Annotated in this window: 48 protein-coding genes, 1 other RNA gene and 6 pseudogenes (1 of these 55 cut by a window edge); 24 read left to right on the forward strand and 31 right to left on the reverse strand. The window is 73.7% G+C overall.

The genetic code is table 11. The annotated features are described in order from the left end of the window. Positions 1-68: 68 nt before the first annotated feature. The 6 genes from ABZV94_RS10055 to ABZV94_RS10080 all read right to left on the reverse strand — a co-directional run bounded on the left by ABZV94_RS10055 (position 69) and on the right by ABZV94_RS10080 (position 5,503). A complete protein-coding gene (locus tag ABZV94_RS10055; protein WP_356339188.1) occupies positions 69-677 on the reverse strand; it encodes a hypothetical protein in 609 nt (202 codons plus the stop codon). Between the two features lie 92 nt (positions 678-769). Beyond that, complete coding sequence (locus ABZV94_RS10060) at positions 770-1,084, reverse strand: chorismate mutase (protein WP_356339190.1); 315 nt, start codon at positions 1,082-1,084, stop codon at positions 770-772. Position 1,085: 1 nt separating this feature from the next. Next, on the reverse strand, positions 1,086-2,402 hold the full coding sequence (locus ABZV94_RS10065) for a cation:proton antiporter (protein WP_356339193.1): 1,317 nt from the start codon (positions 2,400-2,402) through the stop codon (positions 1,086-1,088). Beyond that, positions 2,399-2,974, reverse strand: coding sequence for a flavin reductase family protein (locus ABZV94_RS10070; protein ID WP_356339195.1), 576 nt, complete (start codon positions 2,972-2,974; stop codon positions 2,399-2,401). Before ABZV94_RS10070 ends, ABZV94_RS10065 begins: the two co-directional genes overlap by 4 nt. Positions 2,975-3,109: 135 nt before the next feature. Further along, positions 3,110-4,651, reverse strand: coding sequence for a tryptophan halogenase family protein (locus tag ABZV94_RS10075; protein ID WP_356339197.1), 1,542 nt, complete (start codon positions 4,649-4,651; stop codon positions 3,110-3,112). Between the two features lie 72 nt (positions 4,652-4,723). Continuing rightward, positions 4,724-5,503: a 4'-phosphopantetheinyl transferase superfamily protein gene (locus ABZV94_RS10080; protein WP_356339200.1), complete on the reverse strand. Its 780-nt coding sequence runs from the start codon at positions 5,501-5,503 to the stop codon at positions 4,724-4,726. 316 nt (positions 5,504-5,819) lie between these two features. Between ABZV94_RS10080 and ABZV94_RS10085 the strand changes: the two genes are divergently transcribed. Together ABZV94_RS10085 and trpD are read left to right on the forward strand one after the other, a co-directional pair. Then, the gene (locus tag ABZV94_RS10085; protein ID WP_356339201.1) at positions 5,820-6,122 is read left to right on the forward strand and encodes a hypothetical protein; all 303 of its coding nucleotides are present in this window, start codon (positions 5,820-5,822) and stop codon (positions 6,120-6,122) included. 2 nt (positions 6,123-6,124) lie between these two features. Beyond that, positions 6,125-7,240, forward strand: a complete 1,116-nt coding sequence (gene trpD / locus ABZV94_RS10090) for an anthranilate phosphoribosyltransferase (protein WP_356339203.1) — start codon at positions 6,125-6,127, stop codon at positions 7,238-7,240. Positions 7,241-7,345: 105 nt separating this feature from the next. On the opposite strand, the gene ABZV94_RS10095 is transcribed toward trpD, so the two are convergent. The 5 genes and pseudogenes from ABZV94_RS10095 to ABZV94_RS10115 all read right to left on the reverse strand — a co-directional run bounded on the left by ABZV94_RS10095 (position 7,346) and on the right by ABZV94_RS10115 (position 11,833). Further along, the gene (locus ABZV94_RS10095; protein ID WP_356339205.1) at positions 7,346-7,975 is read right to left on the reverse strand and encodes a DUF6875 domain-containing protein; all 630 of its coding nucleotides are present in this window, start codon (positions 7,973-7,975) and stop codon (positions 7,346-7,348) included. Between the two features lie 163 nt (positions 7,976-8,138). Beyond that, an RNA gene (gene rnpB / locus ABZV94_RS10100) (RNase P RNA component class A) lies at positions 8,139-8,551 on the reverse strand. Between the two features lie 115 nt (positions 8,552-8,666). After that, positions 8,667-9,446 (reverse strand): annotated as a pseudogene (locus tag ABZV94_RS10105) (EamA family transporter); the annotation flags it as partial. Next, entirely contained in the window at positions 9,443-10,291 is an 849-nt protein-coding gene (locus ABZV94_RS10110) for an AraC family transcriptional regulator (RefSeq protein ID WP_356339207.1), read from the reverse strand. The pseudogene ABZV94_RS10105 and the gene ABZV94_RS10110, both read right to left, overlap by 4 nt. A gap of 108 nt (positions 10,292-10,399) precedes the next feature. Further along, on the reverse strand, positions 10,400-11,833 hold the full coding sequence (locus tag ABZV94_RS10115) for an RNB domain-containing ribonuclease (RefSeq protein ID WP_356339209.1): 1,434 nt from the start codon (positions 11,831-11,833) through the stop codon (positions 10,400-10,402). A gap of 74 nt (positions 11,834-11,907) precedes the next feature. On the opposite strand from ABZV94_RS10115, the gene yaaA reads away from it, so the two are divergent. Together yaaA and eda are read left to right on the forward strand one after the other, a co-directional pair. Then, positions 11,908-12,690, forward strand: coding sequence for a peroxide stress protein YaaA (yaaA, locus tag ABZV94_RS10120; protein ID WP_356339323.1), 783 nt, complete (start codon positions 11,908-11,910; stop codon positions 12,688-12,690). A gap of 69 nt (positions 12,691-12,759) precedes the next feature. Beyond that, positions 12,760-13,422 (forward strand): bifunctional 4-hydroxy-2-oxoglutarate aldolase/2-dehydro-3-deoxy-phosphogluconate aldolase, encoded by a 663-nt coding sequence (gene eda / locus ABZV94_RS10125; RefSeq protein WP_356339212.1) that lies wholly within the window; start codon positions 12,760-12,762, stop codon positions 13,420-13,422. 13 nt (positions 13,423-13,435) lie between these two features. On the opposite strand, the gene ABZV94_RS10130 is transcribed toward eda, so the two are convergent. From ABZV94_RS10130 to ABZV94_RS10140, 3 genes are read right to left on the reverse strand one after another with little or no spacing between them, the layout of a single operon-like run. Then, on the reverse strand, positions 13,436-14,824 hold the full coding sequence (locus tag ABZV94_RS10130; RefSeq protein ID WP_356339214.1) for a bifunctional RNase H/acid phosphatase: 1,389 nt from the start codon (positions 14,822-14,824) through the stop codon (positions 13,436-13,438). A gap of 12 nt (positions 14,825-14,836) precedes the next feature. After that, positions 14,837-15,580, reverse strand: a complete 744-nt coding sequence (locus ABZV94_RS10135; protein WP_189813676.1) for a C4-type zinc ribbon domain-containing protein — start codon at positions 15,578-15,580, stop codon at positions 14,837-14,839. 16 nt (positions 15,581-15,596) lie between these two features. Next, entirely contained in the window at positions 15,597-16,442 is an 846-nt protein-coding gene (locus tag ABZV94_RS10140; protein ID WP_356339216.1) for a Nif3-like dinuclear metal center hexameric protein, read from the reverse strand. 187 nt (positions 16,443-16,629) lie between these two features. Between ABZV94_RS10140 and ABZV94_RS10145 the strand changes: the two genes are divergently transcribed. After that, positions 16,630-17,859 (forward strand): hypothetical protein, encoded by a 1,230-nt coding sequence (locus ABZV94_RS10145; RefSeq protein ID WP_356339221.1) that lies wholly within the window; start codon positions 16,630-16,632, stop codon positions 17,857-17,859. Between the two features lie 360 nt (positions 17,860-18,219). On the opposite strand, the pseudogene ABZV94_RS10150 reads toward ABZV94_RS10145, so the two are convergent. Both ABZV94_RS10150 and ABZV94_RS10155 read right to left on the reverse strand, forming a co-directional pair. Next, a pseudogene (locus ABZV94_RS10150) lies at positions 18,220-18,531 on the reverse strand (alcohol dehydrogenase catalytic domain-containing protein); the annotation flags it as partial. A gap of 49 nt (positions 18,532-18,580) precedes the next feature. Beyond that, positions 18,581-19,438: a MaoC/PaaZ C-terminal domain-containing protein gene (locus ABZV94_RS10155; RefSeq protein WP_356339223.1), complete on the reverse strand. Its 858-nt coding sequence runs from the start codon at positions 19,436-19,438 to the stop codon at positions 18,581-18,583. A gap of 310 nt (positions 19,439-19,748) precedes the next feature. Between ABZV94_RS10155 and ABZV94_RS10160 the strand changes: the two genes are divergently transcribed. Then, on the forward strand, positions 19,749-21,101 hold the full coding sequence (locus ABZV94_RS10160; RefSeq protein WP_356339225.1) for a sensor histidine kinase: 1,353 nt from the start codon (positions 19,749-19,751) through the stop codon (positions 21,099-21,101). Here ABZV94_RS10160 and ABZV94_RS10165 read toward each other — a convergent pair. Beyond that, complete coding sequence (locus ABZV94_RS10165) at positions 21,067-22,611, reverse strand: alpha-L-arabinofuranosidase B (protein WP_356339227.1); 1,545 nt, start codon at positions 22,609-22,611, stop codon at positions 21,067-21,069. The two genes, ABZV94_RS10160 and ABZV94_RS10165, sit on opposite strands and share 35 nt — an antisense overlap. A gap of 248 nt (positions 22,612-22,859) precedes the next feature. Then, positions 22,860-23,477, reverse strand: coding sequence for a TOPRIM nucleotidyl transferase/hydrolase domain-containing protein (locus tag ABZV94_RS10170; RefSeq protein ID WP_356339229.1), 618 nt, complete (start codon positions 23,475-23,477; stop codon positions 22,860-22,862). A 362-nt stretch (positions 23,478-23,839) separates the two neighbouring features. Here ABZV94_RS10170 and ABZV94_RS10175 point away from each other — a divergent pair, with 362 nt between their 5' ends. Continuing rightward, positions 23,840-24,472 (forward strand): response regulator transcription factor, encoded by a 633-nt coding sequence (locus tag ABZV94_RS10175; protein ID WP_356339325.1) that lies wholly within the window; start codon positions 23,840-23,842, stop codon positions 24,470-24,472. Between the two features lie 20 nt (positions 24,473-24,492). Here the strand turns inward: ABZV94_RS10175 and ABZV94_RS10180 are convergent, their stop codons facing one another. Together ABZV94_RS10180 and ABZV94_RS10185 are read right to left on the reverse strand one after the other, a co-directional pair. Continuing rightward, entirely contained in the window at positions 24,493-25,317 is an 825-nt protein-coding gene (locus ABZV94_RS10180; RefSeq protein WP_356339230.1) for a hypothetical protein, read from the reverse strand. After that, complete coding sequence (locus tag ABZV94_RS10185; RefSeq protein WP_356339232.1) at positions 25,314-25,853, reverse strand: SigE family RNA polymerase sigma factor; 540 nt, start codon at positions 25,851-25,853, stop codon at positions 25,314-25,316. Before ABZV94_RS10185 ends, ABZV94_RS10180 begins: the two co-directional genes overlap by 4 nt. Before the next feature lie 193 nt (positions 25,854-26,046). On the opposite strand from ABZV94_RS10185, the gene ABZV94_RS10190 reads away from it, so the two are divergent. The 5 genes and pseudogenes from ABZV94_RS10190 (at position 26,047) to ABZV94_RS10210 (ending at position 31,576) form a co-directional block, all read left to right on the forward strand. Then, complete coding sequence (locus ABZV94_RS10190) at positions 26,047-27,789, forward strand: MFS transporter (RefSeq protein WP_356339234.1); 1,743 nt, start codon at positions 26,047-26,049, stop codon at positions 27,787-27,789. 156 nt (positions 27,790-27,945) lie between these two features. Beyond that, on the forward strand, positions 27,946-28,596 hold the full coding sequence (locus ABZV94_RS10195; RefSeq protein WP_356339236.1) for a class I SAM-dependent methyltransferase: 651 nt from the start codon (positions 27,946-27,948) through the stop codon (positions 28,594-28,596). Positions 28,597-28,618: 22 nt separating this feature from the next. Further along, entirely contained in the window at positions 28,619-29,599 is a 981-nt protein-coding gene (locus ABZV94_RS10200) for an N-acetylmuramoyl-L-alanine amidase (protein WP_356339239.1), read from the forward strand. An 83-nt stretch (positions 29,600-29,682) separates the two neighbouring features. Next, complete coding sequence (locus ABZV94_RS10205; protein WP_356339241.1) at positions 29,683-30,474, forward strand: DUF5336 domain-containing protein; 792 nt, start codon at positions 29,683-29,685, stop codon at positions 30,472-30,474. A 105-nt stretch (positions 30,475-30,579) separates the two neighbouring features. Further along, positions 30,580-31,576, forward strand: a pseudogene (locus tag ABZV94_RS10210) (LLM class F420-dependent oxidoreductase). A 22-nt stretch (positions 31,577-31,598) separates the two neighbouring features. Here the strand turns inward: ABZV94_RS10210 and ABZV94_RS10215 are convergent. After that, a complete protein-coding gene (locus tag ABZV94_RS10215; protein ID WP_356339243.1) occupies positions 31,599-32,168 on the reverse strand; it encodes a hypothetical protein in 570 nt (189 codons plus the stop codon). A gap of 173 nt (positions 32,169-32,341) precedes the next feature. Here ABZV94_RS10215 and ABZV94_RS10220 point away from each other — a divergent pair, with 173 nt between their 5' ends. Beyond that, on the forward strand, positions 32,342-32,635 hold the full coding sequence (locus tag ABZV94_RS10220) for a hypothetical protein (RefSeq protein ID WP_356339245.1): 294 nt from the start codon (positions 32,342-32,344) through the stop codon (positions 32,633-32,635). Between the two features lie 36 nt (positions 32,636-32,671). On the opposite strand, the gene ABZV94_RS10225 is transcribed toward ABZV94_RS10220, so the two are convergent. From ABZV94_RS10225 to ABZV94_RS10235, 3 genes are read right to left on the reverse strand one after another with little or no spacing between them, the layout of a single operon-like run. Continuing rightward, a complete protein-coding gene (locus ABZV94_RS10225; protein WP_356339247.1) occupies positions 32,672-33,742 on the reverse strand; it encodes a prenyltransferase/squalene oxidase repeat-containing protein in 1,071 nt (356 codons plus the stop codon). Then, a complete protein-coding gene (locus ABZV94_RS10230; protein ID WP_356339249.1) occupies positions 33,739-34,485 on the reverse strand; it encodes a class I SAM-dependent methyltransferase in 747 nt (248 codons plus the stop codon). Before ABZV94_RS10230 ends, ABZV94_RS10225 begins: the two co-directional genes overlap by 4 nt. Continuing rightward, positions 34,479-35,879, reverse strand: coding sequence for a glycosyltransferase family 4 protein (locus ABZV94_RS10235; protein WP_356339251.1), 1,401 nt, complete (start codon positions 35,877-35,879; stop codon positions 34,479-34,481). The genes ABZV94_RS10230 and ABZV94_RS10235 overlap by 7 nt, the downstream gene beginning before the upstream one ends. 221 nt (positions 35,880-36,100) lie before the next feature. Here ABZV94_RS10235 and ABZV94_RS10240 point away from each other — a divergent pair, with 221 nt between their 5' ends. Beyond that, positions 36,101-36,730: a TetR family transcriptional regulator gene (locus ABZV94_RS10240; RefSeq protein WP_356339253.1), complete on the forward strand. Its 630-nt coding sequence runs from the start codon at positions 36,101-36,103 to the stop codon at positions 36,728-36,730. A gap of 256 nt (positions 36,731-36,986) precedes the next feature. Here ABZV94_RS10240 and ABZV94_RS10245 read toward each other — a convergent pair whose 3' ends face one another. Then, positions 36,987-37,850 (reverse strand): tetratricopeptide repeat protein, encoded by an 864-nt coding sequence (locus tag ABZV94_RS10245; protein ID WP_356339255.1) that lies wholly within the window; start codon positions 37,848-37,850, stop codon positions 36,987-36,989. 166 nt (positions 37,851-38,016) lie between these two features. On the opposite strand from ABZV94_RS10245, the pseudogene ABZV94_RS10250 reads away from it, so the two are divergent. Further along, positions 38,017-39,040 (forward strand): annotated as a pseudogene (locus ABZV94_RS10250) (MBL fold metallo-hydrolase). A gap of 66 nt (positions 39,041-39,106) precedes the next feature. Here the strand turns inward: ABZV94_RS10250 and ABZV94_RS10255 are convergent. From ABZV94_RS10255 to ABZV94_RS10270, 4 genes are read right to left on the reverse strand one after another with little or no spacing between them, the layout of a single operon-like run. Then, positions 39,107-40,504, reverse strand: coding sequence for an FAD-dependent monooxygenase (locus ABZV94_RS10255; protein ID WP_356339258.1), 1,398 nt, complete (start codon positions 40,502-40,504; stop codon positions 39,107-39,109). After that, positions 40,497-41,705, reverse strand: coding sequence for an MAB_1171c family putative transporter (locus ABZV94_RS10260; protein WP_356339260.1), 1,209 nt, complete (start codon positions 41,703-41,705; stop codon positions 40,497-40,499). The genes ABZV94_RS10255 and ABZV94_RS10260 overlap by 8 nt, the downstream gene beginning before the upstream one ends. Next, on the reverse strand, positions 41,705-42,334 hold the full coding sequence (locus ABZV94_RS10265; protein WP_356339261.1) for a hypothetical protein: 630 nt from the start codon (positions 42,332-42,334) through the stop codon (positions 41,705-41,707). The genes ABZV94_RS10260 and ABZV94_RS10265 overlap by 1 nt, the downstream gene beginning before the upstream one ends. Next, positions 42,327-42,920 carry a helix-turn-helix transcriptional regulator gene (locus ABZV94_RS10270; protein WP_356339263.1) on the reverse strand — a complete coding sequence of 198 codons (594 nt, stop codon included), beginning with the start codon at positions 42,918-42,920 and terminating at the stop codon, positions 42,327-42,329. Before ABZV94_RS10270 ends, ABZV94_RS10265 begins: the two co-directional genes overlap by 8 nt. Before the next feature lie 641 nt (positions 42,921-43,561). On the opposite strand from ABZV94_RS10270, the gene ABZV94_RS10275 reads away from it, so the two are divergent. The 7 genes from ABZV94_RS10275 to ABZV94_RS10305 all read left to right on the forward strand — a co-directional run bounded on the left by ABZV94_RS10275 (position 43,562) and on the right by ABZV94_RS10305 (position 51,047). Continuing rightward, positions 43,562-44,761 carry a prenyltransferase/squalene oxidase repeat-containing protein gene (locus ABZV94_RS10275; RefSeq protein ID WP_356339265.1) on the forward strand — a complete coding sequence of 400 codons (1,200 nt, stop codon included), beginning with the start codon at positions 43,562-43,564 and terminating at the stop codon, positions 44,759-44,761. Next, positions 44,758-45,393: an SCO2322 family protein gene (locus tag ABZV94_RS10280; protein ID WP_356339267.1), complete on the forward strand. Its 636-nt coding sequence runs from the start codon at positions 44,758-44,760 to the stop codon at positions 45,391-45,393. Before ABZV94_RS10275 ends, ABZV94_RS10280 begins: the two co-directional genes overlap by 4 nt. A 55-nt stretch (positions 45,394-45,448) precedes the next feature. Then, a complete protein-coding gene (locus ABZV94_RS10285; RefSeq protein WP_356339327.1) occupies positions 45,449-46,555 on the forward strand; it encodes a CbiQ family ECF transporter T component in 1,107 nt (368 codons plus the stop codon). Continuing rightward, entirely contained in the window at positions 46,552-48,372 is a 1,821-nt protein-coding gene (locus ABZV94_RS10290) for an ATP-binding cassette domain-containing protein (RefSeq protein ID WP_356339270.1), read from the forward strand. The genes ABZV94_RS10285 and ABZV94_RS10290 overlap by 4 nt, the downstream gene beginning before the upstream one ends. Next, positions 48,369-49,205, forward strand: a complete 837-nt coding sequence (locus ABZV94_RS10295; RefSeq protein ID WP_356339272.1) for an ECF transporter S component — start codon at positions 48,369-48,371, stop codon at positions 49,203-49,205. Before ABZV94_RS10290 ends, ABZV94_RS10295 begins: the two co-directional genes overlap by 4 nt. 333 nt (positions 49,206-49,538) lie before the next feature. Continuing rightward, a complete protein-coding gene (locus ABZV94_RS10300) occupies positions 49,539-49,952 on the forward strand; it encodes a transglycosylase SLT domain-containing protein (protein WP_356339274.1) in 414 nt (137 codons plus the stop codon). Between the two features lie 402 nt (positions 49,953-50,354). Next, on the forward strand, positions 50,355-51,047 hold the full coding sequence (locus ABZV94_RS10305; protein WP_356339275.1) for a YoaK family protein: 693 nt from the start codon (positions 50,355-50,357) through the stop codon (positions 51,045-51,047). A 14-nt stretch (positions 51,048-51,061) separates the two neighbouring features. Here the strand turns inward: ABZV94_RS10305 and ABZV94_RS10310 are convergent. Beyond that, a pseudogene (locus tag ABZV94_RS10310) lies at positions 51,062-51,317 on the reverse strand (cytochrome P450); the annotation flags it as partial. Here ABZV94_RS10310 and ABZV94_RS10315 point away from each other — a divergent pair. Further along, positions 51,318-51,758, forward strand: a pseudogene (locus ABZV94_RS10315) (steroid 3-ketoacyl-CoA thiolase); the annotation flags it as partial. Positions 51,759-52,515: 757 nt separating this feature from the next. Here the strand turns inward: ABZV94_RS10315 and ABZV94_RS10320 are convergent. Continuing rightward, positions 52,516-54,567: a bifunctional glycosyltransferase 87/phosphatase PAP2 family protein gene (locus ABZV94_RS10320; protein WP_356339278.1), complete on the reverse strand. Its 2,052-nt coding sequence runs from the start codon at positions 54,565-54,567 to the stop codon at positions 52,516-52,518. Positions 54,568-55,000: 433 nt separating this feature from the next. Here ABZV94_RS10320 and proP point away from each other — a divergent pair, with 433 nt between their 5' ends. Further along, positions 55,001-56,200, forward strand: the 5' portion of a protein-coding gene (gene proP, locus ABZV94_RS10325; protein WP_356339280.1) for a glycine betaine/L-proline transporter ProP. The gene runs 192 nt beyond the window's last position; 1,200 of the gene's 1,392 nt are visible here — the first part of the coding sequence; the start codon lies at positions 55,001-55,003; its stop codon lies off the right edge, out of view.

Raw genomic sequence — 56,200 nt, forward strand, 5'->3', positions numbered from 1 at the left:
CCGTGCCCCCGACGGAATTCCTCCGTCGGGGGCACGGTCGTACCCGGCGTGCCGGGGCAGGGCCGCCGTCAGCGCTCGCCGGCCGCGAACCGGCGTACGGCTGCGCGCTGCCACTCGGTGACCCGGACGACCACCCACGGCAGCGCGAAGAAGGCCACCACGCCGGCCGCGAAGTGCAGCGCGACCGCGCCGACCGGGCTCGGCCCGCCCCACGCGGGGTCGGGATAGGGCGCCCAGCCCCAGATCGGGTAGGTCAGATTGCGCGCGGAGACGATGATCCAGCCGACGGTGGCCGCGAACGACAGCGTGGTCAGCAGCGTGTTGACGAAGAAGAAGGCGACGGCGCCCGCGACACGGCCGCCGTCACGCGGCCCGAGGTGCTCGCCGAAGAAGTACCGCAGGCGCATGCGCTCGAAGGCGGGGCCCACCACGGCCGCGACCAGCAGCGCCAGGAACAGCACCAGTGGCCCCACGCCCGGGTGTCCGCTGTCCCGGGCGGCCTTCATGACGAACTGCAGCACGAGGACGAGCCCGGCGACGAGCGGCACCAGCAGGGCGTACAGCAGGCGCCGCCAGGTGTCACCGCGGAACGGAAGGGTGAACAGGCCCCACGGGGCGGAACGGGACGCGGTGCGGGGCGGCCGGTTGCGCGGACCGGATCGGGTGGCGTTGGACACGATGGGTTCTTTCCTCTCTGGGACGGTCCTGAAGCCTGGGACGAACGCCGCCCCGGGGGGCCGGCCCGATGGCCGGCCCCCCGGGGCGTGGATCAGGCCGCGTCGGCCGCCGTGGCGGCTCCGGTGGTCCGTGCGGCGCCGGGCGCGGGGCCGACGGACTCGGAGCGCGCCAGCGACAGCAGCTGGAGCGCGATCGCGGAGCCCGTGCGGCCCAGTGCGTCGTGGTACTGGCTGAGCACCTCGTTCTCCAGGGACAGCTGGTACTCGCGCAGGCCCGCGAGACGGCGCAGCGTCCGCAACTGCCACACGGTCTCCTGGCGTCGCCGGACCAGCTCGATGATGTCCTGGTCGATGGCGCGCAGTTGCTGTCTCTGCTCGCTGATCCGTGCGGAGTCGATCGGGGACATGTCACACCTCCACGGGGCTGCCCTGAGTGGCACGGGCGGAAACGGGTTCGTGGTGCCTGGGGACCGCGGCCGGTGGCCCGGCCTGCGGGGTGGTACCGAGAAGCCTGAGCAGGGGGCCGGTCATCGCGGTCGTCGCCAGGGCCATCACCACCAGGACGGTGAGACCGGCCGAGCTGATCAGTCCGGACTGCCAGCCGATGCCGGCGACCACCAGCTCGGTGACGCCCCGGCAGTTCATCAGCGCGCCGAACCGCAGCGCCTCGGTGCGCTCCAGGCCGATCAGACGGACCGCGCCGCCCGCCCCGGCCAGCTTGCCCACCGCCGCGGCCAGGACGACGCCGGCCAGCAGCAGCCAGTGCCGGACATCGGTGCCCAGCTCGCCCACCGAGACGGTCAGTCCGACACCGGCGAAGAACAGCGGCAGCAGCACCGCCTGGGTGAAGCCCTGGAGCTGCTGGTGCAGACGGGTCACCAGAACGGAGCCGCGCGGCACGGACATGCCGAACAGGAAGGCGCCGATCACCGGGTGCAGCCCCATGGCCTGGGTGAGCCCGCCGTAGCCGAACGCTCCGGCGAGCAGCAGCGGCAGCACCAGCCGCTCACCGCGCCCACCGGCTTCCACGCGCCGCAGGAACGCGGCCAGCGCGGGGCGGACCAGCAGCCAGGTGGCCGCGACGAGCGCCGTCACGAGCAGCACCGTGACCACGACGGGCCCGGTGCCGCCGGAGCGGCTGACGGCGAGCACGGCGGTGAGCACCAGCCAGGCGATGCCATCTCCCACCGCGGCGGTGAGCAGGGCGAACACCCCGGTACGGGTGGTGTCGAGCCCCAGGTCGACAAGGATCCGGGCGAGTACGGGCAGCGCGGTGACCGACAGCGACAGGCCGAAGAACAGCAGGTAGGCCGTCTGGTGGGCGTGCTCGCCGCGCAGCACGCCGGGGGCGGCCGCGGCGAGGGCCGTGCCCAGCAGGAACGGCAGGCCCATGCCGCCGACGACGACCGCACCGACCGCCGCACCGCCCGACCGCGCCCCGTCCAGCCGCAGCTCGCAGCCGAGCAGGAACATGAAGGTGACCAGGCCCAGTTGGGCGGTGGTGGTCAGCGCGGAGGTCACGCCCGGGGGCAGCAGCCAGTGCCCGGCGGCGGGCCACAGCCAGCCGAGGGCGGACGGTCCGAGCAGCAGTCCGCCGAGGATCTCCCCGATCACCGGCGCCTGGCCCAGCCGGCCCACCAGCAGGCCGCACAGGTGGCTGAGCAGCACCACCAGGGCGACGGCGAGCAGGAAGCGGGCCAGCGGGTCCGCGTGCAGGCCTGTCACGACGCCACCCCCTCGGGCGCCGCGAGCGGCCCCGGAACCGTGCCGCCCGGCCAGGCGGCGAACCCCCGCGCCCCGTAGAGCAGGGGGACACCCGGCTCCTGGACGACTCCGGTCACCTCACCGATGACGACAGTATGATCAGACACTTCGTAAAGATGCGAAACCCGGCATTCGGCCACGGCGAAGGCGTCCTCGGCCAGCCAGGGCAGCCCGGCGCCGGGCGAGGGCCGCCAGCCGACCTGTCCGAACCGGTCCTGTCCGGGCCGGGCGAACACCTGCGCCGCCCGCCGGCCGCCCTCGTGCAGCAGGTTCACCGCGAAGACGCCGGACGCGCGCAGGGCGCGCAGGGTCTCGCCACGGGTGGTGAGGCAGACCGACAGGGTGGGCGGCTCGGCGGCGACGCTCGACAGCGAGGAGCAGGTCAGCCCGCGCGGCAGTCCGTCGGCGCCATAGGCCGTCACCACGGCGACCCCGGTCGGGAACGCGCCCATGAGGGCACGGAAGGCCTCCGGCCGGGCGGGGCCGGCGGTGGGGGGCGGGGAGTGGCGGGGCACTGCGTGAACAGGGGTCATGGGTGCGTCCTTCAAAGGTCGGGGCCGGGGCACGTCCGGTGGTGTGCCGGGTGCGGCTGCGGGGGTGCTCGCGCAGTTCCCCGCGCCCCTTGAGGGAACTGCGCCCGGCCTCGGCCGGCCCGCACCCGTGGCAGCTCAGTGGATCGACGTCAGGTACTCGTGGCAGCTGGGCAGCGTCCGCACCAGGCGGTCCGCGTCGGCACGAAGCCGGGCCAGTTCGGCACGGGCGGCCGTCGGGTCGATATGCGCGAGCGCCGGACGGGCCGCACGCGGTTCGTGTCCGAGGCCGAGCAGCATCGTGATCCAGGAGTACTGCTCGAAGCCGTGGTAGTACGGGTAGATCGCGCGCTCGTCCAGCAGGTGCGAGCGGGCCATGTCCAGCTTCTCGGCGAGGCCGTCGGGCAGCGCGCGGACCTTCGCCTCCTTCCAGTACGGCGTGTCGTCGCGTCCGGCCGCCGCGTAATGCAGCACCAGGAACTCCTTGACGCCGTCCAGGACCCGGGCGACCCGGCGGTTGTAGTCGTCGGCCAGGCTGGGGTCCCAGCGCTCGTCCGGGAAGTGCTTCACCAGCTGTTCGATGCCGTGCTGGATGAAGAAGATGCCGGTGGACTCCAGCGGCTCGACGAACGCGCTGGACAGGCCGATCGCCACGCAGTTCTTCACCCAGGAGCGCTCGTTGCGGCCGATGCGCATCCGGATGTGGTTGGCCTCCAGGTCGTCCTGCCCGGGCGCGGCGAACGCGCGCAGCGTGCGCTCGGCCTCCTCCGGGGTGCAGAACTCGTCGGAGTAGACGTACCCGTTGCCGTTGCGGCCGTAGAGCGGGATGCTCCAGATCCACCCGGCCTCCATGGCGGTGGCCGTGGTGTACGGCCGCATGCCGCGCTCGGCCTGGTCCGGCTGCGGGACGCGCAGCGCGACCGCGCGATTGTTGGGGAGCACGTCCTGGAAGGAGATGAACTTCTCCTCCAGGGTCTGGTTGATGAGCAGTCCGCGGAAGCCGGTGCAGTCGATGAACAGGTCGCCGGCGAGGGCGCCGTTCTGCTTGGTCATCACCTCGGTGAGCCAGCCGCGCTCGTCCGTGCGCACCTCGACGACGTCGTCCACGACGTGGCGGACGCCCCGGTCGGTGCCGTACTTGGTGAGGAACCGGGCGAGCAGGCCCGCGTCGAAGTGGTACGCGTACGGGAACTGCGCGCGCTGCTCGTCCAGGGTGGAGCGGCCGAGCGACTCGTCCAGGCCCTGGGCGAACAGCGAGCCGTCGAGCATGCGCGGGGAGCGCTGGGCCTCGCACAGCGCCGGGGTGACGAAGCAGGCCTCGTCGACGCGGAGGCTGCGGTCGCCCTCGTGGAGCCACCAGTCGGCCAGCGTGAACCCGTCGGACATGCGCAGCCGCTCGAAGGGGTGGTAGAAGTGGTCGCCCACTTCACGCCAGTTCTCGAACCGGATGGCCAGCTTGTAGGAACCGGCGCAGTGCGGCATCCACTCGCGCTCGTCGAGGCCGAGGTAGTCGAAGAAATGCCGGACGGTGCTGAAGGTGGCCTCGCCGACGCCTATGCTCGACACCCGGTCGGATTCGACCAGGGTGACATCGATCCGGTCACCGAACGCCGCCTTGAGATACGTGGCGCTCATCCAACCAGCGGTTCCGCCGCCGACAATGACAACTGACTTGATCACGCTGCATCTCCTGTTCGGGGTGTTCGAGCCCGTAACCGTGCAGCGAAGCTATCGAGGAGCGCTTTTCTTTCGTTATCGCATTCTTTCGGCCAGTACCTCGGCCCCGGAACGGATGCGGACGACGACGTCCTCCGCGTCCAGGACGGCCAGGGCGCCCACGCAGCCGTCCACCCGGGGCAGGTCGGCCATCGCGATGCGGGGGCGCGGCCCGGGCCGGTCGTCGTGCCAGACGGTCACGGCCGGGGGCCGGTGTGCGGGACTGACCGTGAAGGAGTCCATGGGGGTGTTCAGCCCCTCCCCCGTCGCCTTGAGCACCGCTTCCTTGCGGGTCCACAGGGTCAGGCAGGCGGCGGCCCGCCGCTCGGCGGGCAACGCCTGCACGGCGGCCCGTTCGGCGGGGGTGAGGACCAGGTCGTACTCCACGGGGATGCCCGGTTCGGCGGGCGGTACGGAGCGCTCCACGTCCACCCCGAGCGGGTGCCCGTGCGTCACGGCCACGGCCACCAGGTCTCCGGAGTGCGATATCGACAGCTCCCACTCCGCCACGGCGCCCACCGGTCGCGGTTTGCCGTGCGGGCCGCCACAGCCCGGGCAGCGGGTACGCAGCGCGACCTCCCCGGCGGGGATCCCGGCGAGCGAGCCGAGCGCGGCCCGGGCCAGCACCCGGCCGGTGACGAACAGGGCGAGGTCCTGTTCCACCAGGAACTCCGCGCTGCGCGCCCGCTCCGCCTCGTCGAGCAGCCCGAAGTGCTGCTCGGGGCCGGTCAGCCGGCTCGACAGCCACACGTCGCAGGTGACCGTGCGCGCACGGGATGCGGGCGGCACGGTCGGGTTCAGGGTGAAGGAAGTCATCGGCGTCCCGTCTGCGCGCTCCCGTTCTCGGTGCGTGGCCGAGGGCCAGTGCCTGGCCGGGGTCCCGTGCGTGCACGGGGCCGCCACGGTGGCGATCCTTTCATTCCGCCGACACCGCCGACAGTCGGAGAAACCTCCGAACACGCGGAGGAAAACCCCCTGGACAGCGCTTTATCAACCGTGCTCGGAGCGTGAAGCGCGGACGATAACGAGGCGAAGTCCGCCCTTCCTACTGTCCTTTCCGCAGCGGGCGCCACGGCCCTGAAACCGACGGCGGCCCGGGACAAGGGAATGGACCACAAGGGGGATACACGCGATGAAGCGCACGTGGAACAAGAACGTCCATACGGCCGGTCTTCTGCTCGCCGGCGGTGCCGCCGTCCTCGCCGTCGTGCAGGGCGGTGCGGGCCTCGGCCACCAGCACCGGGGAATCGTCCCGGCACCCGCCGCGGTCCTCGCCGGCAACCAGGACTGGGGCGTCGTGGTCGGCGGCACCGGCCGCACCGTCGTCGCGGCCGACCCGGCCGGTACCTCGGTCACACCCGCCAACCAGGACTGGGGCATCACACCCGCCGACACCGGCCTGGCGGTCCCCGCCGGCAACCAGGACTGGGGCTGAGGATGACGGCACGACCGGGCACGCTCCCGGCGGGCCCACCCGCCCCCGAAGCGGACCGCCGCTGGCCCCGCCTCCTCGACACCGTGCTGCGCGGGCGGGATCTGACCCCCGCCGACACCGCCTGGCTGATGGACTCCCTGCTGCGCGGCGAGGCCACACCGGCACAGATCGCGGGGCTGCTGGTGGCCCTGCGCGCCAAGGGGGAGACGGTCGGTGAGCTCCAGGGCCTGGCCGACGCCATGCTCGCGCACGCCGTGCCGCTGCGGGCGCCGGACGACTGCGTCGACGTCGTCGGCACGGGCGGCGACGGCGCCTGCACCGTCAACATCTCCACGATGTCCGCGATCGTCGCGGCCGGTGCCGGCGCCCGGGTGGTCAAGCACGGCGCCCGGGCCGCCAGTTCCCGCTCGGGCTCGGCCGACGTGCTGGAGGAGCTGGGTGTGACGCTGCGGCTGCCGCCGGAGCGGCTCGCGCGGCTCGCGGAGACCGTGGGCATCGCCTTCTGCTTCGCACCGGACTTCCACCCGGCGATGCGGCGAGCGGCCCTGCCCCGTCGCGAGCTGGGCATCCCGACCGTCTTCAACGCCCTGGGCCCACTCACCAACCCGGCCCGCCCCCGCGCACTGGCCGTCGGCGTGGCCGACGCCCGGCTGGCCCCGCTGATCGCGGGTGTGCTGGCCCGGCGCGGCACCGAGGCGCTGGTCTTCCGGGGCGACGACGGGCTGGACGAACTCACCGTGACGACCACCTCGCACGTCTGGTGCGTCAGCGGCGGCCGGATCCGCGAGGAGCGCTTCGACCCCCGGGAGACGGGCATCCCGTTCGCCCCGGCCGAGGCCCTCCGCGGGGGCGACGCGGCTCACAACGCCGAGGTCGCCCGCCGGCTGCTCGCGGGCCGGCGGGGCCCGGTCCGCGACGCGGTCCTGCTGTCGGCGGCCGCGACACTGGCAGCCGCCGCCCCGTCCACCGCCCCCCTCGCCGAACGCCTGCGCCCGGCCCTCGCGGCCGCCGCGGAGTCCATCGACTCCGGTGCGGCGGAGGCGGTACTGCGGGAGTGGGTCCGCGCGAGCGGCACGCCCGCGCCGGAGGACATCCTCGCGTCCGCGCGAGCGGCGTGAGGGACGTATCAGTGGGGTGAGAGCCGTACGGGCGGCGCGAAGGGGGGCGCGGGACAGACAGTCCCGCGCCCCCCTCCTTCCTCCGGGCCTCTTCCCTTCAGGGCCTCACGCCGCCGCGCTCAGCTCCGCCAGCTCTCTGTCCACATCCGCCTCGGCCTGCTCCAGCTCTCGCGTCCAGTGCTCGTTGAGCTGGGCCGCGAAGTTCTTCCGGAACATGTCGAGGCACCACTTCCGCCGTGCCGGCTCGCGCTCGTGCTTGACGAAGAAGACCAGGTCGGCGGGGACGATGTGGCGCATCCCCAGCAGCGGAAGCGGGCTGGTGAAGGGCCGGAAGTCGTCGTTGTGCAGGCCTATGGTCTCGTGGTCGGGCCAGAAGTCGCCCACCATGAACCCGGCCTCGACCCACTCCGGTTTCAGCGCGGTGTGCACGCGCTCCACCATCGCCTTCAGCTCGTCGTCAGGCAGCCCGTACGGTACGACCATGTTCACCAGGTAGATCCGGTCGCTGCCCAGTTCGTCGGCCCGTCGGCGCATGTCCGCGAGCAGCTCCCGCGCGAGCGCCATGAGCGCCTCGTCACCACGGGTGGCGTCGAACTCGACCATGTGCACATAGTCCCGGCGCAGTGCCTTCACCATGTACGGGCACACCACCCCGCTGCGGCCGAGGTCCGGGTGGGGGCGAGGGGTGTATCCCGAGACCCAGTCCCGCGCCTTGGCCGTCAGTTCGCCTGACATATACCCTCTTTTCGCGTATCGGCCTGATCATCCTGGCCGTCACGCTAGAGGCACCCGCTATCCGGCGGACATCGTCTGGCTTTCCCCGGGGCACACCGGCAAAGGAGGGTCAGGAGATCGCCGCACGCGGGCAGGACCCTGCCTTCTCTTCGTGGCGGGAAGGCAGACGAGTCGGGCTGTACGCCGGGTTCTGTTCCCCGGTGTCCTCGCGGACGCCGGGGCGACGGCCATCCATCTAGGGCCGGCGTTGCCGCCGGCCTCGTGCGGTCTACCCGCGGACTCGGGCGGGCCGCCCTCGATCGTCCGCGCAGGGACGCCCCTCTCGCGAGAGGCGGCCCCTCTTGACCTTGCTCCGGGTGGGGTTTACCTAGCTGCCCAGGTCACCCTGGGCACTGGTGGTCTCTTACACCACCGTTTCACCCTTACCAGGGGCCGAAGCCCCGGGCGGTTTGCTTTCTGTGGCACTGTCCCGCGGGTCACCCCGGGTGGCCGTTAGCCACCACCCTGCCCTGTGGAGCCCGGACGTTCCTCGGGAAGCCCCCTAAGGGGACTCCACGCGGCCGTCCGCCCGGCTCGTCTGCCGTGTGGACCATGGTACCGGGCGCGTGCTCCGTCGCGGACCCGCGGCCGTCGCGAGGACCGAACCGGCCAGGATGAGGGCGAACGCGGCCAGCACCGGCAGGGTCAGCGGCTCGTCCAGGAACAGGGCGCCCGCGGCCACCGCCACCGCCGGGTTGACGTAGGTGATCACCGTGGCCCGGGTGGGGCCGGCCTCCTTGATCAGCTCCAGGAACGCCACGAAGGCCACCGCGGTGCAGATGACGCCCAGTCCGGCCAGCGCGGCCAGGACGGTGGGAGAGGGCAGGGCGGCCGGGCGGGTGAGGGCCGCCGCGGGGGCGTAGACGAGGGCGGCCAGGGTGAGGCAGGCGGCCGTCAGATGGAGCGACGGGACCTCCTTGAGGCGGCGGGCGGCGATCAGGGGTGCCGTGGCGTAGCCGAGGACCGTCACCAGGACCTCCGCCAGGGAGCGGGCGTCGCCGCCGGTGAGGTGCGGCAGGGTGAGGACCGCGACCCCGGCCAGGCCCAGGGCCAGGCCCGTGATCCGGCGGACGCCCAGGTGTTCGGTGTCGCCCAGGAGCCGGGCCAGGACCACGCCGACGATCGGTACGCCCGCGATCAGCAGGCCCGCCGTCGAGCTGGACAGGTGCCGTTCGGCGTCGGTCAGGGTGAACCAGGGCACCATGATCTCCAGGACCGCGAAGGCCAGCATGGGGCGCCAGTGCTGTCGTATCGCGCCTGCGAAGCCGCCCTGGCGGAGGGCGAACGGGAGCAGCAGGGCCGCGCCGAGCGCACAGCGCGTGAACACCACCACCGGCGGGGACACGGTGTCCACCGCCACCTTGATCATCAGGTAGGGGATGCCCCAGACGACTCCCATCAGGGAGAACAGGAACCAGCCGCGTGCAGTCATACGGCCGAGTGTCGGCCTGCCGGCCCGGGGCTGTCTTGAACGCTGTTGCGGTAGGCCGCCGGGGTCACCCCGAGGACCCGGCGGAACCAGCGGGTCAGGTGGGCCTGGTCGGCGAAGCCGACGAGGGTGGCGACTTCGGCGGGGCGCAGGCCGGTCTCCAGCAGGACCCGCGCCTTGGTGACCCGGTGCTGGGCGAGCCAGGCGTAGGGGGGTATGCCCATCGTCGTGCGGAAGGCGCGCAGGAGCTGGTAGCGGGACAGGCCGAGGTCGGTGGCGAGCAGGGTCAGGGAGGGCGGGTCGGTGAGTTCGTCGGCGAGGCGGTCGCGGACCGTGCGGGCTATGGCGTCGGCGCCGGGGATGCGGTCGGGGAGCGGGCGGGCCGTGGAGTGCCGGCGGGCGAGGGCCGTGAGCACCCAGGGCAGGACGGACTCGGCCTCCAGCGGGTCGGGGCAGGCGCTGAGCCGCGTGTGGGCGGTGCGCAGGGCGCGGGCCAGCGCGGGGTCGTCGATGAGGGGTTCGCGGAAGTGCGGCAGGCCGCCGAGGGTGCCGTCGGCCAGCAGGGCCGGCTCGGCGTACAGGGCGCGGTAGGCGTAGCCGTCGGTGGGGTTGCCGGGGCCGCCGGTGTGCATCTCGCCGGGTTCGAGGACGACGATCGTGCCGGGGCCGGTGCGGATGTGGCCGCCCCGGTAGTCGATGATCTCGGAGCCGCCGACGCAGACGCCGATCGTGTACTCGTCGTGGGCGTGCGGGGCGTAGACGTGCCGGCGGAAGCTTGCCGTCAGCAGGTCGAGCGCGGGTCCGCAGCGGCCCAGCCGGGCCCGTGTCCACCGTGCCTGTTCCCCCATCGGACCGCTCCCTCACGACTCCCGCGGCCGACGCCCGTCACGCGCCGTGCCCCCGCTACCGGGTACAGCGCCGGAAGCCCGCATTCCATGCCGTCCTCGGCCACGTGCTCACGCCACGGTGAACACGATCCTCGCCGTGCCCGGGTCGGCGTGGGTGAGCCGGACGCGCAGGCGTTCGCCGAGCGGCAGGTCCGGGCCCTCGATCCGCCCGATGACCGCCGGGGACAGCACCTGCACGGTGCCCACGGTCGGCCGGTGCTCGTCCACGTCCACGACACAGCCGTCGAAGACGTCCCCGACCCGGTCCTTGAGCAGGGCCGCCTCCACGATGTCGACGCACCCTCGTTCGACCGTGCCCGCGCGCCGGGAGCCGTCGGCCATCCGCCGGGGCAGCGCGTCCAGCACGGCGAGCACCCAGTCGGGCGGGTCCTGGCCGGCGACGGCGGCGAGGCAGATCTCGGCGGCGTACCGGTCGGTGAGGCGGCGCAGCGGGGCGGTGCAGTGCGTGTAGGCGGCGGCGACGGCCGCGTGCGTGGTGAGCGCGGGCAGCTCGCCGTCCCGGAAGACGGTGTAGCCGGCGCCGCGCAGCAGCGTGGTGCACTCCTGGAGGAAGGCCGCGTGGTGCGGGTCGTGCGGGTCCAGGGTGCGCAGCAGGGCGGCGTACGACACGTGGTGCGGCCAGTCGATGTGCAGAGCCTCGGCGGTGCGGCGCAGCCGTGCGACGGCGCCGTCGGGGGCGGCGGGGAGGGTGCGCAGGATGCCGGTGCCGTGGGCGAGCATCAGATCGGCGGCGGCCATGCCGGTGAGCAGGGAGAGCTGGGCGTTCCAGCGGTCGGCGGGCAGGGGGGCGCGATAGCGCAGCGCGTAGGTGTGGTCCTGCTCGACGATCTCCTGCTCGGGTACGTGCAGGGAGATCCCGCCGCGCTCGGCCTCCAGCCGCTCCCGTGCCTCGCCGATCTCCTGGAGCAGCGCGACGGGTTCCTCGGCCGTCCCCGCGTCGATGTCCCGCTGCACGCCGGCGTAGTCGAGCTTGGCCCGGCTGCGGACCAGGGCCCGGCGCACGTCGGCGGAGAGGGTGCGGCCCTCGGCGTCCAGGTCGATCGTCCACAGCGCGGCCGGCCGGGTCTGGCCGGGCAGCAGGCTGGCCGCGCCCTCGCTGAGCACGGTCGGGTGCAGCGGGACCCGCTCGTCGGGGAAGTACAGGGTGGTGACCCGCCGGTGCGCCTCCGCGTCCAGGGCTCCGCCGGGTGCGACGAAGGCGGCGACGTCGGCGATGGCGTACCGGACGCGGTAGCCGGTGCCCCGGCGGGACAGGTGGGTGGCCTGGTCGAGGTCCGTGGAGGTGGGCGGGTCCAGGGTGAAGAAGGGGATGTCGGTGGCGTCGTGCACCGGCAGGGCGGGGTCCTTGGCCGCCTGCTCGGCCGCCGCCTCGACCTCCGGCGCGAAGGCCTCCGGGATGCCGAGTTCGCGGCGGAGCGCGGTGAGCGCGGCCCGGAGGGGGGCTTCGGGGGCGCCGGTGACGTGGATCTTGCGGCGGGGCATGGAGCGAGCGTAGGCCGAGGTGGCACCGGAGTCACGCCGTACCCTGGCGCGGAGGTCTACGTGAGGAGTACGTGTTGCTGGTCCTGCTGCCGCCATCGGAAGGCAAGGCGAACGCGGGCGGGGGCGCCCCGCTTCGGCTGGAGTCGCTGTCCCTGCCGGGGCTGACCGCCGCGCGGGAGGCCGTGCTCGGGGAGCTGGTCGAGCTGTGCTCCGGTGACGAGGAGAAGGCGCGCGAGGTGCTGGGGCTGAGCGAGGGGCTGCGCGGCGAGGTCGCGAAGAACGCCGGGCTGCGCTCGGCCGGCGCCCGCCCGGCCGGGGAGATCTACACCGGTGTGCTGTACGACGCCCTCGGCCTGGCCACGCTGGACACGGCGGCGCGGCGCCGCGCGGCGGACTCGCTGCTGGTCTTCTCCGGACTGTGGGGTGCCGTGCGGGTGACGGACCGGATCCCCTCCTACCGCTGCTCGATGGGCGTGAGGCTGCCGGGGCTGGGCGCGCTGGCCGGGCACTGGCGGACGCCGATGGCCGAGGTGCTGCCGGAGGTGGCGGCGGACGGGCTGGTGCTCGACCTGCGGTCCTCGGCGTACGCGGGAGCCTGGAGGCCGAAGGGTGAGGTGGCCGGGCGCACGGCGACGGTACGGGTGCTGCACGCGCCGACCCGGAAGGTCGTCAGTCACTTCAACAAGGCGACGAAGGGCCGGATCGTCCGCAGCCTGCTGACCGCCGGGGCCGCGCCGGGGGATCCCGCGGAGCTGGTGGGGGCGCTGCGTGACCTGGGGTACGTCGTGGAGGCGGAGGCGCCCGGGAAGGCGGGCAAGGCGTGGGCGCTGGATGTGCTGGTGGACGAGATCCACTGACATCCGAGTCGCATTGCAGCATACGCAACGCTCATTGCGCAGCATGCAGTGTCTGGGCACGATGAGGGCATGACCTCGCCGCTGCCCTCCTTTCCGGCTGCCTCCGTGCTGGACCTCGCCCCTGTCGTGCCCGTCGTCGTGCTCACCGACGCCGCCGACGCCGTGCCGCTGGCGCGGGCGCTGGTGGCGGGCGGGCTGCCCGCGATCGAGGTGACCCTGCGGACCCCGGCCGCGCCGGCCGCGATCCGGGCCATCGCCGCCGAGGTACCGGAGGCCGTGGTCGGCGCGGGCACGGTGCTCACGCCGGAACAGGTGGACGCGTGTACGGCGGCCGGGGCGCGGTTCCTGGTCAGTCCCGGGTGGACGGACGCGCTGCTGGACGCGATGCGCGGGTCCGGGGTGCCGTTCCTGCCCGGGGTGTCGACCACCTCGGAGGTGGTCGCGCTGCTGGAGCGCGGGGTGCGGGAGATGAAGTTCTTCCCGGCGCAGGCGGCGGGCGGTACGGCGTACCTGCGGTCGCTGGCCGGACCGTTGCCGCAGGCCCGGTTCTGCCCCACGGGCGGGATCGGGCCGGAGACCGCGCCGGAGTACCTGGCGTTGCCCAACGTGGGGTGCGTGGGCGGCAGTTGGATGGTCCCGGCGGAGGCGGTGGCCGCCGGGGACTGGGGGCGGATCGAGGAACTGGCGCGTACGGCGGCCGGGTTGAGGGGCTCGGGCGGCTCCGGGGCGTAGCCCGCCGGGTGGCTCAGGGGCGCAGGTGAGAGGTGTCGTTGAACAGCCGTACGCTCGCGTTGCCGTCCGCGTAGTACGCCACCGCCGACAGGGAGGCCGCCGAAAGCTCCATCCGGAACAACGACTTGGGCGGGGCGCCGAGCGCGAGGCGGATGAGGGTCTTGATCGGGGTGACGTGCGTGACCAGCAGGACCGTGCGGCCCGCGTAGGCCGCGGTCAGCTTGTCGCGGGTCGCAGCGATCCGGGTGGCCGTCTCGGCGAAGCTCTCGCCGCCGCCGGTGGGGCGGGCCTCCGGGTCGGCGAGCCAGGCGTCGAGATCCTGCGGGTGGCGCTCGCGGACCTCGCCGAAGGTCAGGCCCTCCCAGGCGCCGAAGTCCGTCTCGCGCAGGCCGTCCTCGAACGAGACCTCCAGGTTCAGGCGGGCGGCGACGATCTCGGCGGTCTCACGGGTGCGGGCGAGGGGGGAGGCGACGATGGCCTGGATCGTGCCACGCCGCGCCAGGGCCTCGGCGACGCGGTGCGCCTGCTCCCGGCCCGCGGCGGAGAGGGAGGGGTCGGTGCCGCCGCTGCCGGAGAAGCGCTTCTGGGGGGTCAGGGGGGTCTCGCCGTGCCGGAGGAGGACGAGGGTGGCGGGGGCGCCCAGGTCGGGGGCGGCGCTCCAGCCGGGGGTGGACGGCTGCCCCTCGCCAACAGGGCTCCCGGTGCCGGGGGCCGTGGGGCGCCGCCCGCCGGGAACTGCCGCTTCTTCCGGGACGGGTGCCGCCCCGGCGGCGCGACCGCCCGCATCCGCGGCAGATTCCGAGGCCATCCCGGCGGCACGACCGCCCACAGCCGCAGCCGACTCCGCAGCCGCCCCGGCGGCACGGCCCTCCGCCAGGGCCGCGCGGGCCTTCGCCGCACCCGCCGCCACGTCCCCGGGCGGACCCGACGGTTCAGGGGTGGGCGGTGGTGTGTCGAGGGCCGCGCGGGACTGGGACGGGGACCACTGCCGGCCCTTCGCCCCCGCGTCCATCGCCTCGTTCGCCAGGCGGTCCGCGTGCTTGTTCCGCTCGCGGGGGATCCACTCGTAGGTGACCTGGTCCGGCGGGTAGACGGACCGCGCCTCCGCCGCCAGTGGCTTCATGTCGGGGTGTTTGATCTTCCAGCGGCCCGACATCTGCTCGATGACGAGCTTGGAGTCCATGCGCACGTGGACCCGGGCCGACGGGTCCAGGGCGCGGGCGGCGCGGAGGCCGGCCAGCAGGCCGCGGTACTCGGCGACGTTGTTCGTGGCGACGCCGATGTACTCGGCGGCCTCCGTCAGGGCCTCACCCGTGGCCCCGTCGAGCACGACCGCCCCGTAGCCCGCGGGCCCGGGGTTGCCCCGCGACCCGCCGTCGGCCTCGACGATGAACTCCCGCACCCCTGAAGCCCCTTACAGACCCGACTCGGCGGTGCGCACCAGGATGCGGCGGCAGTTCTCGCAGCGGACCACGGTGTCCGGCGCCGCCGCGCGGATCTCGTTCAGCTCGGTGATGGCCAGCTCCTGCCGGCACCCCTGGCAGGTGCGGGCGTACAGCTTCGCCGCGCCGATGCCGCCCTGCTGCTCGCGCAGCTTGTCGTAGAGCTTGAGCAGGTCCGCGGGGACCGAGGCCGCCACGACCTCGCGCTCCTTGGTCACCGAGGCGGCCTCGCCGTCGATCTCCTCGAACGCCGCGTCCCGGCGGCCGGTCGCGTCGTCGATCTTCGACTGCACGGAGGCGACCCGCTCGGTCAGCTCGTTCACCCGCTCCTGCGCGGCCTCGCGGCGCTCCATGACCTCCAGGACCACGTCCTCCAGGTCGCCCTGCCGCTTGGCGAGGGAGGCGATCTCGTGCTGGAGGTTGGACAGGTCCTTCGGCGAGGTGACCGCGCCGGAGTCCAGGCGCTGCTGGTCGCGGGCGGCGCGCTGGCGCACCTGGTCGACGTCCTGCTCGGCCTTGGTCTGCTCGCGGGCGCAGTCGCTCTCCTCGGTCTGCGCGGCCACGAGCAGGTCGCGCAGCTGCGTCAGGTCCTTCGTCAGCGACTCGATCTCGGCGTGCTCGGGCAGGGACCTCCGCTTGTGCGCGAGCTGCTGGAGGCGGACGTCGAGGGCCTGGACGTCGAGGAGTCGGATCTGGTCGGCGGGCGCGGCGTTCAGTTGGGGGCTCCCGTTGCTAGATGGTGGCGGTGGACGCCGCGTGGGCGGTCCAGGGGTCGGTGACCGTCTTGGAGACGTGGACGCGCAGGTCCCAGCCGTGACGGTCGGAGATCTCGTCGAGCTGGCTCGCGGCCAGCTCGCACCAGGGCCACTCGGTGGCCCAGTGCGCCGCGTCGAGCAGCGCGAGGGGGTCGGTGGCGACAGCCGCCGTGAACTCCGCGGCCGGGTGGTGGCGCAGGTCCGCGGTGAGGAAGGCGTCGACGCCGGCCGCGCGGACCTGGTCGAAGAGGCTGTCGCCGGAGCCGCCGCTGACGGCGACGGTGCGGACGACGGCATCCGGGTCGCCGGCCACCCGGATGCCCTGCGCGGTGGCGGGCAGCCGCTCGGCGGCGCGGGCGGCCAGTTCGCGGACGGTGAGGGGGTGGTCGAGTTCGCAGACACGGCCCAGGCCCCGGCGGCCCTCCGGGTCGCTGGGGTCCGGCACGAGGGGGCGTACGACCCGCAGGTCGAGGGCCCCGGCGAGGGCGTCGGAGACACCCGGGTCGGCGGTGTCGGCGTTGGTGTGGGCGACGTGCAGCGCGATGTCGTTCTTGATCAGCGTGTGCACGACCCGGCCCTTGAAGTGCGTGGCCGCGACCGTGGTCGTGCCGCGCAGGTACAGCGGGTGGTGGGTGACCAGCAGGTCCGCGCCGAGCGTGACGGCCTCGTCCACGATCTCCTGGACGGGGTCAACGGCGAACAGGACCCGGGTGACCTCCTGGGCGGGGTCGCCCACGACCGTGCCGACCGCGTCCCAGGACTCGGCCCGCTCGGCGGGCCACAGGTTCTCCAGCGCGGCGATGACTTCAGACAGACGGGGCACGGCCCAAGGCTACCTGGCCGTTCGGCGGGGCTGTACCGCATGCGTCCGGTCCGGCCCCGCTCAGCACAGATGCCCCGGTTTCCTCAGCTGAATCGCTTCTGCGCCACCCGTACGTGTGAAGCCGGAGAGGGCCGCTCCCCCGCCTGCGCGTGCGAAAACTAGCTTCGTCGCCGGAGGTGACCGAACGATGACGGCCTGTGCGATCGAACCCCCCTCCACGGACGGGACCGACGGCGTGCCGGGCACGGGATGCGCGATCACGGCGGACGGCGCGTACGCCGCCCGGCTCGCCCGGGACGGTGACTCCTGGTTCCCGGAGCGCTGGACCCTGGACGGCCCGGAGCCGTACGCGGTGCCCCTGCCCGGCAACCAGCCGGAGGAGCCCGGGACCGAGGTGCAGCCGATGAGTGACGGGCGGGTGCTGATCCACCGCCCGGTGGCCGGGCGGCACGCCTTCTCGCTGCTGTACCCGACCGGGCCCGGCACCGGTGAGCTGCCGCTGGGCGCGGTGGAGTGCGCCGAGCCCGGCACCCGGCTCACCCTGCTGCCGCCGGCGCCGGGGGGTGTGCGGGCGTACGCCCTCGCGGTCGGGCCGCGCTCCAGCGCGGTGTGGCTGGTGGCGGGCGGGGGGTTCGGCCCGGAGCGGTGCGCCGAGGTGCCGGGGCGCTGCTCGGGCGGGGTCTGGCTGGACGAGGCGGGGCGGATGCTGGCGCTGGACCGGGAACTGGACGGACGCACCAAGACGGTCGTGGTGGACCTGGAGCGCGCCGGCGAGGTCTCGCCGCTGCTCCAGATCGCGGACGGCAGCGACGACCGGCTGCTGCTCGCCGATCCCGACAGCGGCCTGCTGCTGATCTCCTCCGACGCGCCCTCCCCGGGACGGCCTCGGCTCGGCTGGGGCGTGCTCGGCAGCACCCTGCCGGTGCGGTTCCCGGAGTGCCTGCGGGTGCCAGAGTGCGTGGTGACGCCGTTCGCGATCCAGCCCGGGCAGGTGCTGACGCCGGAGAGCTGCGCGGTGGGCCTGCGGCTCGACGGGGCCTTCGGCACCTGGGTGGGCGTGTGGCGCCCGGCCGACCGCGAGGTGCGGCACCTCCCGGCGCCCGAGGGCTGGCTGGCCGGCGCCGGGCTGTTCACGCGCGACGGGGTGCTGCGCCTGCCGTACACCACGGAGGCGACTCCGTGCGGCGTGTCGGACGTGACGGCACCGGTCGGGCACGCGACCGCGGCCACGGCGGGAGCGGGGAGCCCGCCCCCGGCAGGGGCGCAGGACGCCCAGGGCCCGGACCGGGACGGCGGCGCCGCCGAGACCCCCGAGCGGGTGGTTCCGACGGGGGCGGAACCGGGTCCTCCGGTACCGCCGGTGACCCGGCCCGTGCCGTTGCAACAGGCCCCCTTGGGACGTCTTGTAACGAACTAGTGCCGGTTGGCGTGTGCGCCTGGATTCGGCCCGTGCTGCGCCGGTTAAACTCGCCCGGCTGTACGAAAGATCAGGTTGACGGGGTGAATACGTCCGATGAGCGACACCAGCACCACTGAGCAGCTGTCTGCCGGCTCTTCCGAGACCGCCGGCCACGGTCGGCACCGGGGCCCGGTCGCGGCCCAGGAGAGCGAGTCGGCTCCGCACGGCCGGCATCGCAAGCCGGTCCAGGAGACGGCGGAGGCAGCTGCCTGAGGGCAGTGAAGAAGAGGGGGCGCTCGCTCGGCGGGCGCCCCCTTCGTCTTGTCCCCGCCCCGCCTCATCCCCGCGTCTCACCCCCGCCTGAGCCCCAGGACCTCACAGCTGGGTCTGCCCGCGCCGGCAGGCCGGGCAGGCGCCGCAGGCCGGCAGCCGGCACAGGACGACCCGGTCACCGGGCCTCAGGTGCCGTACGCCGTCGCCGGCTTCGAGGATCTCGCCGGCGCCCTCGTGACCGGGTACGAAGGGGGCCGGCTGGGGCAGCACCCCGCTCATCGCGGACAGGTCCGAGTGGCACAGCCCGGTGGCGCGCACCCGGACCCGGACCTTGCCGGGGCCGAAGCCCACCGCCGCGACGTCGTCGAGGACCTCCAGCTTTTCCTGGCCGATCTCGTGCAGTACGGCTGCGCGCATGGTGCGGCTCCCCTCGGTCTGTCACTCGCGGTCTCTCACGCGCGGTCTCTCAGGAGTGCTGGACGACGGTGTCGGCGAGGACCGGCGCGTCGCCCCGTTCGACGGCGCTCACGGCGGCCCGCACGGAGGCTTGCGAGGCCCACATCCGGATCCGCAGGGTCTCCCCCGGGTACACGACCCCGGCGAACCGCGTCGCGTACGACCGCACCCGGCTCACGTCGCCGCCGAGCAGGGTGTCGACGACCGCCTTGAGCGTCACGCCGTAGGTGCACAGGCCGTGCAGGATGGGCCGTTCGAAGCCGGCGAGCTTGGCGAACTCGGGGTCGGCGTGCAGGGGGTTCCAGTCGCCGGACAGGCGGTAGAGCAGCGCCTGGTCCTCGCGCAGGCGCCGCTCGACGATCCGGTCCGGCTCCCCGGTGGGCGGCTCGGACCGGGCGGACGGTCCCCGGTCGCCACCCCAGCCGCCCTCTCCCCGTACGAAGATCTGCGCGTCGTTGGTCCACAACGGGCCCTCGGCGTCGGTGACCTCGGTGCGCATGACGAGGACGGCCGCCGTGCCCTTGTCGTACACGGCGGCGATGCGGCCGGTGGCGGTGGCCGTGCCCTCGACGGGGAGGGGGCGGTGCAGGGTGAGCGCCTGGCCGCCGTGCAGCACGCGGGCCAGGTCGACGTCGACGCCGGGCATGGACAGCCCGCTGATCACGCCCGGTGACCCGGCGCCCGCGACGGTGGCGAAGCTGGGCAGGACGTGCAGCCGGGACTCCAGGGTGTAGCGCAGCTCGTCGGGGTCGGTGGCGGGGACGCCCGCGCCGATGCCGAGGTGGTAGAGCAGGACGTCCTTGCGCGTCCAGGAGATCTCTCCCGACCGGGGCTCGGCGGCGAGTGCCTTGGCGGCGTCGATGGGCATGGGGCTCCTGACGGGTCTCGATACCTCGGTGCGGACGTCCGCACCGTCGGCCGCACCGAGGTCGTCCACGTGCGGACCTAGAACGCGTTCCAGCCCGGCGCCCCCTGTATAGCCGAGCCCTCCGCAGTTGTGAAGGCTCCTGACAGCGTGTCAGCCGCGGCGGACCTGCTGTGACATTTGTCCTGCCCGATTCGGTACATGCGTGTCTGCCGGGGCCGCGCCCGGTTCCGTACCGTTCGATCCGTACGCTGTGCTGCCCTGCCGCCCTGGAGCGGGGGGCGTTCGAACGACTGAACCGGGGGACTCGGGAATGAAGCGGTGGCGGAGACTGCGCTGCCAGGTGGCGGCCTGGCAGCGGGAACGGCTGGTGTGGCGGGCGGACATGCGGCGCTTCCGGGCCGCGCGGCGGGCCGCCCGGTATCACGGCACGGACCGCCCGGCCGTCGAGCACCCGGGCCCACCGCCCACCGGCTTCGCCCTCCTGCCCTGGCTGCTGCTCGGCATGGGCTCCCTCTCCAACGTGCTCCAGGGCGAGACCCCGAACCCGTGGATCGGCGGCCTGGGCCTGCTCGCCTTCAACTCCCTGTACGTCTACGTCACCTTCCGCGCCTTCGACCGGGCCAAGCGGGAGTCGGCGTCCACCCGGGTGGCGCTGGGCCTGCTCGGCCTGGTCACCACGGGCCTCGCCCTCGGGTACGGCGGCAACTGGCTGATGTTCTTCCCGCTGCTGGGCCTCGCCACGGGCGCCACCCTGCGCGGACCGTGGCTCGGCCGCGCCGGCCTGCTGCTCACGCTCTACGCGGGAGCCGCCACCTGGCTGCGGGACGGCTGGGACGACGCGTCGGGCATCGCCTACGCCACCTTCCTGTCCAGCATGGTCACCGCCGCCATCCTCGGCCTGTCCGAGGCCGTGCGGGAGCTGCGGGCCGCCCGGGAGGAACTGGCCCGGCGCGCGGTGGCGGAGGAGCGGCTGCGCTTCTCCCGCGATCTGCACGACCTGCTCGGGCACACGCTGTCGGTGGTCGTGGTGAAGTCGGAGGCGGCCCGCCGGCTCGCACCCCGCGACATGGACGCGGCACTGGCACAGATCTCGGACATCGAGTCGGTGGGCCGGCAGGCGCTCACCGAGATCCGGGAGGCGGTGACCGGCTACCGCGAGGGCAGCCTGGCCACCGAGCTGGCCCGGGCCCGGTCGGCGCTGTCCGCGGCGAGCGTGGAGCCGGTGGTCCGCCAGTCCGGGCCGCCGCTGGCCCCGCAGACCGAGGCGCTGCTCGGCTGGGTGGTGCGCGAGGCGGTCACCAACGTCGTCCGGCACAGCCGTGCCGGCCGCTGCGAGATCACCGTGGAGGGAACCGCCGAGCGGGTCCGGCTGACGGTCACGGACAACGGCGCGGGCGCCGCAGCCGTCACCGCCGGTGGGGCCGGGGGCGGGACCGGGAGCACCGGCGGCACGGGGCTGAAGGGACTGACCGAGCGCCTCGCGGCGGCGGGCGGCTCCCTCACGGCCGGACCGGCGCCACGCGGCGGCTTCACGGTCACCGCCGACCTTCCGGTGAGCGGTGACGAGGCGCCCACACCGGTGGGTACCGGTACCGGGTCCGCCGCGGCCACCGCGGCTCCGGCTGCGGCTACGGTGCCCAGGGTGCGGCGACCGCCCAGCTGACGTCGGCCGTCCAGGACGCGCTGCTGTCGAAGGCGTTGGCTCCGCCGTTGCTCGCTATGTAGAGGGAGTGGTCGTAGTGGCGCAGGTAGCGCGTCGGGTAGTTGTACGAGGCGAACGAGGTGCCGGTGCCGCTCTTGCCGGTCTGCGGGCAGAAGGTGGCGTCGGCCCGGAACTGGGCGGTGCCGTCCATGGGCTGCCGGTGGACCCGGTAGTCGAAGTGGCGCAGGAAGTCACCGGGATAGTTCCGTGACTCGAAGGAGACGCAGGAGCTGTCGGCCAGTCCGCGGCGGACGATCCAGGTGGCGTCGTTCTTGTCGAGGGACGAACTGCCCGACGTCACCGGCGAGATGACGGCCGCGTCGTTCTGGTGACGGACGTAGTCGCTGGTGCAGCAGGAGGTCGTGGCGCGCAGGGAGATCTCCGAGCCGGGGCTCAGTGTGCCGGTGCTGCCGGTCGGGCCGCCGTAGCCGACGGAGACGATGTCGGCCTGGACGGCGTTGTCGGCGGCGTCGGTCGGGATGCCGGCGGTCATCACGCCCTCGAAGAAGGAGCCGATCGAGCCGTTGCTGTTGTCGCCGCCGGTGCCGAGCACGATCGCGCCCTCCTGGTGCATCGGCGCGTATCCGCCCGCGGTCGGCTCACCCCCGGAATAGGTGGTCGTCAGTCCGCCCGATCGGGCGTTTCCGTATTTCAGCGCGAAATGGTTCTGGCCGTTGTTCTTCAGCAGCGCGGTCACGAACGGCAGCGGCCCGGTCCCGGTGTTGGAGGTGTTCCTGCTGTAGCCGGCGTCGGACTGGAACAGCCCGTTCTCCAGGTCGGCCTGCACCCACGGGCCCTGCCCGTAGCAGGGCGAGAACCAGCACTCGGTGCCGAAGTTGATGGCGTCCATGTGGCCGTTGCCGGTGTCCATGTTGTTGGTCTCGGCGTTGCCGTAGTCGAAGCAGCAGCGGTTGTTGACGTGCGTGCCCGAGGTCACCATGTACATCCCCTCGGCCTGCCCGTTCACGGCCACGCCCGAGGTGGAGTTGTCCCGGTACCCCATGCCCGCGGAGATCTCCAGGCCGTAGACCTGGTGGCCGCCGGCGGTCACCGGCAGGGCGTCCGCCGGCGCCCCCACGTCGGCGGCCCCGGCCCCGCCCGCACCCTCGACCGTGAGGTCGTTGTGGCGCGGAGACTGGTCGTAGATCTCGGTGATGACGCAGGTCGTGCCGGCGCAGAAGGAGTCCTGGGCGGCGGCGTCGGCATACCCGCCCGCGGACAGCAGACCGATGCCCGTCTTCGCCCCGTCTTTGGCGCGCTGCACCTGGTACAGCGGCCCGTTGTACGACGCGTACAGCGCCCGGACCAGGCTGTGCGCGGCCACGCAGGGGGTACCGGCGGCCGCGTAGACATCACAGGGCAGCGAACTCGCGGCGGCGGCCGGGGGCGCCCCGACACCGAGGAACAGCGCGGCGAGGGTGGCGCAGAGGGCGAGGAGGGACAGCAGGGCGCGGGGGGTTCTCGACTGCACGGTGCACCTCGGGTTCGTCGTAGGGCCCGGCTCGTCCGAAATCCCGAACAACGTTCGATCGAAATGCCGAACCGCACTTATCCGCCTGCGGAATTACTGCGGATGCCGGGAAATGCGCGAGCGCGGAAAAGGGGGGCGATCGCAGGGGCGATTGTTTGTGTACCGTCAAGACCCGTCAACCCCCGCCGCACCGGACCATGCCGAGTCTTTACGGGCCCTCCGTCCGGTCCACGGGCCCCTCGGTCCGGTCAGAGACTGGCGAGCAGACCGTCGAGCGGGGCGGGCGCGCGGTCGGGACCGAGAGCCTCGACCAGGACACGGCCGTAGTGGATCTTCCGCCCCTTCTTCGTGCCGAGGAAGCGCCGCAGTTGCTGTTGTGCGGTGCGGCCCCGCTGCGCGGGCTGGCGCAGGAAGGTCTGCAACGCGCGCAGGTCGCCCTCCGCCCGGACCAGTTCCGCCACCCTGGTCACGCCCAGCGCGCGGATCAGCTCGTCCTCCAGATCCGCCGCGCAGACGAAGAACCCGTGCTGTGCCGCACCGGCCCGCTCCCAGCCACGGGCGTAGTACGGGCGCTCCCGCTCGTCGCACAGCCCCGTGAGGCGCAGGCCCAGTCCGGCCGGCCCGAGGAGACCGGCGAACCGCCCGACGTTCATCGCCCCGCCCATCGGCAGCACGCACACCCCTTCGGCCGCCAGGTCCCGGCCGCGACCCCCGGCCAGCGCGCCGACCGCGGCGGCATCGCTCGGCCCTTCGAGCAGGACGACCACGCGGACGGACAGCCGCGCTGCCAGCTCGTGCGCGGGGCCCCCGGGCCCGCCGGCCGCCCACGCGGTGACCGCTTCCCGGAACGCCCCCATGTCCGCCATGAGCCGAGTCTCCGCTCTTTCCGGCGGCCACGGTAGGGAATTTCGGCGAGCCTTCGAGCGGCCACGGGAGGGAGTCTCCGCGAGCGCGCACCGATGACACAGGCCGGCGGCCGGCCGGCACACCTCTCACCGTGGTACCGCCCCGACCCCAGCCGCCGTACCGCCGTTCCCCCGCCGCCGCCCCGACCGTCGTTCCGCTTCCGACCTCCGTACGGCTGCCGGCCGCCCGCCCTCCCCCGTTTCCCACGTGCACCGCCCTCCCCCGCCGGGGAACGACGAGGTCGCTCGCGGACGCGGTACGGCACGACAGGACGCACTGCCGCCCAGCCCGCGCGGCGTAACCTGTGGCGATGGACGAGGAGATGCCCCGGGACCACCGGCCCGGCACACGCATCCGGGTGCTGCTCGCCGAGGACCAGGGCATGATGCGTGGCGCTCTCGCCCTGCTGCTCGGCATGGAGGAGGACATCGAGGTCGTGGCCCAGCTGGGCGCGGGTGACGGCGTCGTGGACGCCGTGCTCACGCACCGGCCGGACGTGGCCCTGCTGGACATCGAGCTGCCGGGCATGAGCGGGCTGGACGCGGCGGCCGAGCTGCGGACCCAGGCTCCGGACTGCCGGGTGCTGATCCTCACCACGTTCGGCCGGCCGGGCTATCTGCGCCGGGCCATGGAGGCGGGAGCGGCCGGCTTCCTCGTCAAGGACGGACCCGTGGAGGAGCTGGCCACGGCGATCCGGCGCGTGCTCACCGGGGAGACCGTGGTCGACCCGGCGCTGGCCGCCGCCGCGCTCAGCGCCGGGCCGAATCCGCTGACGCCCCGTGAGCGGGAGGTGCTGTCGGCGTCGGTGGACGGGGCGACCGTCGCCGACATCGCCGGCAGGCTGCGCCTGTCCGAGTCGACCGTCCGCAACTACCTCTCCTCCGCGATCGGCAAGACGGGCACCCGCAACCGCACCGAGGCGGTACGGGAGGCCCGGCAGCAGGGCTGGCTCTGAGGGGGCTGCCGCCCGGCGGGTCACTTCGTCACGTCGGCCCCCTCGTAGGCCGTGCCCTCCGGGGCGACGCACACGAACCAGTTCCCTCCCGGGTAGCCGGCCACCGGTCGGATCAGCGAGGTGGTGTCATGGGCGGCGGGCGCGGATCCCGCCGGCCGGGCCACGGTGGCGGTGCCGTCCTTCCAGCGGCAGGTGACCTCCCGGGCGGACTTCGCCACATGGCCGACCACCAGCCGTTCGGGGGCCGTGGGGCTGACCTCCTCCAGGCTGACCGCGGCGGCCTGGAGGTCGGTGCCCGAGAGGTGGTCGATCCTCTGGTGCGTGTCGAACATGACCACCAGGGAAAGGCCGTCGCCGTAGGACCGCATCGAGAAGTACGACGTCTTCCCGACCAGGTCGGCGGCCTTGTCCACCGCCGGGCGCACGCCCATCCGCCGCATGGCGTCGAACTGCCGGCCCGCTTCCCGCCCGTCACGCGGCGCGCCCCACACCTCGACCCAGACCCGCCACGGCTTGCCGTGCTCGGTTCCGCGCGCCAGCTCCGTCCGCTGCGGGTCGTACACGTGTCTCTCCTCGGCGGACGCGGGCCCGGACGCCGTCGGTGCCCCCCGGCCGGCGCGGTCCCCGGGCAGCCCGGCGAAGGCCAGCGTGGCCCCGGTCGAGCCCGCCAGCACCAGGGCCGTGGCCGCCGCCACGGCCCAGCGCCGCGCTCTGCGGCGCCGCCCGCCGCGGATGACGGCCTGGACCGGGGCTATGCCGATCTCGACCCCGTCCGCCGCGTCCGCGAGCAGGAGGGCGATGTCCGTCTGTGTCATGTCGTGGTTGTCCCGGTCCGCGCTCATCACTTCCGCCCTCCGTGCGTCACCATGTCGGCCAGTCCCGGTATGGCGCGGAGTTTCGCGATCCCTTTGGCCGCGTTGCTCTTCACCGTGCCGACCGAGCAGCCCATCGCCTCCGCCGTCTGCGTCTCCGTCAGGTCCTCCCAGTAGCGCAGCACCACCGCCTCCCGCTGCCGGGCGGGCAGTTGCGCGAGCGCCTTGAGCAGGGCGCTGCGGTCGTCGGCCTGGGCGATCCGGTCGCCGGTGTCGGCCACCTCGCGCATCAGGCCGGAGTCGTCCCTCGGCGCGAGGAACTCCCTGAGCCTTCGGCGGTGTCTGCGCGCGTGCGCGTTGATCATCACGCGGCGTACGTAGGCCTCCGGGTCGTCCGCGCCGCCGACCCGGCGCCAGGCCACGAAGACCTGTTCCAGCGTCGACTGGACCAGGTCCTCGGCGGCGTGCTGCTCCCCCGTGAGGAGAAATGCCGTACGCATCAGCCGCGGCCAGCGGCCGACCACGAAGCTCTGGAACTCCTCGTTCCGAGTCTGCTTCCCGTCCCCCATGGGCACCTCCTAGATGTCTGAAGGAGTCCATGAGCCGCCCGGACCGTTGCCCCGGCCGGCGGGGAGATTCCATGACACCGCGTCAGTAACCCATGGAACGGTCAAGATTTCGTTAGAGGCCCGAAGCAACGGAATAGTTGCCTGTGCATACGAGGTTTACCCAGCACTTATGACACGCGGAAGGCCTCACCCCATGCCAGAGACGACGACCGACCAGCCCACCCGGAAAGCGGGCGGCGCCGTGGTCCCCGTGCTCGCCTTCGCGGGCATCGTGGTCGCGGTGATGCAGACGCTGCTCGTGCCGGTCATCAAGGACCTGCCGCAGCTGCTGGACACCGCCCCCAGCAACGCCACCTGGGTCCTCACCTCGACCCTGCTGTCGGGCGCCGTCGCCACGCCGATCATGGGCCGGCTCGGCGACCTCTACGGCAAGCGCCGCATGCTGATCCTCAGCCTCGCCGTGATGGTGGTCGGCGCCCTGGTCAGCGCCCTCACCGACCAGCTGCTCACCATGATCGTCGGCCGTACCCTCCAGGGCTTCGCCATGGGCGCGATCCCGCTCGGCATCGGCCTGATGCGCGACATGCTGCCGCGCGAGAAGCTCGGCTCGGCCATGGCGCTGATGAGCTCCTCGATCGGCGTCGGCGGCGGCCTCGCACTGCCCGCCGCGGCCCTGGTCGCGCAGCACACCGACTGGCACGCCCTGTTCTACGGCGCCGCCGGCCTCGGCGTGCTCGCCATCCTCCTCACCCTCCTCACCGTCCCCGAGTCCCCGATGCGCGCGGAGGGCTCCTTCGACCTGTTCGGCGCGCTCGGCCTGTCCACCGGTCTGGTGCTCCTCCTGCTGCCCGTCACCAAGGGCAGCGACTGGGGCTGGTCCTCGGGCACCACGCTCGGTCTGTTCGCCGCGGCCGTCGTCGTCCTGCTGCTGTGGGGCCTGTTCGAGCTGCGCGTGCAGGCGCCCCTGGTCGACCTGCGCACCACCGCCCGCCGCGAGGTGCTGCTCACCAACCTGGCCTCGATCATGGTCGGCGTCAGCTTCTACGTCGTCTCGCTCGTCCTGCCCCAGCTGCTCCAGCTGCCCACCGCGACCGGTTACGGCCTCGGCCAGTCCATGGTCGTCGCGGGCCTGTGCGTGGCCCCGCTGGGCCTGACGATGATGTTCACCGCGCCGGTGTACGCCCGTCTGTCCGCCCGCTACGGCCCCAAGGTCACCCTGATCACCGGCCTGCTCGTCATCGCGATCGGCTACGGCGGCGGCCTCGGCCTGATGGACGCGGCCTGGCAGACGATCATCACGTCCGTCGTCCTCGGCGCGGGCATCGGCCTCGCCTACTCCTCGCTCCCCGCGCTCATCGTCGGCGCGGTCCCGGCCTCGGAGACCGGCGCGGCCAACGGCCTGAACACCCTGATGCGGTCCATCGGCACGTCGGTGTCGAGCGCCGTCATCGGCATGGTGCTGGCCAACACGGCGAACAACGTGAACGGCGTCGCGATCCCGACCATGCACGGGTTCCGGGTGTCCTTCCTGATCGCCACCGCCGCCGTCGCGGTGGGCCTGGTCCTGGCGGTCTTCCTGCCGAAGGCGGCCCGCCCGGCGCAGCACACGCAGCTGCGGGCGAGCAGCGAGGAGGACGCCGGCCTGGCGCGTGCCGAGGAGGTGCTGCGCGGGTTCCGCGGACGGGTCCTGGACGCCGGCGGCGCGCCCGTCGCCCGGGCCAAGGTCACCCTGATCGACCGCCGGGGGCGGCAGGCCGGCGCGACCGTCTCCGCGGAGGACGGCAGCTACGCGCTCGCCGTGCCGGAGCAGGGGGCGTACGTGGTGGCGGCGCGCGCCTTGGGCCACGGGCCGCTGGCCTCCTCGGCGACGCATCCCGGCGAGGAGCGGGCCGTCGACCTGGATCTCTCGCTGCCCGGGGAGACCGTGCGCGCCTGACCGGACGCCTCGCTGCCGGCCGCCCGGCGTCCGGCAGCGCCGTCGTGGCTGGTCGCACAGGTCCCCGCGCCCCCTTGCACCGCACCCCCTGTCCACGTGGGACGGGGGGTGCGGCAGCATGGGCGCTCGGACCGACGTACGACCGAAAGGCGACCCATGCCCGCCGCTCCCCAGCCCGAGATCCTGGCCGCGTTCGAGGCGGCGAAGGGGTTCATGCCCCTCGACGAGGGGCTCGCCCTCCACGACGCCGCCGTCACCGCCGGCCGGCTCGGGCTGCCGCTGCTGGAGGTCGGCACGTACTGCGGGCGCTCCACCGTCCTGCTGGCCGACGCCGCGCGCGCGGCCGGGGTCACGGCGCTCACCGTCGATCACCACCGGGGCAGCGAGGAGCAGCAGCCCGGCTGGGACTACCACGACCCGGAGACGGTCGATCCCGAGGTCGGCCTGATGGACACGCTGCCCACCTTCCGGCGCACGCTGTTCCGGGCGGGGCTGGAGGAGCACGTGGTCGCCCTCGTCGGCCGCTCCCCGCAGATCGCGGCGATCTGGAACTCCCCGCTCGGGTTCGTGTTCGTCGACGGCGGCCATACGGACGAACACGCCACCGCCGACTACGACGGCTGGGCGCCGCACGTCGCCGAGGGCGGTCTGCTGGTCATCCACGACGTCTTCCCGCACCCGGAGGACGAGTTCACCGGCCAGGCGCCGTACCGGGTGTACCTGCGGGCGCTCGCGTCCGGGGCGTTCACGGAGGTCTCGGCGACCGGCTCGCTGCGTGTCCTGCGGCGAACGGGAGCGGGGATCTGAGGCCCCGGTTAGAGTCGCAGACGTGTCGTACGTTGGCCCCGACTTCGATCCCCCGCAGCCCCGCAGGCCCCGCAGGCGCCCCCTGACCGTGGCGCTCGCCGCGCTGGTGCCCGGAGCGCTGCTCGGCTGGGTGGTGTACGAGGCGGTGGGCGGCGGTCCGGGAGGTGCGGACCGTACCGCCTCCCCCGCGCCGGCCCCGCGCACCTCCGCGGTGTCCTCCGCCCCGGCCCCTTCCCCGAGCGGCAGGAGCGGCACCGGCCCCGACGGCGGCGCCGACGACGGCAAGGCGTCCGCCTCGCCCACCGCCCGGCCGGGCGGTTCCGGCCCGCTCCAGGGGAAGGTCGTCGTCATCGACCCGGGACACAACCCGGGCAACTTCCGGCACACCGCCGAGATCAACCGCCAGGTGGACATCGGAACCAACCGCAAGGAGTGCGACACCACCGGGACGTCCACCAACGACGGTTACACCGAGGCGCGGTTCACGTTCGACGTGGCGCACCGGCTGCGGGACCTGCTGGAGCGGCAGGGCGCCACGGTGAGGCTCACGCGCGACGGCGACCGTCCGGCGTGGGGTCCGTGCGTGGACGAGCGGGCCCGGATCGGCAACACCGCGCGCGCGGACGCGGCGATCTCCATCCACGCCGACGGTTCCGCCCCCGGCAACCGCGGTTTCCACGTGATCCTGCCGGGCTCCGTGCACGCGGGTGCCGCCGACACCCGCGCGATCGTCGGTCCGTCCCACGATCTCGGGGTGCGTATCGCGGGCAACTTCCTCCGCGAGACGGGGGAGCCGCCCTCCAACTACCTCGGCGGCGGTACCGGTCTCGTCACGCGGACGGACCTGGGTGGTCTCAATCTGTCAACGGTTCCCAAGGTGTTCATCGAGTGCGGCAACATGCGCGATAGCAAGGACGCGGCACTGCTGACCAGCGGCGCCTGGCGCCAGCGGGCCGCGCAGGGGATCTCTGAGGGAATCGTGAGTTTCCTGCGCGGTTCGTGAGCGGCGGGCGGAACCGGCCGGACAGCCGGATCTTGCGGACGATAGTGTCTACCGACGACGAGACGACCTACGAAGGACCTGAAGTGAATATCCGCTCCCTCACTAGAGGCGACGGCGTGGTGATCGGAGCAGCGGTGGTGCTGTTCATCGCGTCGTTCCTCGACTTCTACAGCATCTCCGGCTTCGGCGACACGTACAGCCGGAGCGCGTGGGACAACCTGGGCATGGGCCTGGGCATCTACATGGGCGCGGTGATCGGTGCCGTTCTCATCGTCGTCAACCGCTGCCTGCCGCAGCCGCGCAAGGTGGCCGGGCTCGACCTCACCGCGGTCGGCACCGCCTTCGCGATCCTGGCGGCCTGGACGCTGCTGTGGACGCTGATCGACCTCGACAACGTGGACGCCGGCGCCGGTCTCGTCCTCGGGTTCATCGCCGCGCTCGTCCTGGCCGCCGCCGCCGTCGCCACCCCGCTGGTGCCCGCTCTCCAGGCCGCCCTGATCCCGGCGCCCAAGCCGGTCGCCCCGCAGCCCTACGGCGCCCAGCCGCCCGGTGGTTACGGCTACCCGGGCGCCCAGCCGCAGCAGCCCTACGGTGCGCAGCCGCAGCCGGGCCAGCCGTTCGGGCAGCAGCCGCCGGCCGCGCAGGCCGCCGCCCCGGCGCCGCAGCCGGCCGCTGCGGACTTCTCGCCGTTCTGGTTCGCCGTGCCGGTGCCCCGGCCACTGTTCTCGGAGGACGGTTCGCCGAACCAGATCGCCGAACTGGCCCCCGGTACGTGGTACTTGGCCGTCGAGCAGCGCGGTGCCGCGCTGGTCGCGCAGACCCAGGACGGCCGCCGAGGCCTGCTCCAGGACACCTCGGGCATCCAGCGCGGCTGACCCGTCCCGTCGCGTCGCAACGGCCCCTCGCCCTTCCGGGTGGGGGGCCGTTGCCGTACAGTCGCCCCCCGGCCGGTGTCTGACGATCCGTCAGGAGGTGGGCGCATGCGGCTCGGTCTCGCGCTCGGCTAGTGGGGACGCGGCCGGACACCGGTCATGTGCCGCTCGCCCGGGAGGTGGAGCGGCTCGGCTACGACTCGGTGTGGACGGCGGAGTCCTGGGGCTCGGACGCCTTCACCCCGCTGACCTGGATCGCCGCCCACACCTCACGGACCAGGCCGGGTACGGCGGTTGCCCAGACGGCCGCCCGCTCGCCGGCCGCGACGGCGATGCACGCGCTCACCCTGGACCACCTCTGCGGCGGACGCGTCCTGCTCGGGCTCGGCTGTCCGGGCCGCAGGTGGTGGAGGGCTGGTACGGCCGCCCGTTCCCGAAGTCGCCGCTGACCGCGACCCGGGAGTACGTGGACGTCGTACGACAGGTGCTGCGCCGGGAGGCGCCGGTGGCGGTGGACGGGCGCTTCCACCCGCTGCCCTACCGGGGCCCGGACGGCACCGGCCTCGGCAAGCCGCTCAAGCCGATCACCCATCCCCTGCGCCGCGACCTCCCCGTCCTCCTCGGCGCCGAGGGCCCCCGCGACGTCGCCCGGACGGTCCGGATCGCCGACGGCCGGCTGCCGCTGTACCGGGCGCCGAGCCGGCCCGAGGTGTACGGCGACGTGGTGCCAGAGGTGCCGAAGGGGTTCATGGTGGCACCGCTGGCCAGGGTGAAGGTCTGCGACGACGTGGCCGAGGGCCTCCTGCCCGTCAAGGCCATGCTCGGCTTCCACATCGGCGGGATGGGGCACGCGGCCCGCAACTTCCACGCCGATCTCATGGCCCGCACGGGGTACGAGGCCGAGGCCCGGCGGATCCTCGCCGGGCGCCGGAGGGAGGCCGTGCTGGCCGTGCCGGACGCCTTCGCCGACGAGATCTCCCTGGTCGGTCCGCGCGAACGCGTCGCCGAGCGGCTGGAGTTGTGGCGCCGGGGCCCGGTGACGGACCTGCCGGCCCTGTCCCCGGACCCGCACACGCTGCGCGTGCCGGCGGAGCTGAACTCCTAGGTGCGCCGTGCGGACGGCACCCCTAGCCCTTGGAGAGCTGGGAGGCCGAGGGCACCTGGTCCTTGACCGGGGCACCGGCGCTCTTGCCCGCGTCCTTGACGTCGCCGATGACGTCGTTGAACGAGTTCACCGCGTTCTCGTCGCCCTTGCGGAGCTTGGACGGCAGGTTCTTCAGGGCCTCGATGCCGTTGCTCAGGGGCGCGAGCGCCTTGGAGAGGGTCGGGTCGGCCTGGGCGTTCTTCTGGGCCGCCTTGAGCCGGTTGTAGGCGAAGGCACCGGCGAGACCGGCCTTGATCAGGGCCGTCCTGCGGCCCTTGGCGCCCTTCTTGAACTTGCCTTCCTTCCAGGGCTTGACGATCCACTGGTAGGTCGCGCCGGCGGCGAGGCCCGCGTCCACCACGAAGCGTGTCTTGGCGAACTTGCGCTTCTCCGCGGACGTGGTCGGGCTGGGGGTGTCGGCGGCGGGCACGACCTGTGCCGCCGCGGTGTCCTTCGTACTGCTCTTCTCGCTGCCCCCACAGGCGGTGGCACCCGCCACCAGGGCGCAGCACAAGGTGAGCGCCACCACGAGGCGCCGTATCGGTACGGGCACGGAGTCCTCCGGACGTGTCCTCCCCGAGCGGTCTGCTTCCTCCGGCAGCCTCGCCCGGGGCCGCGGGGTGCGCCACCCGGGCGACGCCGTCCGGGTGGAGTCCGGGCCGGGTCCGGGTTCCCTCCGGGCTGTGTGGGGGGTTTCACGGCACACCGCCCGGCAATCCGGAAAGTATGTCCCCTCGATATCGCAACGGCGCGAACCAGGCCGGGACGGTCATCGCGATCGTCGCCGACATCATGGCGTTGATCCTCGGTCTGTGGATCCTGATGTACCTGCTGGACGCGAACCGGGCGAACAGCCTGGTCCAGTTCGTCCATGACGCGGCCGCCTGGCTGGCCGGCTGGTCCCACGACCTCTTCACCTTCGACGAGGCCTGGGCCCGGGTGGTCGCCGGATACGGGCTCGCCGCGGTGGTCTACCTGTTCGTGGGCCATGCCATAGCCAACCGGATGCACCGGCACTGACCCCGGCGCGGCCGGCCGGGCCGGCCCCTGGCGGGGTCAGCCGCAGCAGTCCGGGTCGAGGCCGGCCGGCAGGTGCTGGCCGCCGAACACCGCGCACGTGGCGTCGTGGCCGCCCAGCGCGGCCACGGCCAGCAGCAGGGAGCCGGCCGTCCAGGTGGTCAGCTCGCGGGGCCAGACGGCGTCGTCGTCGAAGACGTAGCCCGTCCAGTACAGGCCGCTGTCCGGGTCCCGCAGGTGCTGGATGGACTGGAGGATCTCCAGGGCCCGGTCGGACTCGCCCATCGCCCACAGGGCCAGGGCGAGTTCGCTGGACTCGCCGCCGGTCACCCAGGGGTTCGGGACCACGCAGCGCACACCGAGGCCGGGGACGACGAACCGGTCCCAGCCGGCCTCGATGCGGGCCTTGGCCTCCGCTCCGGTGAGCGCGCCACCGAGGACCGGGTAGTACCAGTCCATCGAGTAGCGGTCCTTGTCCAGGAAGCGCTCCGGGTGGCGGCGGATCGCGTGGCGGAGGGAGCCGGCGGCCAACTCCCAGTCCGGCTGCGGCTCTTCCCGTTCCTCGGCGATGGCGAGCGCGCACCGCAGGGCGTGGTGGATGGAGGAGCTGCCCGTCAGCAGCGCGTCCGTCGCCGGCGTGCCGTCGTCCTCGCGGCGCCAGCCGATCTGCCCCCCGGGCTGCTGGAGGCGCAGCACCCACTCGACGGCCGCGTACACGGTCGGCCACATGCGGTCCAGGAACGTGTCGTCGCCGGTGGACAGGTAATGGTGCCAGACGCCGACGGCTATGTAGGCGACGAAGTTCGACTCGCGGGCGCGGTCCGTGATCGCGTCGTGGGCGCCGTCGGCGTAGGCGGCGTACCAGGAGCCGTCCTCGTTCTGGTGCCGGGCGAGCCAGCCGTACGCCCGCTCGGCGGCGTCGTGCTCACCGGCCGCGTCCAGGGCCATCGCGGCCTCGGTGTGGTCCCACGGGTCGAGGTGATGCCCGCGGAACCATGGGATCGCGCCGTCCTCCCGCTGCACGGCCAGGATGCCGGCGACGGTCGCGGCAGCCTGCTCGGCGGTGAGGACCCCGGGCAGGACGAGGTGTTCTGTCCGGGGGGTGGTCACTCGGCGGCCGCCCCTTCGGACAGCCGCGGCAGGTGCGGCTTGGTCGCGTAGACCACGAAGCTCTTGCCGATCAGCGGGTTGAGGGCCTGCTCGGCCAGCCGGGTGGCGAACGGCTTCTTCATGATGTCCCAGACCAGCAGCTTGTGGTACGCCCGCACCGGCAGCGCCTTGTCGTTGTCGACGCCGAACGCGCACTTCAGCCACCAGTAGGGCGAGTGCAGCGCGTGCGCGTGGTGGCTGCCGTACGGCTTCAGACCCGCCTCGCGGATCTTCGCGACCAGCTCGTCGGCCTTGTAGATGCGGATGTGGCCGCCCTCGACCTCGTGGTAGGCGTCGGACAGCGCCCAGCAGACCTTCTCGGGGCCGTAGCGCGGCACGGTGATCGCGATGCGCCCGCCCGGCTTGAGCACGCGGACCATCTCGGCGAGCACGCCCTTGTCGTCGGGGATGTGCTCCATCACCTCGGAGATGATGACGACGTCGAAGGACTCGTCGGGGAACGGCAGGGCGAGGGCGTCGCCCTCCATGGCCGTGGCGGTGGCGCCCTGCGGGGCCTCCCCGGCCTCCTTCATCGCCGCGAACCACTTGGCGACCTCGCGGATCTCCTCGCCGTTCTGGTCCAGGGCCACGACCTGGGCGCCGCGCCGGTAGCACTCGAAGGCGTGCCGGCCGGCTCCGCAGCCGAGGTCCAGGACACGGTCGCCGGGGGCGAGCGGGAACCGGGAGAAGTCGACGGTCAGCACGTGGCCCTGCTTTCGGAGGAGACGCCTGCAACACTTGCCGGGGCCGCGGAGCGGCCGGGGGTCCGGGCCGCGGAGCGGCTCGGGGAGTGGCCCGCGGAGCGGGCGATGGCCTCGCGGTAGTGGGCCACGGTGCCCTCGGCTGCGCGGGCCCAGGTGAAGCGGTCGAGCACCCGCCGGCGGCCCGCGTGGCCGAGGCGCGCCCGCAGTTCCGGGTCCCCGAGCAGCCGGTTCAGCCCGGCGGCCAGCGCCCCCGCGTCACCGGGCGGTACGGCCAGGCAGGTCTCGCCGTCCGGGCCCGCGACCTCGGGGATCGCGCCGCCGGTGGTGGCGAGCAGCGGGGTCCCGGTGGCCATGGCCTCGGCGGCGGGCAGCGAGAAGCCCTCGTACAGGGACGGCACGCAGGCCACCTGGGCGGAGCGGATCAGGTCGACCAGCTCGGCGTCGGAGATGCCCTTGACGAAGTCGACGGCGCCTTCGAGGCCGTACCGCTCGATGGCCTGGGCGACGGGGCCCTCCTGCGGGCGCTTGCCGACGACGACCAGGTGGGCGGCGGGGTGCTCGGTGCGCACCTTGGCGAGCGCCTCCACGAGGAACACCAGCCCCTTCAGCGGCACGTCGGCGCTGGAGGTGGTGACGATCCGGCCCGGCACCTCGGGGACGGCCGGATCCGGCGCGAACAGGTCGGTGTCGGCGCCGATGTGGACGACGTGGACCCGCTCGTCACGGACGCCGAGGTGGTCCACGATCTCCTGGCGGGAGCTGCCGGAGACGGTGAGGATCGAGGGCAGCCGGCGGGCGACGCGCTTCTGCATGCGGGTGAAGGCGTACCAGCGGCGCACCGAGTAGCGGCGCTGCCAGGTGTCGGCGGCGTCCAGCTCCAGCTGCCGGTCCACGGTGATGGGGTGGTGGACCGTGGTGACCAGGGGCGCGCCGAGGTCGCCCAACAGGCCGTAGCCCAGGGTCTGGTTGTCGTGGACGACGTCGAACTCACCGCGCCGGGCGCGCAGATGCCGGCGGGCGCGCAGCGAGAAGGTCAGCGGCTCGGGGAAGCCGCCGGTCCACATGGTCCCGACCTCCAGGGCGTCGATCCAGTCCCGGTACTCCTCCCGCTTCGGGGTGCGGAAGGGGTCGGGCTGGCGGTAGAGGTCGAGGCTCGGCAGCTCGGTGAGGGTGAGGCCGGGGTGGCCCTCGTCGAGGACGGGGTACGGCTGGGAGCCGATGACCTCCACGCGGTGGCCGAGGCGGGCCAGCTCGCGCGAGAGGTGTCGTACGTAGACACCCTGGCCCCCGCAGAACGGGTTCCCTTTGTAGGTGAGGAGCGCGATGTCGAGCGGTCGTCCGCCGTCGGCAGCGGGTTCCTGGTCGGCACCCGCTTCCCGGGCCTCAGCGGTCACTCCGTGCCCCCTTCTGCCTGCACTGTCCCGCGAGACTACGACGGGACGCTAATCTAGAACAAGTTTCAGACTTGATCGTTCAAGAGCCTCTGAATCTACCGGCAGGTAGGGGCGCTGTGAGCAGTGGATCAGGTGATTCGCGCCACGGCGCGCCGCCCTGCCATGCTGTCCGATCACGAGCCCAACAGACGGCCTCACCGACTGTCACGGAACGGGGACCCATGCCCGCGGAAGCCAGCACCTCGCGTCCGGCCTCGCCCCTCACCGAGCGGCAGGAGGCCCGCCGTCGCAGGATCCTGCACGCGAGCGCGCAGCTGGCGAGCCGGGGAGGGTTCGACGCCGTGCAGATGCGTGAGGTGGCCGAGTCGTCGCAGGTGGCTCTCGGCACGCTGTACCGCTACTTCCCGTCCAAGGTGCATCTACTGGTCGCCACCATGCAGGACCAGCTGGAGCACATGCACGGGACCCTGCGCAAGAAGCCCCCGGCGGGCGACACCGCCGCCGAGCGGGTCGCGGAGACCCTGATGCGGGCCTTCCGGGCCCTGCAGCGCGAGCCGCATCTGGCCGACGCGATGGTCCGCGCCCTCACCTTCGCCGACCGCGGCGTCTCGCCGGAGGTCGACCAGGTCTCCCGCCAGACGACCGCGATCATCCTGGACGCCATGGGGCAGGCGGACCCCACCCCCGAGCAGCTCTCCGCGGTCCGGGTCATCGAGCACACCTGGCACTCGGCCCTCATCACCTGGCTGTCGGGCCGCGCCTCCATCGCCCAGGTGAAGATCGACATCGAGACCGTGTGCCGGCTGATCGACCTGACGGAGCCGGAGGGGCACGGGGCGGGGCACGCGTAAGACCTACGAGACGGGTTCCCTTCGCCGGTATGGTCCGGATCAGGTAATGGGGGTCGCCGTCCGGCCTGACTGCTGCCTTCCGGCCTCTCAGCCCTACCGTCGCTGTCGGCCCGGGCGGATGCCTGCGCATCCCGCCTGAGTCGGCTACTCCGGTCGGACTCCCTCACTCGCCTCGTAGGCCAATACCAGGATAGAACGGATACCGGCCGACGGAACCCCCCATTTCCGACCAATTCGCCACAATGAGGTGGAGGACTCAGCCGACCGGGGCCAGCCCGCTCCAGCTCCGGCCGACCGGCGTCTGCGCCGCCCACTGGCCGAGCAGCCGGCGGGCCTCCTCCTCGGGCGCCGCGAAGGACACCCGCTGCGCACCCGCGTGGGCCTTCCGCTCCTGCTCGTGCGTGCCCTCGCTGCAACAGGCGCACAGCACCTCGAAGCCGCTCGCCGGCTCGGCACCGTAGCCGTGCCGGTCGAAGAGCTCGACCAGCGCGTCGAGGTCGGCCACCTCGCCCGCGTGCACCGTCGCGGTCAGCGTCGGCAGGTCGGAGGCCTGGAAGAGCAGGAGTTCGTCGAAGACGGGGTACTCGCGCCCCTCGACGACCCGCCGCCCCTTCGGCTCCCCGTCGTGGACGACGATCTCACCGAAGCGGCGTCCGCCGGTCACCGGCACGTTCACCACCCGGCCGCGCGTCGGACAGAGCCGGTCGATCCAGACGACCTCCCGTTCCCCGCCCGTGTCCAGCCGGACGCACGCCGGCCCGAACCGCCCGTTGATCTCGCCCTCACCCGGCGGGAGTCGGATACCGAACCCCTCCCAGGCGTCCCTGGCCGTCGCCCAGTCACGCTGGACGGTCGCCGCGATGCCGAGGTTCCAGTACGCCGGATCGCCCTCACCCCGCGGAGCCCGGGCGGCGGCCTCGCGGCCCAGCTCGTACGCCTTCCCCCAGTTGCGCAGGAACTTGTGGGCGAGCGCGGCGTCGTACCACCACACCGAGCTCTTCGGCTCGTCCGGGTAGTGCGCGAGGACCCGCTCGAACAGCCCGGCGGCGGTCAGCCAGTCCTCGGCGTCCCAGGCCTCGTAGGCCTGGTCGATCAACTGCTTGGCCTCGGACTTGTGCACTCTTTTCCCACCCTGCTCGCCATGTCGCGGTACACCGGAACCGCAGGAGCGTACCCCGCCGCCCGCGGGGACCCGGCTGTGACAAGGGTGACGCAGCGCCGGGTTGTTCCCTCCGGTCGCGGTGGTGATCAGCCGGACGGGCGGGCGGAGGGGCGGAGACCGGACGGTGACGGCGTTCGATCACGGCGGGGGCGTACGGTCGGTCCGGGTGCCCATCCCGGACAACCCCCTCGGCCACACGCTGGTGTACGTGGTGGACACCGGCCGGGGCCCGGTGCTGATCGACACCGGCTGGGACGACCCCGGCTCCTGGGACACCCTGGTGGCGGGGCTCGCGGCCTGCGGTACGGCGGTCGGGGAGGTCCACGGCGTCGTCATCCCCCACCACCACCCCGACCACCACCGCCTGTCGGCGCGGGTCCGCGAGGCGTCCGACGCCTGGGTGGCGCTGCACGCGGCCGACGCGGCGATCGTGCGGCGGACGGCGCAGACCCGGCCGGAGCGGTGGTTGTCGTACATGGCGGCCAAGCTGACGGCGGCCGGGGCGCCCGAGGAGCACGTGGCGCCGCTGCGCACCCCCCGCGCCCGCGCCCTGCCCGGCCTCTCCCCCGCCCTGCCGGACCGCGAGACCGTCCCCGGCGAGCTGCTCGACCTGCCGGGACGGCGGCTGCGCGCGATCTGGACCCCCGGGCACACTCCGGGCCATGTCTGCCTCCATCTGGAGGAGGAGCACCCGGCGCGACTGCCCGGCCACGGGCGCCTGTTCAGCGGCGACCACCTGCTGCCGGAGATCTCCCCGCACATCGGCCTGTACGAGGACCCCGACGACGCGACGGTCACCGATCCCCCTCGGTGACTACCTCGCCTCCCTGGAGCGGATCGGCCGGCTCACCCCCGCCGAGGTCCTCCCGGCCCACCAGCACCCCTTCACCGACGCCCCCGGCCGCGTCCGGGCACTGCTCGACCACCACGAGAGCCGCCTGGCCGGCCTCCTCGCCCTCCTCGCCGAGCCCCTCACCCCCTGGCAGCTCGCCGAGCGCATGGAGTGGAACCGCCCCTGGCCCGACATCCCCCACGGCTCCCGCACCATCGCCGTCTCGGAGGCGGAGTCCCACCTGCGCCGCCTGGTGAAACCGGGCCGCGCGGAACCGGTACCGGGGAGCGAGCCGGTGGCGTACGTGGCGGTGTGACCCGCGGCCCGGGCCGGCCCCGGCCACGACGGCCCGACCACCCCATCGGCCGCAGCCGTCGGTCCCTCAGTCCAGCCCCGCCGCCTCCCGTTCCGCCGGTGTCAGCGGCGGCCCCGGCAGGGGGCCCTTGCGGGTGCCGAAGCAGAGGGTCCAGAGCATGTCGGGGGCGAAGAGGCGGGCCGCCGGGGTGCGCAGGCTCATGACGTCCAGCAGGCCGCGCAGGGCGTGCGGGTTCTCGGAGCCGGCGGCCACCGCCTTGTCGACGTAGGCGGTGAGGAGGCGTTCGACGGGGGTCGGCGGCTGGGGCGCGGCTCCGGGGTAGTAGGCGTCCTGGCCGACCGCCAGGTTCCACGCGTTGCCCACCGGCCGGGCCACCGCGCGCTGGATCCGGCGGGCGGTGCCGGGGGCGGTGGGGCCGTACCGGTCGAGGGTCCGGCCGAGGGCGAGGGCGCTCTGCGCGGCGACGGACAGGCCGTGGCCGTAGACCGGGTTGTAGCCGGCGACGGCGTCCCCGAGGACGGCGAAGCCCTCCGGCCAGGTCCGGGCCTTCTCGTAGAAGCGGCGGCGGTTGGCCGTGCTGCGGGTCGTCACCGGGTCGGTCAGCGGCTTCGCCCGCGTGAGGAGCCTGCCGATGACCGGGTCCTTCAGGGCCGTGAGCGCGAAGTGCTCGAACGCGTCCGGGTCCGCGGAGGGTTCACCGCCCCGGGTGCCGGACAGCGTGACCAGCCAGCGGTCGCCCTCGATCGGTACGACGACCCCGCCCCGGCCGGGCGCGTCGCGCGGGTCGGCCTGCACGTTCACCACCGGGTAGCGCAGCCTCGCCGCGGCGTCCGGGGCCGCGTAGACGCGGCTGGCGTAGGCGACGCCCGCGTCGACCACCCGCTCCTCGACCGGCGCGTGGCCCAGCGCCCGCAGCCAGGCGTCCGCCTGGGAGCCGCGCCCGCTCGCGTCGACCACCAGGTCGGCGTGCAGCGTGTCACCCGCGGGCAGGCGGACGCCGGTCACCCGCCGGCGGTCGCCGGTCAGACCCGCCACCCGGATCCCGTCGCGCAGGGTGATCCGGCGCCCGGCGAGGACGTCGGCGCGGACCACCGCGTCCAGCAGGTCCCGGCTGCACACGATCATGTGGTGCCGGGAGTCGGTGAAGCGCCGGAACCACTGCCCGGAGGGCGCCTTGCTGACCAGGTCCCGCATCACCCCGATGAGCCCCGCGCCCCGTGCGGTCAGCTCCCCGGTGACGCCCGGCAGCAGCTCCTCCAGCGCGGCCACCCCGCCGGACCACAGCAGATGGGCGTGCCGGGCCTGGGGCAGGCCCTTGCGCGGCTCGGGGCCCTCGGGCAGCCGGTCGGCCTCCACGATCGTCACCTCGTGGAAGCGGCTGGCGAGCACGGACGCGGCGAGCATGCCGGCCGTGCTGCCGCCGATGACGAGCGCGGTACGGCGGGCGGTGGGCATGTCAGGCATGTGAGGTGAGACCTTCCGTGGCGACCGCCTGCCGGCGGAACCGTTCGATGGCCGCCGCGTGGTTCCGCAACGCGTGCGCGACCGACTCCAGTTCGCTGTCGGGGACGAAGGCGGCCCCGGCCCGCCCGGCCGGCAGCGGACGGGCGCGGTCCGCGGGCGCGTGCAGCGCGTCGGCCGCGACGAGGATGTCCACCGCCGCCGCGATGCCCCGCGCCACGGACCGCGGGTAGCCCGCCGCCGTCGCCGCCGTCCGCGTCCGCTCGCGCCGCGTCGCGCACAGGTGCGGGGCGAGCTTGAGCAGCCCGTCGTTGATGGCGGCCCGGCGCAGCTCCAGACGGAGGGCGGCACCGCTGACCCGGCCGGTCGCGGGCGCCGCCGGCGCGGTGACCGCCAGCATGGTCTGCCACAGCGGCTTCAGCCGGCGGTGGGTGCGCACCAGCCTCCGGTGCTCCGTCGCCCACGGCCCGGCCTGCCCGGCGATGAAGCCGACGGCCACCAGCACCGCCTCGGCGATGGCGAACGGCGGGGCGGCGTACGTGGAGAGCCAGTCCCAGTTCCGGCCGCTCCAGCGGGCGCCGATCGCGGCGAGCTTGGCGGCGTCGAAGAGGAGCCCGAGGGCGTAGGCCACCTGGAGGAAGATCACCGCCCGGCGCAGCCAGGCCTCCTCGACCTCCCGGTACCAGGCCCACAGCATGCCCGCCGCGACGAGCGCGGACACCAGGTGGGCGACGAGGTAGAGCAGCACGAACTCGCGCATCCACGGCGTGCCCGCGTAGTACGTGTCGAGGTCCCGCGTGCGCTCCGCCCGGTGGTCGCCGAGCAGGAACGTCGTCCACAGGCCGACGATGATGACGGTGTACGCCACCCAGACCAGGCGGGTGCGCCGGCGGCGCACGGCGGACGGCGGCTCCCGCCAGGTGATGATGAGCCACAGGCAGGCACCGCAATACGCGGTCAGCAGCGAGTACACCCACAGCCCGGCGAAGTTGGGGATGCCGGACAGGACGTTGATGCGGTGCAGGTTGGCCGGTGGCAGCGAGGCGAAGCAGACCGCGCCGATGCCGAGCAGCAGGGCGGTGGCCCGCAGGATCGGGTCCTGCCAGGCCCGCCGGAGCAGCGGCAGCTTGATGACGAAGGCCACGGCGAGCAGGGCGGCCGGGACGGCGTAGGCGGCGAAGGAACCGGCGATGTCCCAGCGCATCAGGGCCCGCCGATGTTGCCCAGCGAGGACGACAGCCGGTCGGTGAGGGTGTCCTGGGTCATCCGGCCCGCCGCACCCGGCCCGACGACCTTGGAGAACTTCGCGGCCAGACGCAGCCCGCACTCCTCGGCCTCCCACTCGGCCTCGGCCGCCGCCGCGGCGGGCGACCGGGTGGCCATGGCGACCACCCGGTCCCACGGGACGTCGTCCTCGGCGCGGGAGAGCAGCCGACGGGCGGCGGCGGGCAGGCCGGACGGGTAGTGCACGTCCAGCGTGCCGTAGTGGATGTGCCCGATCTCGTGGCCGGCGATGACGAACTTGTGCGGGTCCGGGGCCCGGTCCTCGACCACGACGATGTAGTCCTCGTCCCGGGCGAGGGTGACCCCGGAGACGTCCAGGCCCGGTGGGAAGGCGACGAACTTCAGCCGGACCGGGCGGTCGAGCTGCGGGCTGAGCGTGGCGCACAGCGCGTGCAGGAACGCCTCCGGGCCCGTCGGCGGGGTGAGGGTGCGGACCGTGTCGCGCACGAGCCGGTCGAGGAAGCGTCTCGGGGACCTGAAGTGCTTGGACAGCGGCGCCGACCGCGGGTACGGCGCCGGCTTCGGAGCCTTGCCGCTCGGTTCAGGCACGCCCGGCGTCCTCCGCCCGCTCGGAGGCGATGATCATCTCGGCCAGGTCGGCGAGGGTGGCGAGCTGGCGGGCGTTCATCTGCGGGGCGCGGGCGGCCAGTCGTACCAGCCCGCTCTCGCGCAGCCGCAGCAGCGGGTCGGCCTCCGCCTCCAGGCTCTTCAGCACCGGTTGCAGCGCCTCGTGCAGCGCCTCCGGCTCGTCCGCCGTGAAGAAGCCGGCGGGCAGGCCGAAGAACCGGCGCAGCCGGTCGGCGTGTTCCAGGCTCGGCATCCCGCTCTTGCGCCACTCGCTCAGCCACTGCCGGCTGGTTCCGGCGATCCTGGCCAGCTCGTCCAGCGAGTACCGCTTGCCGTCCGGACGGCGCCGGGTCTCCCGTATGAAGTCCAGCCGCTGGCGCACGCGTTCGGCCAGGCCCGTCTCGGGTGCGCGACCGCCGGAGAGCAGGTCGACGACGACGCCGACGGGGATGCCCGTGCGGTGGGAGAGACCGGCCACGTCCAAGGCCTCCGGCAGCCGGCCGGGACGGCCGGTCAACTCGCCGAGCCGGTCGAGGGCATCGGCCAGCGAGGCGTACGCGTCACTCACCGAGGTCCCCCCTGGGCGTGTCGTCCGTTCGGTGGCTGGGCTGACGGCGAGGCTACCCGTTCGCCCGTTCGGCGACCAGACGTGACAACGCTCCCTGCCTAATTAGGCAGCTATCGTTGACAGTTAGGGGCGCGGTGGGTGAGGATCACCGCACGGAGAGCAAGATTCCGACCCGCCTCGGGTGCCGCCTATGGGGGAGCGGCACCCGGGGCGTCTCCTTGTGGGCCCGCGGGCACCCGTGAAGTCGGCCCGTCAAGGCGCAGCGCTCCCGGTGACCGCATCTCCTCCGAAGCCCTCGTGGCCGTGACCCCCGTCACCACCCCCCTGTGCGCACAGCCACCCCTCAGCCCGCTCAAGGCGGCCGGTAAAGTGGCGGGGTCGTCATCACACCCGTACGGGGGGAAGCCGGTGCAATTCCGGCGCTGACCCTCTCCCGACTCTCGGCTGCGCTCGCGCCGGGGGCACCCCCATCCGTGTGCCGCCAGCGAGGCGGTGAGCCGGATCGCCCCGGACGGGACGTTGACCGGCTCGCGTGTGCGGCGGCCCGCCGCGCACGGCACCGTCGAGGTCTACGGAGCCGAGCCGCCCGGGGTGTCACCCGTGCGCTGCCCGGTTCCCCGCAGGAGAGGCAGTCGCCGACCATGAACGTCCGCCGCAGCGCCGCGGCTCTCGCCGCCGTAGGCGTGCTGGCCGCCGCCGCGCCCGCCACGGCCGCCGCACCGTCCCCGTCGCCGAAGGTGACGGTCCCGTCCGGGCTGTACGGCAAGGGAGACCCGACCTACGACGGCGTGTGGCGGCAGTCGCTGACGCTGCTCGCCCAGCGGACCCTCGGCTACCGGCCGGCCGCGCGGGCCGTGGACTGGCTCACCGGCCAGCAGTGCGCGAACGGCTCCTTCGCCGCGTTCCGCGCCGCCCCCGCCAAGCCGTGCGACGACAAGGTCAAAGCCGACACCAACAGCACGGCCGCCGCCGTCCAGGCCCTCGCCGCGACCGACGGGCACGGCATCGCCGTCGGCAAGGCCGTGGACTGGCTGAAGTCCGTGCAGAACGAGGACGGCGGCTGGGGCTACTACCCCGGCGGCCCCAGCGACACCAACTCCACCTCCGTCGTCATCGGCGCGCTGGCCGCGGCCGGCACCGACCCGGCGGACGTGCGCAAGTCCGGCAAGTCCCCCTACGACGCCCTGCCCGCCTGGTCCATCCCCTGCGACCAGGACGGCGGCGGCGCCTTCGCCTACCAGCCGGACAAGAAGGGCAAGCTGCTCGCCAACGCGGACGCGACGGCGGCCGGCCTGCTCGGCGCCCTCGGCAAGGGCTTCGTGGCGCAGGCCGGCAAGGCCCCCGCGCGGGACACCTGCACCAAGGCCGAGAGCCGCACCCAGGTCGCCGACAACGCCGGGGCCTACCTGGCGGCGGCCGTCGCCGGGACCGGCCACCTCAAGTCCACCCTGCCCGGTGCCGAGGACCAGCCCGACTTCGGCAACACCGCCGACGCCGTCGTCGCGCTCGCCGCGGACGGCCGGACCGAGCCGGCGAAGAAGGCCTACGCCTGGCTGGAGAAGAACGCCGGCCCGTGGGCGACCCAGAACGGCCCGGCCGCGTACGCCCAGCTGATCCTCGCCGCCCACGCGCTCGGGCAGCAGCCGGGCGACTTCGGCGGCACCAGCCTGGTCCGCTCCCTCAACGCGCTCGGCCCGGCCCCGCACATGGACTCCGCCGAGCACGAGGAGAAGTCCGACGACGGCTCCGGCACGAGCGTCTGGTGGATCGTCGGCGTCGGCCTCGTCGCCGGCGTCGGCATCGGCTTCCTGCTCAGCGGCCGGAAGAAGCGGCAGCCGTGACCGCCGTCCGCCGTACCCTGCCGGTGCTCGTCGCCGCGCTGCTGCTCCTCGCCTCCGCCGGACCGTCCGGTGCCACCGGCTACCGCTACTGGTCCTTCTGGGAGCGCACCGGCGGCCACTGGACGTACGCCACCCAGGGCCCGGCCTTCGTCCGCCCCGACGACGGCACGGTCCAGGGCTTCCGGTTCGCGGTGAGCGCGGACTCGGCGGACGCCAGCCGGCCGCGCGGTACGGCGGACTTCGACACGATCTGCGCCGGCACGCCGGCCACGTCGGGCACGAAGCGGGTGGGCCTGGTCCTCGACTTCGGCACGCGGTCGGACGCGCCCTCCGGCGAGACCCCGCCGGCGCGCCGTACCGCGTGCGTGCGGGTGCGGCCCGACGCGACCGCCGCGGACGCGCTGGCCGCCGTGGCGAAGCCGCTCCGGTACGACACCAACGCCCTGCTGTGCGCCATCGCCGGGTATCCGCGCCAGGGGTGCGGCGAGCAGGTCTCCGCCGAGGGCGAGCACCGTGGAGGCGGGTCCGGCGGCGGGCCCTCGCTGGGTCTGCCGATCGGCGCGGGCGTGGTCGTCCTGCTGGCGGGGGCGGCGGTGTGGCAGGCACGTCGGCGGCGCGATGAGTCCGGGTGAGCTGACGCAGTCCCGCGGGTCCGGGCGTGCGGCGGCCGACCGCGGCCGCGTGACGGTGGCCGCGCAGCGGACGGCGCCCCGCGTCCCTTCCGGGCGCCCGCACCTCGCCTCCCTGCACCCCGGTGCCTGGTGGTTGTGGGCGGTGTCCCTCGGCGTCGCCGCCACCCGCACCACCAATCCGCTGCTCCTCGCCCTCCTCATATCCGCCTCCGCCTACGTCGTGGCGACCCACCGCTCCCCCGCCCCCTGGGCCCGCTCCTACAGCGCCTTCGTGCGGCTCGCCCTCGCCGTCCTCCTCATCCGCGTCCTGTTCGCGGTGGCGCTCGGCTCCCCCATCCCCGGCACGCACGTCCTCCTGACGCTCCCCGAAGTCCCGCTCCCGCACTGGGCGCAGGGCATCCGGCTGGGCGGCCGGGTCACCGCCGAGGCCGTCGTGTTCGCCGCGTACGACGGCCTGAAGCTCGCCACCCTCCTGATCTGCGTCGGGGCCGCGAACGCCCTCGCCAGCCCCACCCGCCTCCTCAAGTCCCTGCCCGGTGCCCTGTACGAGACGGGCGTGGCCGTGGTCGTCGCCCTCACCTTCGCGCCCCATCTCATCGCCGACGTGCGGCGGCTGCGCGCCGCCCGCCGCCTGCGCGGCCGTCCGGACCGGGGTGTCCGGGGCCTGCTCCAGGTCGGACTGCCGGTCCTGGAGGGGGCGTTGGAGCGCTCGGTCGCGCTCGCCGCGGCGATGGAGGCCCGCGGCTACGGCCGTACCGCCGACGTTCCCGCCCGGGTCCGCCGTACCACGGCCGCGCTCACCCTCGGCGGCCTGCTCGGCGTGTGCGCGGGCACGTACGGGCTGCTGACGGCGGCCGGGGGCGCGTACGGGCTTCCCGTCCTGCTCGCCGGGGCCGCCGCCGCGCTCGCGGGGCTGCGGCTGGGCGGCCGGCGCTCCCTGCGCACCCGCTACCGCCCGGACCCGTGGGGCCCGCGCGCCTGGCTGGTCACGGGCTCCGGTGCCGCGGTGGCCGCGCTGCTCACGCTCGCCTCCGTCCGCGATCCGCGGGCGCTGCACCCCGGTGTCGTGCCCCTGGTCGCCCCCACGCTTCCGCTCTGGCCCGCCGTGGCCGTGCTGCTCGCCCTGCTGCCCGCCTTCGCCGTCCCCCGGGAGCCGTCGTGATCCGCTTCGAGGATGTCAGCGTCACGTACGAGGGTGCGGCCCGGCCCACCGTCGCCGGCGTCGACTTCGAGGTGCCCGAGGGCGAACTGGTGCTGCTCGCCGGGCCGTCCGGGGTCGGCAAGTCGACCGTGCTGGGCACGGTGAGCGGGCTGGTCCCGCACTTCACCGGAGGCACCCTGAGGGGTCGCGTGACGGTGGCCGGCCGGGACACCCGCACCCACCAGCCGCGTCAACTCGCCGATGTGGTCGGCACGGTGGGCCAGGACCCGCTCGCGCACTTCGTGACGGACACCGTGGAGGACGAACTCGCCTACGGCATGGAGTCGTTGGGGCTCGCCCCGGCGGTGATGCGGCGCCGCGTGGAGGAGACCCTCGACCTGCTGGGCCTCGCCGGACTGCGCGGCCGCCCGATCGCCACGCTGTCCGGCGGACAGCGGCAGCGGGTCGCGATCGGCTCGGTCCTCACCCCGCACCCCCAGGTGCTGGTCCTCGACGAGCCGACCTCGGCGCTGGACCCGGCCGCCGCCGAGGAGGTGCTGGCCGTACTGCAGCGGCTGGTGCACGACCTGGGGACGACGGTCCTGATGGCCGAGCACCGCCTGGAACGGGTCATCCAGTACGCCGACCGGGTCGTCCTCCTCCCGGCCCCCGGCGCCGCCCCGGTCACCGGCCCCCCGGCCGAGGTGATGGCCGTGTCCCCCGTCTACCCCCCGGTGGTGGCCCTCGGCCGCCTGGCCGGCTGGTCCCCGCTGCCCCTCACCGTCCGGGACGCCCGCCGTCGGGCCCCCGCCCTCCGCACCCGCCTGTCCACCGCGCCGGCACCCGCGGACACCCCTGGCGCACCCGCCGCAGCCGCGGACACCCCCACCACCCCGGCTCCGGGGGGTCCGGCCGCCGTAGCCGCAGGCGGTCGTGCCGCCGGGGTGGCGGGGGTGGGCGTGGCCGCGGCAGCCCGCCCGCGCGGGCAAGCGGGATCCGGCCGGCCCCCGCACCGGGCACCCGGCACCCCCGCCCGTCGTGCTCTCTTCCGTCGCCGCCCCGCCCCCGCCCGGCACGCGCCGCGACAGCACGTCGCCGAGGTCCGGGCCCTCTCCGTCCGCCGCGACCGCGTCCAGGCCCTCCGGGACGTCGACCTGACCGTCGCCCCCGGCGAGACCATCGCGCTCATGGGCCGCAACGGCGCCGGCAAGTCCACCCTCCTCGGCGCGCTCGTCGGCCTGGTGGCGCCCGGTTCCGGGGCGGTCGACGTCGGCGGCGCCATACCCCACCGCACCCCGCCCCGGGACCTCGTCCGCCGGGTCGGTCTGGTCCCCCAGGAGCCGCGCGACCTGCTGTACGCCGACACCGTCGCCGCCGAGTGCGCGGCGGCCGACCGGGACGCGGCGGCGGCGCCCGGCACCTGCCGGGCCCTGGTGTCCGAGCTGCTGCCGGGTGTCGCGGACGACACCCACCCCCGTGATCTGTCGGAGGGCCAGCGCCTGGCGCTCGCGCTGGCCGTGGTGCTGACCGCCCGCCCTCCGCTGCTCCTGCTGGACGAGCCGACGCGCGGACTGGACTACGCGGCCAAGGCCCGCCTGGTCGCCGTACTGCGCGATCTGGCGGCCGAGGGGCACGCGATCGTGCTGGCCACGCACGACGTGGAGCTGGCCGCCGAGCTGGCCCACCGGGTGGTGCTGCTCGCCGAGGGAGAGGTGATCGCCGACGGCCCGACGGCCGAGATCGTGGTGTCCTCCCCGTCCTTCGCACCACAGGTGACCAAGATCCTGGCACCGCAGCGGTGGCTGACGGTGGCGCAGGTGCGGGAGGCGCTGGCGTGAGCCGCGGCACACGCACCGCCGCACGGACGCACGCCGTGCGCCTCGGCCCCCGTTCGCTCGCCGCGCTGGCGCTGACCAGCGCGGTCGGTGTGGTCGCCTTCGGCTGGCCCTTCCTCGCCCCGCCCGCTTCCCAGCTGAACGCCCACGCCCAGGACGCGCCCTGGCTGTTCTCCGGTCTGCTGGTGCTGCTGGTGGCGGTGGTCGCGGCGACGATCTCGGAGTCGGATCTCGGGCCGAAGGCCGTGGCGATGCTGGGGGTGCTGGCCGCGACGGGCGCGGCACTGCGGCCGATCGGCGCGGGCACGGCGGGGCTGGAGCCCATGTTCTTCCTGATGGTGCTCAGCGGGCGGGTGCTCGGGCCGGGGTTCGGCTTCGCGCTCGGCTCGGTGACGATGTTCGCGTCCGCGCTGCTCACGGGCGGGGTCGGGCCGTGGCTGCCGTTCCAGATGCTGTCGATGGGCTGGTTCACCATGGGCGCGGGTCTGCTGCCCGGGCCGGTCCGGCTGCGTGGTCGTGGCGAGTTGCTGCTGCTGGCCGGCTACGGCTTCCTCGCCGCGTTCGCGTACGGCACGTGCATGAACCTGGCCGGCTGGCCCTTCCTGGGCGCGGCGGCCTCGAACATCTCCTTCCAGGGCGGTGCGCCGGTGGCCGAGAACCTGGCCCGTTTCGTCGCGTACTGCCTGGCCACCTCGCTCGGCTGGGACCTGGGCCGGGCGCTGTGCACGGTCGTGCTGACCGTCGTCCTCGGTCCGGCGGTGCTGCGGGCGTTGCGCCGGGCCACGCGGCGGGCCGCTTTCGAGACCGCGGTCACATTCGACGGTCCCGCTGAGTGAGGAGCGGTTCGCTCGCCGTGAGCGGGCCGGTGAAGCGCCCCACATGACGCACGTCACCTACGACCCGGAACAGTAGACCCATTTGTCCGATACATCCATTCGTGCACCCCTTCTGACCTGCGCTTTGCGACCCAGATCACACAGCCGACCTTTGCCGCCGATCCGGCCACAACTAGTAAAAGGGGTCATTGCGGACGGGTTCCGGGCCTGTTTCTCTGGACGACGTCGCCAGGCGCCACGAGCCCACCCGGGCCGCGGCGCCGCCGCATGAGGCCACACCCCGTGGTCCTTCCCATGCGGGCGATCCCCCGTCCCCGACGCAAGAGGTTCTCCGTGTCCGTCTCCTTCATCCGCCGCATCGCTTCCCCGAAGAAGGCCCTCACCACCGCCGCCCTGGCCGCCGCCACCGCCGGCATGGCTCTGACCGCGGCGCCCGCCCAGGCCGCCACCACCTCGGCCTCCTCCGCCCAGGCGATCGCGCACCGGATGATCCCGGACGCCGCGCAGTTCAACGCCTTCAGCAAGATCGTCGAGCACGAGAGCGGCTGGAACCCCGCCGCCACCAACAGCTCCTCCGGCGCCTACGGCCTGGTCCAGGCCCTGCCGGCCTCGAAGATGTCCACCGCCGGCGCCGACTGGAAGACCAACCCGGCCACCCAGATCAAGTGGGGCCTGGACTACATGAACTCCCGCTACGGCAGCCCGGTCAAGGCCTGGAACTTCTGGCAGGCCAACGGCTGGTACTGAGCCACCCGGCTGCGAACCACCGGCCGTCCGGCCGCCCCTCACCGAGCCGCGCCCTCGCCGAACCAGCGCGCGACGCCGGCCGCCGCGGCCCGGTCCGACCCGAAGTGGCCGACCGGTCCCACCTCCAGCACCCGCACCCTCGCCCCCCCGCCGGGCGAGGGTGCGCGCGCATGTCCGGGGGGTGCCGATCGGTACGCCGGCCTCAGAGAGGGCGCAGGCGGTTCCGGGCCACGGCTGGGCCGACCGGGCTGCTTTTCCCCCGTGTTGCGCGTGTCCTGAGTCATGTCCCGAACGCTGCGGACGCAGGCTGCGCCCGGACATCCGAGAGCCCTGCCCGTCCTCGGGTGGACTTCTCGCGCGCCGGGTGGACTTCTCTCCACCTCCTGCCCCTCCGGAGGAACGATGACGACGCCGACGCCGCCGGTACGGGACCCGGAGACGCGCGGACTGCGACTGGTGACCGTTCTGCTGGCGCTGACCGTGGTCAGCGGGCTGATCGACGCCGTCAGCTTCCTGGGCCTCGGCCGGGTCTTCACCGCCAACGTGACCGGCAGCGTGGTCATCCTGGGCTTCGCCGCGGCCGGCGCCCCGGGGTTCTCCGTGCGCCACGCGACCCTGTCCCTGGTCTGCTTCCTGCTGGGCGCGGTGACCGGCGGCCGGGTGGCGGGCCGCCTCGGCCGGGGTTCCCGCCGCCGCTCGACCCGGCTGGCCCTCGCGGCGGAGGCGGCGCTGATCGGCGTGGCGGCGGCCGTGGCCTTCGCCTGGCCGGCCGGCACCGCCGGGACCCGGGCCGCCCTGATCTGCATCACGGCCTTCGCGATGGGCCTGCGCACCGCGACGGTCCGCAAGCTGCGCGTGCCCGACCTGATCACCACCACCGTCGTGACGATGACCCTGACCGGCCTGGCCTCCGAGTCCCGCCTCGGCGACGCCACGAGCCACGGCACTCGGCGCCGCGGGGCCTCGGTGCTCGCGATGGCCGCCGGCGCCTACCTGGGCGCCTGGCTGGTCCTCCACCGGGGCCTCGGCCTGCCCTTGCTGCTGGCGGCACTCGTGTCGGGGGCACTGGCGGTGGTGGCCTCGGGCCGGGAATGAGGCGGCCGGTCCCGTCACCCGGCGCTGACCCGGAGTTCCTTGACGCCGTTGATCCAGGCCGAACGCAGCCGGCGGGGGCCGTAGGCCCGGCGCAGGTCCGGCATGGCGTCGGCGACGGCGTTGAAGATGAGGTCGATCTCTGAAGCCCAGGTGGGGGTTGGGGTCACGGGTGATGTCGAAGGTGTCGGGGTCGGTGAAGACCTCGGGGTCGTGGTTGGCCGAGGCGTAGAACAGGCCGACCCGGTCGCCCTTCTCGATCAGTACGCCGCGATGCCGAAGGCCGTGCACACGGCGGGCAACTCCTCGCAGATCTCCGACGGCGCGGCGGCGATCATGTGGGCGTCCCAACGGATGGCCCGCGCCCTGAAGCTGAAGCCGAGGGCGAGGATCGTCGCCCAGGCCCTCGTGGGCGCCGACCCGCACTTCCACCTGGACGGCCCGATCGACGCGACGCGCGCGGTGCTGGGCAAGGCGGGCATGTCCCTGAAGGACATCGACCTCGTGGAGATCAACGAGGCCTTCGCCTCCGTCGTACTGAGCTGGACGCGGGTCTTCGACCAGACCCTGGAGAAGGTCAACGTCAACGGTGGCGCGATCGCTCTCGGCCACCCGGTCGGCGCGACGGGCGCCCGCCTGATCACGACGGCCCTGCACGAACTGGAACGCACGGACAGGGAGTTCGCCCTGATCACGATGTGCGCGGGCGGCGGAGGCGGGGCGTCGGGGGTCGGAGGCGGGGCGTCGGCTGAGCGGTTGCCGTTGGGCCGCCCGCTTCCTCGCCAGTGTCGTGCTTCCGCGACCCGAGTAAAGGGCGCGTTCCGCGTCGCCTTCGGCGATGGCCCTCCGGGCCACCCTTGACTCGGCTCACTCCAGCACGAGGGAGAAGCGAGCGGGCGGCCCCGAGGAAAGTGGCCCCTCACCGGTACCGGGCCCTCAGCCGAGCCGAGCACGCCCCGGCACCAGGGGTACGCGGTCGCGCCTCGCCGGCACGCCGGGCAGGCTCGGCGGCCTGCGGCCGGTGGGAGCCGGGGGCGGGGGCGGCTGGAGTGGAGCGGGACGGTGGGCGGAGGCGTCCCATGCGCCCCTGCGGTCACACGGCCCCGGCGATTGGCGGATTTGGGCCACCCCTACCGGCTGACCGACCCGGTGACCTGCCCATTGGCCAGCACCCTTGGCACAAATCCGCCAATCACCGCCTCAGGGACTCAGTCGGGCACCCGCCACCCGACCACCCCACCCCTGACGGAGAGCCGCCGAACCGGCCCGGCGTGCCGGCGAGGCGCGACCGCGCACCCCCGCCGACGATGCGCACCCGGCCGGCCCCAGGGCCCGGTACCGGTCGGGGCCACCGCCTTTCCGGGCCGCTCGCTCGCTGGGCCGGGTCAAGGGTGGGCCGAAGGCGACGCGCAGCGCCCTTGACGCGGACCGCGGAAGCCCGACACTGGCCGGGAAGCGAGCGGCCCCACGGTCACTTACCGCCGACGTCCACACACCCGACCTCCCTCGCCCCGGCAACGGCACCAGCCCCCTCCACCCCGGTCCGCACCCCGGCTCGCGGGCCCTGGAAGGCGTACGACAAGGCGAAGCCCGTGCCGACCACCACCGCGCCCCCTGCCGCGTCCAGGACCCAGTGGTTGCCGGTGGCGACGATGGCCGAGACGGTGAGGAGCGGGTGCAGGAAGCCCAGCGCCTTCATCCACCACTTGGGGGCGATGACCGCGATCACCACCCCGCACCACAGGGACCAGCCGAAGTGGAGGGACGGCATCGCCGCGTACTGGTTGGTGAGGGCGGTCAGGGTGCCGTAGTCCGGCTTGGAGAAGTCCTGGACGCCGTGGACGGTGTCGATGATGCCGAGCGTGGGCATCAGGCGCGGCGGGGCCAGCGGGAATAGCCAGAAGCCGATCAGGGCGAGCAGCGTGGCGAAGCCGAGGGAGGCGCGGGCCCAGCGGTAGTCGGCCGGGCGGCGCCAGTACAGCACGCCGAGGACGGTCAGCGGGACGACGAAGTGGAAGGACTCGTAGTAGAAGCCGAAGAAGTCCCGCAGCCAGTCGATCTTCACCACGGCGTGGTTGACCGCGTGCTCGATGTCGATGTGGAGGAAGCGTTCCGCGTCGAGGACCAGGTGGCCGTGCCGCTCGGCCGTGGCCCGCCCCCCGGAGTTGGTGCCGCCGGTCGCCGCCAGCCGTACCTGCTGGTAGGCCGCGTAGGTGACGCGGAGGAGGAGCAGTTCCAGAAGGAGGTTGGGGCGGGTGAGCACCCGGCGCAGGAAGGGCAGCAGCGGGACGCGGCGGAAGCGGGCCGGGGGCTGCGGGGCGTACTCGGCCGGTACCGGGGTCCGGTAGTACGGCGACGTGCGGGACAGGAAGGGCACGGCCGTCGCGGCGGCCAGGGCCGCGAGCAGGACCAGGTTGTCCCGCAGCGGGTACACCACCGGCATGTGCGGCAGCATCATCTGCGCCGGGAGGGTGGTGACAAGGACGACCGCGACCGGCCAGACGTAACGGTCGGAGGCCCGCCTGCCGACCCGGCCGACCACCGCGAGCAGCACCCACAGCAGCTGGTGCTGCCAGCTGGTCGGGGAGACGGCGACGGCGGCGCAGCCGGTGACGGCGACGGCGAGGAGGAGCTGGCCGTCGTGCGCGTAGCGGATCGCGCGGCGCAGGGCGAGGGCGGCGACGCCGGCGCCGAGGAGGAGGAAGAGGGCGATCTCCGCGGGGCCTGTCAGGCCGAGGCGGAGCAGGGCGCCGTGCAGGGACTGGTTGGCGAGGGCGTCGGCGTTGCCGCCGAGGCCGACGCCGGCCATGTGGTGCACCCAGTAGGTGCGGGAGTCGTGCGGCAGCGCGGCCCAGGCGAGCGCGGTGCAGGCGGCGAAGGTGCCGGCGGTGGTGAGGGCGGCCCGGCGGCGGCCGGTGAACCACAGCAGCGGGGTGAAGAGCAGCACGGTCGGCTGGAGGGCGGCGGCCAGGCCCACGCACAGGCCGCTCGCGCGTTCGCCGCGTACGGTGAAGCAGCCGAGCAGGACGAGCAGGACCGGGATGACGCTGGTCTGCCCGAGCCACAGGGTGGTGCGGACCGGCAGGGACAGCATGAGCAGGCTGATGGCGACCGGCGCGGCCAGCAGTGAGGTGCGCCGGCTGACCGGCTGGGGCAGCGCACGGGCGGCGACCAGGCCGAGGGCGACGACGAGCAGCAGGGTGCCGAAGGTCCAGCCCCAGCCGAGCGCGGCCTCGGCCGAGCGGGTGAGCGGTTTGAGGACCAGGCCGCCGAAGGGGGTGCCGGTGAACCGCGTCGAGTCGTAGATCGAGCCGTTCACGTGCAGGACGCCTTCGGGGCCGACCCAGGTCTCCAGGTCGGTGAGCCGTTCGCCGCTGGGGGTGGTCAGGACGGCGGCCACCTGCCGTACGGCGAGGATCGCGGCCACCGCCCACAGCGCGAGCCGGGTGGCGTGCAGCCGCGCCCCGACCGCCGCTCTTCCGAAGACGTCCGCCGGTCGCCCGCTGTGCTCCACGTTCGCCACGCCTCGTCGGCCTCCCGCCCCGTCGTCCCCGACGCCGGTGTGCGCCGGGTGCCCCTCTGCGCTCCTCTGAGACTCGCAGCCCCCGGGGAGAGGGACGCGGGCAACCCCCGATTCACCTGACGTCGGTCTGCTTTTGTCCGAAAGGCCACGGTCCGGGGGTGAGAGGCCACGGTCCGGATACGAAGGGCCACGGGCCGGGATCCGCCCGGTTGCACCCCGGGGGCGCGAGAAGGATCACATCGAGCTGCCGGAATGGCAGCGCGTGAGGGGGCAGACGTACCTGCGTATCCGCCCTTTAGCTGCACTGTGCATCGATGTGCGTACAGGACGTAACGGGCGGAACTCCGCCTATGGTCGATTTTCGGCCCGTCGTACGTCACCGTCGCCGTCCGGGTCCGTCCCTGTCCCCGTCGAAAGGTAGGCGAGCCCCGTTTTGGCGACCGCTACCACCGCCACAGCCGTCACCCCGCCCCTCACGTCACGCCGGGCCGCCCAGGCCCGTGCCGCCCGCGACGTCACCGTCACCGACCCCGCGCTCGTCAGGCGCGCCGTGAAGGCGGCGGCGCTCGGCAACGCGATGGAGTGGTTCGACTTCGGTGTCTACAGCTACATCGCCGTCACGCTGGGCAAGGTCTTCTTCCCGTCCGGCAACCCGACCGCGCAGCTGCTGTCCACGTTCGGCGCCTTCGCGGCGGCCTTCCTGGTCCGTCCGCTGGGCGGCATGGTCTTCGGTCCGCTGGGCGACCGGGTGGGCCGGCAGAAGGTCCTCGCGGTCACGATGATCATGATGGCGGCGGGTACGTTCGCGATCGGCCTGATCCCGTCCTACGCGACCATCGGCGTCGGCGCGCCGCTCCTGCTGCTCGCCGCCCGTCTGGTGCAGGGCTTCTCCACCGGCGGTGAGTACGCGGGCGCGACGACGTTCATCGCCGAGTACGCGCCGGACAGGAAGCGCGGCTTCCTCGGCAGCTGGCTGGAGTTCGGCACGCTCGCCGGCTACATCGGCGGCGCGGGTCTGGTCACGCTCATGACCGCCCTGCTGTCCTCGGACGACCTCACCTCGTGGGGCTGGCGCATCCCGTTCCTGATCGCGGGCCCGATGGGCATCATCGGCCTGTACCTGCGGATGCGGCTGGAGGAGACCCCGGCGTTCGCGGCGGAGGTCGAGAAGGCGGAGGCGGCCCGGCCGAAGGTGCCGCTGCGCGAGATGATCACCGGCCAGTGGAAGTCCCTGCTGCTGTGCATGGGCCTGGTCCTGGTCTTCAACGTCACCGACTACATGCTGCTGTCGTACATGCCGAGCTACCTCACCAGTGAGCTGAAGTACGACGAGACGCACGGTCTGCTGGTCGTGCTCGGTGTGATGGCCCTGATGATGATCGTCCAGCCGTTCGTGGGCGCGCTGACCGACCGGGTCGGCCGCCGTCCGGTGATCGCGGCGGGCTGCGCCGGCTTCCTGTTCCTGTCCGTACCGGCCCTGCTGCTGATCCGCGACGGCAGCCTGCTGGCCGTGGGCCTGGGCATGGGCGCGCTGGGTCTGCTCCTGGTGTGCTTCACGGCGGCCATGCCGGCCGCGCTGCCCGCGCTGTTCCCGACGCGCGTGCGGTACGGGTCCCTGTCGATCGGGTTCAAC

The organism is Streptomyces sp. NPDC004658 (assembly GCF_040609555.1).
GTDB lineage: Bacteria > Actinomycetota > Actinomycetes > Streptomycetales > Streptomycetaceae > Streptomyces.

What these genes read in the sequence shown, in the direction of transcription:
- ABZV94_RS10160 (WP_356339225.1), top strand. Translation starts at nt 19,749, where the DNA reads ATGAAGCGGTGGCGGAGACTGCGCTGCCAGGTGGCGGCCTGGCAGCGG.
- ABZV94_RS10220 (WP_356339245.1), top strand. Translation starts at nt 32,342, where the DNA reads ATGTCCCCTCGATATCGCAACGGCGCGAACCAGGCCGGGACGGTCATC.
- ABZV94_RS10305 (WP_356339275.1), top strand. Translation starts at nt 50,355, where the DNA reads ATGACGACGCCGACGCCGCCGGTACGGGACCCGGAGACGCGCGGACTG.
- ABZV94_RS10155 (WP_356339223.1), bottom strand. Translation starts at nt 19,438, where the DNA reads ATGCCCATCGACGCCGCCAAGGCACTCGCCGCCGAGCCCCGGTCGGGA.
- ABZV94_RS10195 (WP_356339236.1), top strand. Translation starts at nt 27,946, where the DNA reads ATGCCCGCCGCTCCCCAGCCCGAGATCCTGGCCGCGTTCGAGGCGGCG.
- ABZV94_RS10085 (WP_356339201.1), top strand. Translation starts at nt 5,820, where the DNA reads ATGAAGCGCACGTGGAACAAGAACGTCCATACGGCCGGTCTTCTGCTC.
- ABZV94_RS10240 (WP_356339253.1), top strand. Translation starts at nt 36,101, where the DNA reads ATGCCCGCGGAAGCCAGCACCTCGCGTCCGGCCTCGCCCCTCACCGAG.
- ABZV94_RS10255 (WP_356339258.1), bottom strand. Translation starts at nt 40,504, where the DNA reads ATGCCTGACATGCCCACCGCCCGCCGTACCGCGCTCGTCATCGGCGGC.
- ABZV94_RS10070 (WP_356339195.1), bottom strand. Translation starts at nt 2,974, where the DNA reads ATGACCCCTGTTCACGCAGTGCCCCGCCACTCCCCGCCCCCCACCGCC.
- ABZV94_RS10275 (WP_356339265.1), top strand. Translation starts at nt 43,562, where the DNA reads ATGAACGTCCGCCGCAGCGCCGCGGCTCTCGCCGCCGTAGGCGTGCTG.
- ABZV94_RS10110 (WP_356339207.1), bottom strand. Translation starts at nt 10,291, where the DNA reads ATGGGGGAACAGGCACGGTGGACACGGGCCCGGCTGGGCCGCTGCGGA.
- ABZV94_RS10080 (WP_356339200.1), bottom strand. Translation starts at nt 5,503, where the DNA reads ATGACTTCCTTCACCCTGAACCCGACCGTGCCGCCCGCATCCCGTGCG.
- ABZV94_RS10185 (WP_356339232.1), bottom strand. Translation starts at nt 25,853, where the DNA reads ATGGGGGACGGGAAGCAGACTCGGAACGAGGAGTTCCAGAGCTTCGTG.
- ABZV94_RS10175 (WP_356339325.1), top strand. Translation starts at nt 23,840, where the DNA reads ATGCCCCGGGACCACCGGCCCGGCACACGCATCCGGGTGCTGCTCGCC.
- ABZV94_RS10190 (WP_356339234.1), top strand. Translation starts at nt 26,047, where the DNA reads ATGCCAGAGACGACGACCGACCAGCCCACCCGGAAAGCGGGCGGCGCC.
- ABZV94_RS10115 (WP_356339209.1), bottom strand. Translation starts at nt 11,833, where the DNA reads ATGCCCCGCCGCAAGATCCACGTCACCGGCGCCCCCGAAGCCCCCCTC.
- ABZV94_RS10260 (WP_356339260.1), bottom strand. Translation starts at nt 41,705, where the DNA reads ATGCGCTGGGACATCGCCGGTTCCTTCGCCGCCTACGCCGTCCCGGCC.
- ABZV94_RS10145 (WP_356339221.1), top strand. Translation starts at nt 16,630, where the DNA reads ATGACGGCCTGTGCGATCGAACCCCCCTCCACGGACGGGACCGACGGC.
- trpD (WP_356339203.1), top strand. Translation starts at nt 6,125, where the DNA reads ATGACGGCACGACCGGGCACGCTCCCGGCGGGCCCACCCGCCCCCGAA.
- ABZV94_RS10060 (WP_356339190.1), bottom strand. Translation starts at nt 1,084, where the DNA reads ATGTCCCCGATCGACTCCGCACGGATCAGCGAGCAGAGACAGCAACTG.
- eda (WP_356339212.1), top strand. Translation starts at nt 12,760, where the DNA reads ATGACCTCGCCGCTGCCCTCCTTTCCGGCTGCCTCCGTGCTGGACCTC.
- ABZV94_RS10170 (WP_356339229.1), bottom strand. Translation starts at nt 23,477, where the DNA reads ATGGCGGACATGGGGGCGTTCCGGGAAGCGGTCACCGCGTGGGCGGCC.
- ABZV94_RS10095 (WP_356339205.1), bottom strand. Translation starts at nt 7,975, where the DNA reads ATGTCAGGCGAACTGACGGCCAAGGCGCGGGACTGGGTCTCGGGATAC.